Consider the following 41,827-nt stretch of genomic DNA (forward strand, 5'->3'; position numbering starts at 1 on the left):
TTAATATGAAAGCGCCAAGGGGGAGACTTCAGGAGCCCCCGCCTCGTATGCGATAGAGCAAGTGGATTACTCCGGTGCTGAAACCGCGCGTCTCAAGGAGTTCGAGATTCCGTCGTAAGGCGGCTCGGAATGCCGGCTTTCCGCCGCCGACGATCACCGGGTTGAGAAACAGGCGACATTCGTCGACGAGATCGGCTTCGAGCGCAAGCCCCGCAAGCTCGGCGCCGCCAATGAAGAGGTCGTGCTCTGTTTCCCGCTTGAGCTTCCGAATAGCCTCGAGGTCGAAGTCCCGCTCGACACGCGTGTTGCGGGTCGTAGCGCCCGTCAGCGTTCGTGAAAAGACGATCTTCTCGGCGTTCTGCCAGACTCGCGCGAAGTCGCGGTGTTCGGGCGGATAGCCCTCCACCGGCGCATCCCAGTAGGCCATCGTCTCATACAGTCGCCGCCCATAGAGATGGGTTCCGATCGGCCGCAGCAACTCAGTGATGAACGAAAAGTGAACTTGATCGGGAATGACCCAATCGAAGGCACCGGTTTCGTCCTCCACGTAACCGTCGAGCGACGTATTGGTGATGTAGATCAACTTCGACATACGAGCGGACATTTCCAGTTTGACACCTGAACTCCTCCGCAAAGGTATCCACCCTGGCTCTTCCCGTTCAGGGTCCTTCCCCGCCGACCTCCGAAAGCCCGTTTGTGCCCTGTTTGGACCCCCGACGCCCGGTACGGCTGCGTTGCCAACCGTGTCAGGTGTCCTTCCGCGAGCAGTAGCCAATAGTACCGGGCGTGCTTCACGAGCCGACCACCCGTCCGGATCAGCCGCTGCTGCAGGCTCGTGAGCGACCACGTGTCGATCCGCTTCGGCAGCGCGAGCCGCCGCCATAGGTTCCCCAGGTTGTAGGCGATCACGCTCAGAGCGAGCCGTACTTCGTTCGCGCGGAACCGGTGGCAGCTCAGCCGCGTCATCTTCACCGCCAACTTGCCTCCCCTGATCCATTGCTCCGCCGTCCCCCGCTTATTGTAGAACCGCACGACCGCCCGACTGTCCATCTCCAAAGTCGTCACGATGAAGCCCACTCGAGGAAACAGCTCTCCACAGTGAAACTCGATCTTCGCGACCACCCGCCGCGCCGTTGTCCAACTGGCGGCCTGGTAACGGAAACTCTTGTACCGGACCACCGGGGTGTGACTGGGGCGTCCGACGGACCGCCGGAGCAACTCCTCGACCTCGCGCTCCAGGATGTCATTGGATGGGATGCGGATCGCGTACCTGACGCCCCGCTTCTCTAAAGCCTCGTAGAGCTCCGGCTTGGCGAACGCGGCATCAGCACGCTCGACCACGTCCTTGCCCTGTTGCTGCTGTCGCTCAATCTCCGGCAGAAGCACTTCCTCCCACTGCTCAGCACTATGGACGTTCCCCGGGCGCATGGAGCGGATATTGCGAGATGGCCGCAAAACCCATTGTGACAACGCCGTTACCTGTCTTTGACCCGCGCGTGACCCCCGAGGGTGCACTATTTGTATAGGGGTTGGGTTTGTGGGGGTACGGCGATGAGGCGTGGCATAGCTCTGGCACTCCTCGCGGCGGCTGGCCCCGGCTTGCCGCTGGCCGGCGCGGCGGCGGGGTCGGCTGGCATAGCGGTGGTGCAGTTTCCTATCTTCACGAGTGCCGTGATCGCTACTGGCGACGACCCTTCGCCGGTCGTTCAGTACAAAGTGACCGTCCAGGAGTCGGCATATGGCGATTAGCTCACGGGCGGACAGCAAGGCGATGATTCCCGGGGCCGACCGTCACGCCGGCGGGCGCGTCCTTGTGGTGGACGACGATCGCCACATCGTCGAACTCATCTGCTACAATCTTCGCCACGAAGGGTTCGACGTCGATGTCGCCTACGATGGCCGCGAGGCTATCGAAAAAGTGCGCACGGCGTCCCCGGACCTCGTGATACTGGATCTCATGCTCCCGTACGTGGATGGGCTGGAAGTGTGCCGCGACCTGCGCAGACAGGGGCGCGTGCCGATCCTCATGCTCACCGCGAAAGACGCCGAATACGACCGCGTCCTGGGCCTGGAGTCCGGCGCGGACGATTACGTGACAAAGCCGTTCAGTCCGCGCGAACTCGTGGCGCGGGTGCGCGCGATTCTCCGGCGCGCCGGGGACCAGGGCGGGCACGCGGAGACCGCGCTGGCCTGCGGACACCTCGCGCTCGACGCGACCACGCACGAAGTGCGGCTCGGCGACCGTCTCATCGACCTCACGGCCAAAGAATTCGATCTGCTGCGGCTGCTGATGAGCCACCCCAACCAGGTCTTCACGCGCGATTTCCTGTTGGAACACATCTGGGGCTACGAGTATGTCGGCAGCACGCGCACCGTCGACATGCACATGAGCCGTCTGCGCGAGAAGATCGAGGACGATCCCGACGCACCGCGCTTCATCGTCACGGTGCGCGGCGTCGGGTACAAACTGAAGAAGGACGCGCGATGAATATCGGCAGCCTACGCTGGAAGCTGACGGTGAGCCACCTCCTGCTGGTGGTGTTTTCGCTGACCGTGGTGGCCTCGTACCTCGTGCCCGCCCTGGTGCGATTGCAAAGGGATCGGTACCAGCAGAGCGTCCTCACCGAGGCACGGATGGCCGCGCGAATGCTCGCGCGGTACCAGAGCGAGGGGCTGACGCTTGCCCAACTCGACGCGGTCGCCGACACGTTGGCGTGGCGCAAGGAGGTGTATATCGGCGTCAAGGACGCGGAGGGGCGCCCGCCTGCGACCAGCCGGTGGGCCGGCAGCGGCCCCGTCCCGCCGGAGGTGGCTGCGGCCCTCCACGGCGGACGTGCCCCCGTGGACACCCGCTATGATCCGGTGCTGCACGACACGCGGCTGTATGCCGCGGCGCCGCTTGTCTCGGACGGCCGCGTCACCGGCGTGGTGCAGGTGAGCGTGCCGCAGGTCTGGATGCGGGACGTGTTGATGCGCCTCTGGGAGGCGCTGGGGAGCGCGCTGCTCCTCGGCGTCGCCGCGGCGTGGTTCCTCGGCGCGCGGCGGGCGCGGACGCTGTCCGCGCCAGTGCAAGACCTCGCCCGCGCCGCCGACCGGATCGCTCGCGGCGATGTGGACAGCCGCGCGGTCGTGGCCAGCCGCGATGAGATCGGGTACCTCGCCCGCGCGTTCAACACGATGGGCGAGCAGTTGCGGCAGAAGCTTGACGCGCTGACTGAGGAACGCACAAAGATCGAAGCCATCATCAGTTCCATGAGCGACGCGGTGGTCGCGACCGACCGCGCGGGCCGGCTGCTGTTGCGGAACGGGGCGGCCCGGGATCTGCTCGGCATCCGCTCGGAGGATCTCGGCCGCCCAGCCGGCGAGGTCCTCGGTGACCACGCCGTCGGGCGCGCGCTCGACCATGCCGCGCGCCGGGGAACGGATGTGGCCGAGGAGTTTAGCCTCGGCGCCGGCGCCGAGGAGCGGCTGTTCCACCTGAACGCGACGCCGCTTCGCACCGCCGCCGGGCCCGCGGCCGGCGCGGTGGCCGTCGTGCGCGACATCACCGACCTCAGGCGCGCGGAGCGGCAGCGTCGCGAACTCACAGCGAACGTGTCCCATGAACTCCGGACGCCGCTGACGTCGATCAAAGGCTTTGCCGAGACCCTGCTCGCCGGCGCCTGGGCGGATGGCGAGACGTGCCGCCGCTTCCTCGCGATCATCGACGCGGAGGCGACGCGACTGATGACGCTGGTGGACGACCTGATGGCGCTGTCGCGGTTCGAGTCGCGTGCCGCGCACATGACCTTGGCCCCGATCGGGCTCGACACGCTGGTCCGAGAGGCGGTGAGTCGGATGCGGCCGCAGGCGGAACGGTATCGGATCGCGCTTAGAACCGCGCCGACGCCGCCCGTCACGGTCACGGCCGACGCGGACCGTATTCTGCAGGTGCTGACCAACCTGATGGACAATGCGATCAAGTTCACATCCGAAGGGGGCTGGGTCGAGGTCGGCCTCCACGTGGACGGCAATGACGCCGTCGTGTCGGTGTGGGACTGCGGCCGCGGTATTCCGGCGGACGATCTGCCGCGGATTTTCGATCGCTTCTATCGGGTCGACCGCTCGCGTAGCCGCGACGCGGGCGGCACTGGCCTCGGCCTCGCGATCGCCAAGCATATCGTGGAGGCGCACGGCGGGCGCATCGCGGTGACGAGCCGGACCGGTCAGGGCAGCGTCTTCACGTTTACGCTGCCGCTGACACCGGCCGAGGTGCGGACCGCGCGCTAAGGGGCTCCGTCCTTGACATGGTGATGGAATCGCCGCGGGGCCCGCAACGCTCGATCGCCGACAGTCATTCGTAGAATGGGCCACCCGATCGACGTCCTGGTGGTGGGCGGCGGGCCGGCCGGAAGCGCCACCGCGGCGCTCCTGGCGCGCCGTGGCTGGCGTGTGATGATCGTCGATCGCGCCGCCTTTCCCCGTCCAAAACCGTGCGGCGACTATCTCAACCCTGGCTGTGACGATGTCCTGGCCCGCGTCGGCGTCCGTGACGCGGTCGCGCGCGTGGGTGCCGCCGTGCGCGGCATGCGGATCGTCACGCCCGGCGGCGACGTCGCCACCCTTCCGTTCCCGCGGGGACACGGGTGGGCCACCCCGCGTCAGACGCTCGACCAGGTCCTGCTGGAGCACGCCGCGCGGGCGGGTGCGGCGGTCTGCGATGAAAGCCGCGTCGTGTCGCTCGACGCCGAGGCGCGGGCCGTCCGTGTCGGCGTGGAACGGCGCGGTTATCGCCGCGAATATCTTCCTCGTCTCGTCGTCGGCGCCGACGGCCTGCGCTCGTTTGTGGCGCGCGCGGCCGGCATCGGCTCTATCGGCCGACGGGGTCGCTACACCGTCGGCACGTATCTCGCCGGTGTCGACTCCGGAGACTCCGACGCGGCGCGCTGGGGCGAGATTCACCTCAGACCGAACGGCTACTGCGGCGTATCCCACCTGCCGAACGGACTCGCCAACGTCACGCTTGCCGTTCCCCGCGCCGTGGTGCGCGCGTGGCGGCGCGACCTTGAAGCCGGCTACCGGGCGTGGCTGCGGGCGTGCCCAGGGCTGTCGGCGCGCCTGAGTCGCGCGGAGCGCGCCGCGGCCTTTGCCGTGGTGGGTCCACTCGGCTATCACCGCCGGCCGGTGGGACGGGGCCGCGTGCTGCTGGTCGGTGACGCTGCGGCACACATCGACCCCATGACCGGTCAGGGAGTCTACTTTGCCCTGCGCGGCGCGGAGTTGTGCGCCGCGGCCGCGGCCGACGCGCTTGAGCGAGACAGGATGCCGGTGCTTCGCGGCTACGCGTACGCTCGGTGGCGCGAGTTCGGCCCCGTGTTCGCCGCGTCCCGACTGATCCAGTACCTGGCGTTTCGCCCCGCGGTGCTGCGGCGGGCCGCCTCCCGGCTCGCGATGCAGTCTCAACTCGGCGCGCGGCTCATCGGCGTCGTGGGCAACACCGAAGGGGTCGGCGGTGTGCTCAATCCGGCGGTTCTTCTCCGCCTGCTGGGGCCGGCGTAAATGCACACGAAGACCGTGGCACGGATTGACGGGCCGGTTGAAGTGATCTTTCGCTACGCCGCACGGGTCGAGGATTCCGGCCCGGGTATTCTGCGGCGTGCTTCTCTCCGCCGTTCTCGCGGTCACGGCGGTCCGGGGCGCTCCCGGATCGGCAATGAGGTTGTTGCCGACCGGCACCTTTGAGATCATTCCGGGAGAGTCCTCGGTCGCGTTCTTCGTGCCCGACAATAGGGGCGGATTCACCGGACACACCACGCACGTGACCGGCCGCGTGATCGTCGAGGCGAGACCCGGTAGTGATGTCTACGCGGCCCGCATCGCCGCGTCGATCGACACGCGGTCGCTCACCACAGGCGTCGGCATCCGCGACGCGGCGATGCGGACGACGTTCCTGCACACTGCCGAGTTTCCCGCAATCACCTACGAGGGCACCGTGACGGCAACCCCGGGGACCGGCGTCCGCCCTTTCCCGGCGGCCGTCCACGATCGGCTCACGATCCAGACATCACGCGGGGCCAGGACTCCACGGCGACCGTGCTCGCGCTGGCGCGCGAATATGTCGCCGACGCCTCCACCACGTTGCGTATGGTGGACTACGAGATTCCCTACCCGCGGGCGTTCATCTTTGTGGCGCGGGACCCCGTGACCGTGAGGCTGCATATTCGCGCCCGACAGCGCTGACGGGGCATTTGGAACGTCTGCGACGGCCAAGGCCGCGATTCGTATCAGCGTCTATCCCGAATTCCAGTCGCGGGCCGATCTGTATGCTCATTGGATACCGTTTTGTGACACCTTTTGGAAATAGACCAAAAGGGGCGATTGTGAGGTGACTGAGATGCACGCAGCCTATCCAAACTATCCAAAGGTCTCCGAGACCCGCATGTGGCCGGTCGCGGCCGCACTGGCGTTCGCCGTCATCGTTGCTGTGACTGTGGGAGGCATCTACCTGCTCGTCCAAGTCCACGACATGTCGGAGCACCTGTCTCGGCTGACTGTGCAACTCGACGCACTCAGCGCGATGAACGGAAAACTCGATACGCTCGGAGCAATGAACAAAACGCTTACCAAGGTTGATGGCAAGCTTACAACGACGAACACACTGCTGCGGGCGACCAATACAAAACTCGACGGCACCCAAGCTGCGGTCGACAAGACGAGCCGAGGGCTCAATCAGATGCAGCACTCGCTCGGCATCATGGGGACGGCGCTCGGCAGGGTGGAAGCGGCGCTTGGGACGATGGAGATCAACATCGGCCAAATGACGCAAAAGATCATCCATGCAGCGCTCTTGTTCTGAGGGGCGGGGGGCCGTCCCGCTGTGTGGGCGGTCGGTCGCGGAGGTTCAGAGGGCAACGGCGCACGTCTTCGGAGCGGCGGCGCGGAGGTGAGCGGTTGAACAACAAGCGACTAGTGGTCGTGACGGGCATCGGTGCCGTCACACCGATTGGATCCGGGACAGGCCGCGGTCTCTACGAGGGCGTCCGTCGGGAGCGCTCGGCCATCACCCGGGTCACGCGGTTTGACCCTTCACCATACTCCTCCCAAGTGGCGGGGGAGGTGGCCGACTTCGATCCGGCGGCGTACATCGAGCCCCGGCGGCTTCGGCGCCTGGATCGGTACGCGCAGATGGCCGTCGTGTGCGCGCGGCTGGCGATCGACGATGCCGGATTGCGGCTGGAGGATGAGGACCGCGACGCGATCGGCTGTTTCGTCGGCTCCGCACTCGGCGGTGCGGCGTTCGCCGAGGAGCAGTACGGCGTGTTCCTGACCCAGGGGCCGCGGCGCATCCGGCCCCAGCTTGCCCTCTCGGTCTTCTGCGGCGCGGGATCGTGCAACGTGGCGATTGAGTACGACCTTCGCGGCCCCGCGAGCGCCAACTCGGACAGCTGCTCGAGCGGCGCGATCGCGATCGGCCATGCCTTCCGGGTCGTGCGCGACGGGTACGCGGACGTGATGCTTGCGGGCGGTATCGAGGCGCCGCTCGCCCCGCTGATCTTCGGCGCGTTCGACGTGATCCACGCTATGTCGACGCATAATGACGAACCGGATCGCGCGTGCCGCCCGTTCGACCGCACGCGCGACGGTTTCGTCATGGCCGAAGGCGGCGCCCTGCTCGTCCTCGAGGCACTGGAGCACGCCCGCCGGCGGGGGGCGCCGATCTACGGCACCGTATTGGGCTACGGCCTTTCCAACGACGCCCATCACATGACGGCCCCGCTCCCGTCGGGCGCCCAGGCGGCAAGAGTGATGCGCCTCGCGCTCGCCGAGGCTGGCATCGCGGCCGAGGATGTCGACCACATCAACGCCCACGGCAGCAGCACGCCCCTCAACGATGCGACCGAAACGCTTGCGATCCGGCAGGTGCTCGGTGAGCACGCGTACCGGATCCCGGTCAGCGCGACTAAAGCCATGCACGGGCACTCGCTCGGCGCAGCTGGCGCGATCGAAGCGGCGATCTGTTTTCTCGGCCTTCGGCACGGTTACGTGCCGCCGACGCTGAACCTTCAGGAGCCGGACGAGGCGTGTGACCTCGACTACGTGACGGACCACGGCCGCGAGATGCCGCTGCGCCATGTGATGAGCAACTCGTTTGGATTCGGCGGCATCAACGCGTCGCTCGTCTTCGGTGCGGCGTAAGCACGCCGGGCGCGCCGCCACGTAGCTAAACGCAGAGACGACCAGCCGAATACGCCCCCGGTGGCGACGCCAGTCGTTCAAGCAACCCACGGAAAGCTTCACGGTAAGTCTAAGTCAAGCTGACGTGGCCATGGATCGAGCTAAGCCCACTTCCTTGATCTGCCGCTCGTCGATCGACGGCTCATGGCCGCCTCGAGTCGCCTCGTACAAGGGATCGTCAGATGGGAATGATCAACAGCGTGTCGGTCGACGGGGACTGCGGGTACCGCGGTGTTCATGCTCGTCAGGTGGCGCTGGGTATATTTTGATTCAGCAGCCAGGGCATCCGGCCAGCCGGTGCGCCGCTACGGCGTTCATTGCGAGCGGTCGAAAGGCGTGAGAGGATCCGATCTCGGGCCGCCGGGTCCTACGGCTGTTCCACCAACGTCCTGATCAATCCGGGCACGGTCGGGCTCAGGGCCTCGTGCAGCGCTCGTTCCGCGAGGAGTTCGCGGACGAAGCCGGTCGTCGACGCCCATTGCCGCGTCTCCGCCACGATCCGTCCCTGCGCCGCGCTAAACACCTGAACGACAACCGTTGCGTCACCGGTCGGCGCGCCGTTGCCGCCGCCGTCGGGGGGGAAGGTTTGGTGTCCCCCCGTCTCGACGCTGAGACTCGTGATCCACCCCACCACCAGTTCGTTCACGCCGACGGCCCGGGCCAGCGCGGTCAGGCGGGCGAAGCGCAAGGCGTCCTCGTTGTGCCAGCGGAGGGATGCTTCGGCCTGTTCGACCCGGGCACGCGGAACCAGCGCAAGCCGCCCCGCGCCCGCGGAGACGAGCTGAGCGCTCAGATCGTCCGCCGCAAAGCGCTCCGGGACCATTCCTTCGAAGGATCCGACTGGAGTCGGCGCATAGAACTCCGCCACGGCGACGGCCGGAATGTTCGCCGCGCCCGCGCCACCCGGCAGGGCGAGCATGAAAAGAAGGACCGCGGAGAAGGGCACAGCGCGGGCCGTCATGCGCCTCGATACATTGCGGCCACTCACACGATAAAGGGTTCGCCGCCAAGGGCCGGCTTCCATTCCTTGCCGGCCTCCTTGCCGGCCGGCAGCCTTGACGCAGGACAATCAAACAGTGGGCTAATCGGGACCGTTTGTGGGCACAAGCCACATTTTGGGGCAGCGCACGTCCGTGGGGAGGCCTATGTCCCGTCGCAGGATTCAGTTTGTCGCAGGCGGCGCCGACTTCCGCGCGCTCTTTGCCGGCAATCCTCTCCCCATGTGGGTCTACGATCTGGAGACGTTGGAATTTCTCGAAGTCAACGACGCGGCGGTGGCCAAGTACGGGTATTCGCGCGAGGAATTCCTGAGCATGCGCCTCTCCGACATCCGTCCGCCGGACGACGTGCCCCGGTTCCGCACCGAGGCCGAGCAGCACCGGAGCGGTCTGCAATTTTCCGGCGAATGGCGGCAGCGCCGAAGGGACGGCCGCCTCATCGACGTCGCCATCATGTTGCGCACGATCGAATTCGGCGGGCGTCCGGCGGTGCTGGCCGTCGCGCGGGACGCCGCGGAGCGCCGGGCGGCCGAGGGGGACCGGCAGGAGCTCGAGGCGCGGTATCGGCAGTTATTCGACAATACGAATGACCTTGTGTACACGATCGACCACACCGGACGGTTCACGTCGGCCAACCAGGCTGCGCTGACGGCGACCGGCTACACGCTGGAAGAGGCCCTGTCGTCGAATTTCACTACGGTCGTCGCTCCCGAATACCTGGAGCTGGCGCGGACGATGATGACCCGCAAACTGGCCGGCGTCGAGGACACCAACCGCTACGAAATCGAGATCGTCACCAAGGACGGGCGGCGGATTCCGGTCGAGCTCAGAACGGGGGTGATCCTGGCGGAGGGAACGGCCGTGGGGATCCAGGGGATCGCCCGCGATATTTCGGACCGGAAGCACGCGGAGGAGAAGTTGCGCGTCCTGTATGAGACGCAGGCTCAGCGGGTCGCGGAGTTGGAGGCGCTCTACAATCTGAGCGGCCTGTTGCGTGCCGCCCAGCATGTGGAGGAGATGTACCCGATCCTGACGGGCCACGCGAAGGACCTGCTGCGCGCCGATTATGCATCGCTGACGGTGTGGGAGCCGAAGCGCAAAGTGCTGACGTGCGTGGATTCGGCGGGGAGCACCGTGGAGCGGCCGGGGACGATCCTGTCCCTGCACGGCAGCCTCCCGGGATGGGTGGTCCGGACGGGAGTGATGTATCTTACGGACGATTTCCCTCGCGAACCCGTGCCCGCCGATATGGACGTGTCTTCGTACCGCACGTGGGGTCCCCTCGTGATTGCGCCCGTCCGCTCAGAGCAGGAGGTGACCGGAACGCTGGCGGTGGCCCGAACCCGGGGATCCGGCCGGCCGCCGTTCGCGGCGGCTGAGCTCCGCCTGCTGAAGAGCATCGCCGAAATGGCCGGCACGGCGGCCCGCCGCGCCCAGCTGTTTCAAGACCTCCAGCAGACGCATGTGCAGACGGTGCTGGCACTGGCCCACGCCATCGAGTCCCGGGACTTCTACACGGCCAACCACAGCGCGCGGCTCGTCGCGATCGCGGAAGCGGTGGCCCGCAAGCTGGGCTGCCGCGAGGACGAGATCGAGGACATCCGCTGGGGAGCGCGCCTGCACGACATCGGAAAGATCGGCGTCCCGGACAGCGTCCTCGGGAAGGCGCAAGGGCTCACGGAGCCCGAGTGGACGCTCATGCGGCGGCATCCGGAGATCGGCGCGGAAATCCTCGGGCCGGTGGACCGGATGCGGGGCGTCGCCACGATCGTCCGGCATCATCAGGAAAAATGGGACGGCACGGGATATCCCGACGGGCTGCGGGGAGCGGAGATCCCGCTCGGGGCGCGCATTCTCGCCGTGGTGGATGCCTACGGCGCGATGACCGACACGCGGCCGTATCAGCCCGCCCGCACGCCGGAAGAGGCCACCGCCGAAATTCAACGATGCGCCGGAACGCAGTTCGATCCCCGGGTCGTGGAGGCCTTCTGCGCCGCAGCGCAGGCGGCCGACGGAGCGCCCTAGCCCGCCACGCCTGTCACCACGTCAGGGGACCCCGGTCACCGCCAGCGCTTGGAGCACTCCCGAGGGCCATCCGTCGGGCACGACGCCCGCACCGTAGAACACCCCCGTCGCCTGCACCCTCAGCCCGTTGCGCAATTTGGACGCCTGCCCACCCACGAGAACCGAGATGGATCGCCAGTCGTTCGTGAATTGAAAGAGCATGTACGGATGACCGCGCTCGTCGACGAACTCTTCCAGGCGCGAGATCGTCCCGGTTACGCTGAGGACGCGCCGGTTATAGAGTTCCGGTGCCCGGGCAACGTTGCCGACCGATTCCACGGCCGGCGGGGGCATGTTGGCCGGCGGGTCTGCGACGTCCACGATGGGCGCCGAGATCGGGATTGATGGAAGAAGCGGCGCGATGAACGGTACCGCGGGTGACAGGACCACGACGGCCCTCGGCGCGATAAAGACGGCGGGCCGGACCACGATGACGGGCTGGATGATCACCGGGAATAATGTGGGCCGTCCAAAGAGAAAGATCGGCTGCGCGCTCAGGCCCGACGTGACGAAGAAGATCACCGCGCTCGTGAAGAGCTGCACCTGCACGACCGCCGCGCCGGCCGGTGCCGGCGACGGAAACCCGGCCACGGCGAGCACGAGACCGAGAATCCCTGCTGCCACCAGTACGCGATGCCGCGGGCGTCCCATCCGCGCGTCCCCCCCGGCCGAGCCGGCTGTGTCCTACGAACATCATACCTCCGCAATGTAACGATCCGTGCCCGCGGCGAAGTCACGGTTCGGGCCGCGCCGGCCAAGACACCATTGGGGCCCGGACGAGGAAGGGCCGCGCACGCCCAAGAACTGCCTGCAGAGGCGCGCGGGGGAGGGATGAGAGCGTGAGGGTCGCGACGGCGGTGGCCCAGATCCTGAAGCGCGAGGGCGTGGAGTTTCTCGTCGGCTACCCCGTCAACCCGATCATCGAAGCGGCGGCTGCGGCCGACATCCGCACGATCATCGTCCGGCAGGAGCGCACCGGCATCCACATGGCCGACGCGGTGAGCCGGCTCTCATCGGGCCGGCGCATCGGCGTCTTCGCGATGCAGCACGGGCCGGGCGCCGAAAATTCCTTCGGCGCCGTCGCGCAAGCTTACGGCGACTCATCTCCGATCGTGGTCCTGCCCGCCGGCTATCCGCGCCGGCTCACCAACGTGGCGCCGAACTTCAACTCGGCGCTGAACTACCGGCATGTCACGAAGTGGGCCGAGCAGGTGCTGCTCCCGGCGGAAGCCCCCGCCGCGATGCGCCGCGCGTTCACCCAGGTGCGTAACGGCCGTCCGCGGCCGGTGCTGATCGAGTTTCCGACCGACGTCCTGGCATCGGACATTCCCGAACCCGTGGATTACCGGCCTCCGGTGGCCGTCCGGGTCGGACCCGATCCGGCGGCGATCGAGGCGATCGCCGCGGTGCTGGTCGGGGCGGCCCGGCCGGTCATCTATGCGGGGCAGGGCGTCCACTACGCCCGCGCGTGGGGCCGGCTGAAGGAGCTCGCCGAATGGCTCGGCGCGCCGGTCACGACCAGCCTGCAGGGCAAGAGCGCGTTTCCGGAGACGCATCCGCTGTCGCTCGGCTCCGGCGGCCGGTCGATGCCGAAGCCGGTGCACGACTTCCTTGGGGACAGCGACGTGATCTTCGGCATCGGTTGCAGCTTCGCCACGACCAATTACGGCGTGACGATGCCGGAGGGCAAGACCCTGATCCACGCCACCCTTGACCCCGCCGACGTGAACAAAGATCTCGCCGTCGAGCACGTCGTGATCGGCGATGCCGCGCTGGTGCTTGAGGCATTGCTGGCCGCGGTGCGGGACCGGGTGCCTGCACCGCGGCGGGACCGGGCAGCGGCCCTCGCCCGCAAGATCGAGACCGCGCGGGCCGAATGGCTCGCGCAGTGGACGGCGAAGCTCGCATCGGACGAGATCCCCCTAACGCCGTACCGGGTCATCCGGGATCTGCTGCGCACCGTGGACGTGCCCAACACCGTGATCACGCACGACGCGGGCAGTCCGCGGGATCAGCTGTCACCGTTCTGGCGGGCCGAGTCCCCGCTGTCCTACATCGGCTGGGGGAAGACGACCCAGCTGGGCTACGGCCTCGGGCTGGCGATGGGCGCCAAACTCCACGCGCCGCAGAAACTCTGCATCAACGTCTGGGGCGACGCCGCGATCGGGTTCACCGGGATGGATTTCGAGACCGCGGTCCGGGAGCGGATCCCGATTCTCTCCGTGCTGTTCAACAACTCGTCCATGGCGATCGAGCTGCCCGTGATGCCGGTCTCGACGGAAAAATACCGCAGCACGGACATCTCCGGGAACTACGCGGCGTTCGCGCAGGCCCTCGGCGGGTACGGTGAGCGCGTGACGACACCGGGGGAGATCGTCCCGGCCATTCAGCGGGCAGTCAGGAAAACCGACGAGGGGACCCCGGCGCTGCTCGAATTCATTACCTCGCGCGAGCTCGAAACATCTATCTTCAAATAGCCGTTTCGATCCCCGGGTCGAGCCCGCAAGCACGCGTTCGGACGGCGGTGACCCCGTCCCTCGCGCCGGGGGTCAATTGAAGTGTCCGAAACTCGGGTGTACGCAGTATTGCTGGCTTCTGCGGACCCGTGCTACGTTATGCACGTTTGCTTCGAGCCCCGGGGGGAGAAGGCATGCAGCAGGAAGACGGGCGTCGCCCGTTCGATCGGCGTCGCCTGCACTGGACCGCCGCGCTTCTCATCCCGGTCCTTCTCCTCGGCGGCACGGCCTTGTCAAACCAGGGCGTGGGCGCCCAAGATTGGCTGCAGGCCGGCTGGGAAGCGTACGAGGCCGGGCACCTGCCGCAGGCGCAACACGCGTTCGCCAAGGCCGCGGCCGCGTCGCCCGAGTCCGCCACGCCGGCGATGTGGATGGGTGCCGTGACGCTCGCGCGGGGCGACAGCGTCCACGCGGGCCTCTGGTTTCGAGAAGTCCTGCTGCTGAATCCGACGACGGCCCAGGCGCACTATGCGCTGGCCTGGCTCGCACGCCTCGGCCAGCCGAGCCGCCCGCCCGATCCCACCACGGCCGGGACGACTACCGCAGACGGCATCGCGCAATTCATCCTCGCGTCCAACCCGCGCATCCCGGCGAGACAGGCACAATGGGAAGGCCGCGCGATTCGTGAGGCCGCCGCCCACGAGGGGGTGGATTCGCGGCTCATGACCGCGCTCGTCTGCGTCGAGAGCCGGTTCGATCAGGGTGCCGTGTCGCGGGTGGGAGCACGGGGACTCGGCCAACTGATGCCCAAGACGGCCGCCGAGCTCGGCGTGAATCCCCACGATCCGTGGCAGAACCTCGTCGGCTCGGCCCGGCTGCTCCGCGTGGACTATGCCCAGTTCCATTCGCTGCCGCTGACCCTCGCCGCGTACAATGCCGGCGACAACGCCGTCCGGCACTACGGCGGCATCCCTCCGTACCCGGAGACACAAGTGTACGTGTGGGAGGTGCTGGCGATTTTCGGGCGGCTGCTCGTCTGACGCCCGCGCCGCCGCGGCATTGCTCGGCGCCGGCACAGGCCGCCCCTCGATTTTTTGGGGAAATACCCTCATGACCATTCGAACCGGATGGAGCGAACCCATGAGACACGTTCTCGCGTTCATGCTGGCCGCGATCATGACGACCGCCGCTATTGTCACGGGAGGGAGCGGCACGATCGCCGCCGGCCCGCGGAAGCCGCCGGTGGTCCGACCGGTCGTGCGGGCGGCCGCGCCACGCGCCGTGAGGCCGAACGTGCGGGCGGCCGCGCTACCGGCCCATCACGCCTCTGTGCGCCACATCGCGGTGCTGCATTCGCCGGCGCCGCAGCTCGGCACGATGGAAATCGGGCCGAAGACCCAGCCGTCCCCGTCGATCATCGTCGCGCCCAGCCCCACGCCGACCGGCGCCTGCGCCCAGTGCCCGCAGCCGACCGTCGTCCAGTTGAACGTCGTGCAGGTGCCGCTCTAACCTAGCCCCGCCGCCGCTTCGCGGCAGGCCCCGGCGGCCCATGGGCCGAAGCGAGAGGCCCATGGACTGGGGCATGCGCAACCGGCTCGACCGCATCATCCGGCCGGACACCGGCCGCACCGTGATGCTCGCCGTCGACCATGGATACTTCATGGGGCCGACGACGAACCTCGAAGTGCCCCGCACAACGATCGGGCCGCTGTTGCCCTTCGCGGATTCGCTCATGGTCACCCGGGGCGTGGTGCGGACGTCCGTGCCACCCTCGGCCGCGGTGCCGATCGTGCTGCGCGTCTCCGGCGGCGCGAGCATCCTTGCCGACGACCTCTCGAACGAAGGCCTCATGACCACGATGAAGGACGCGGTCCGGCTGAACGTCGCGGCCGTCGCGTTGTCGATCTTCATCGGGACCGGCCACGAGCGTGAGACCCTGCTCAACCTCGGCGCGCTCGTGAGTGAAGGGCTGGAATACGGGATGCCGGTGCTGGCGGTCACCGCCGTCGGCAAGGAGCTCGCGCGGCGCGACGCGCGCTACCTCAGTCTCTGCTGCCGGATCGCGGCCGAAGCGGGCGCGCAGCTCGTGAAGACATACTACTGCGACGGCTTCGACACAGTCGTCGAAGGCTGCCCGGTGCCGCTCGTGGTGGCCGGCGGCCCCAAACTCGAGACGGAGCTGGACGTGTTTGAGTTGACCGCCCGGGCGATCCGGCAGGGCGCCGCGGGCGTGGACATGGGCCGGAACATCTGGCAGCACGCCGCGCCGGTGGCGATGATCAAAGCGATTCGGGCCATCGTGCACGACAACGCCTCGCCGGAGGACGCGCTGAGCCTGTTCCGCCGGGCCCGCGCCGAGGAGCCGCAGCAGGCGGCACGCCGGTGACCCCCTCGCGGATGCGGCCGGGGCGCGGCGGCACCCCGGGATGATGCGGGCGGCAGTATACTACACGAATCACGACGTCCGCCTCGAGGACCGCCCGGTCCCCGACATCGGTCCGGACGAGTTGCTGATGCGCATCGACGCGAGCGGCATTTGCGGCAGCGACGTGATGGAATGGTATCGCCGCGGCCGCGCACCGCTCGTGCTGGGGCACGAAGTCGGCGGCGTGGTCGCCTCGGTGGGCGTGAGCGTTCGAGGCTACCGGCCGGGCGACCGCATTACCGCGGCACACCATGTGCCCTGCAATGCCTGCCGGCATTGCCTCCGCGGTCACCACACGATGTGCGCGACTCTCCACGCGACGAACTTCGACCCCGGCGGCTTCGTCGAGTACGCGCGCCTCTCGGCGATTCACGTGGACCGGGGCGTGTTCCGCCTGCCCGACGACGTGTCGGCCGAGCAGGCGGTGTTCGTAGAGCCCCTGGCCTGCGTCGTGCGCGCGCAGCGGATCGCGCCGGTGCGGCGGGACGAGACGGTCTTCGTCGTCGGCAGCGGCATCATCGGGCTGCTCCACATCAAGGCCGCCCGCGCGGCCGGCGCCGCGCGCGTTCTCGCCACGGATCTCTCGGACTACCGCCTCGCCGCCGCGGCCCGGTTCGGCGCCGAGACCGCCTTCCGGCCCGGGGCCGACCTGGCCGCGCAGGTGCGCGAGGCCAACGGCGGGCGGCTGGCGGACCTGGTCATCGTCTGCACCGGCGCCGTGACGGCCATCGCCCAGGCGCTGCGCTGCGCCGAGCCCGGAGGCACGGTGATGCTGTTTGCCCCCGCGGGGCCGGACGCGGCCTTTCCGCCGGTGCCGTTCAACCAGACGTTCTTCCGGACGGATCTCACGGTGACGACCTCGTACGGCGCGGCACCGGCGGACTACGCGGAGGCGCTCGACCTCATCCACCGCCGGCGGATCCAGGTCGACGACATGATCACGCACCGGCTCGGCCTTTCGGCCGCCGCGGCCGGCTTCCGGCTCGTGGCGGACGCCGGTGACTCGATCAAGATCATCCTCGATCCCCGGCGGTAAACCGGGAACTTAGATCGGGGTGGTCGCGGCTTCGGCGCGGGCGCGGCCGTTTTGCTTGGCCCGATACAACGCGGCGTCGGCCGCCCGGAGCAGCGCCTCACCGCTCGCGCCGTGCTGGGGGAAGGCGGCGACGCCGAGCGACGCCGTCGTGGCGCCGAGCGGCTGGCCCTGATACGACACCGCCAGGTCCCGTACCGCCTCGCCCAACGACCGGGCGCGCTGCAGCGTAGACTCGAGCGTCGCATCCGGGAGGACGACGACGAACTCCTCGCCGCCGTAGCGGCAGACGACATCGTCGCGGCGGAACCGGTCGCGGAGCATCGCGCCGAGTTCGCGCAGGAACGTGTCGCCCGCTTCGTGGCCGTAGGTATCGTTGAATTGCTTGAACCGGTCGAGATCGAAGATGATGAGGCCGAGCGGATTCTCGCCCCGCTGCGCCCGCCGGATTTCGCGTTCCAGCGTCTCCTCGAGATAGCGGCGGTTGAAGACGCCGGTGAGCGGATCGCGAATGGACTGCGCCCGCAGCGACTCGCGCAGCCTGAGGTTCGCGATCGCGAGGCCCACCCGGTCGCTGATCGAGCGGGCGAGCGCGAGGGCGGAGTCGAGCGCGGCCGACGAAGGCGCCGCGACGTCCCCGGCGGGTGCGGCCGGGAAGCTCAGCTGGAGAATGCCGAGGGTGCCGTCCTGCGAGGTGAGGGGTAGGCAGAGGTTGGCGGCCGGGCGCTGGGTCGGCAGGTGGCGGCACAAGACCCCGTCCCGCTGCACGTCAACGGCGTACGGCAGACCCCGCAGCAGGGCCCAGCAGTCGTCCGGCGCGAAGGCCGGCGGCAGCGCAAACGCCGCGCCCCACGACGCCGCGAGCTCCGCCGCATCCCGCGAGTCAGCGATCAGGTAGACGCCGCCGACCGTGCCGGGGAACAGGTCCTGGACATAACGGCTGGCGACGCTCAAGGCCTCGTCGACCGAGGGGCTCGCCTCGAGCATCTCGCTCATCTGCTGCACGAGGGCCGATTGGCGGGCACGGGTGGCCATCTGCTCCGCCATCTCGTTGAACGCGGTCGCCAGCTGACCGATCTCGTCGCCGCGGCGCACGGCCACCCGGCGGCTGAGGTCTCCGTCGGCGATCCCCCGCGAGGCCTCGATGATGCGGTCGATCGCGTCCGTGGCCGCGCCGGCATGCGAGAACCCGAGGAGCACCAGCAGGACCACCGTCACCGGAAGCGCCAGCGCGGCGCCTTCGGCCGTCCGGGTCGCCGTGCGGCCCTGCGCCACCTGCGCGGCGAGCCGGGCGTCCTCGGTGACGCCGAACGCCACGTACACCGGGCGGAAATTGTCGGCAAACACCTGCCCGCTCCGCCGGGTGATGAGCGTCATGACCCTCGACTCCGCCGCGCCCGCGGCGAGCGCGTGCCGCCGGACGATCGCCTCGACCACCGTCGCCGCCGTCAGCAGCGGCGCCGGCGCCGACGCGGGGCGTGCGACGGCCATGACGTCGAGCAGCCGCTGCGCCCGCGCCCAGTCTGTGGCCGCGGGTGATGCCGGGGGCGTCGTGCGGAGCATGCCGGTGAGGTGGTCCCGAAGCGACGCCGCCTGCGCCCGAACCACGCGCAGGCTGTCTTCGCCGCCCGAGGCGGCGTACGCGGCGGCCGTCTGACGCAAACGGGCGGCTTCCGCGGCCGCACCTCGGGCGGCTTCGGCGTAGCCCGCCGGTGCGGCGCGGCGCGCGGCGATCTCGGACCGGGCGGCCTGATCGCACCACTGCGTGTAGAGCGACACGAGCCGGCGCACGCGACCCACCTGCACGGTATCGCCCCCCAAGAGGTCGGCGAGGCGCACGGCGGTCTGCGGCACTGCCGTCAGGGCGTCGGTGTACCCGGCCAGGAACCGCTCGTTGCCGGTGAGGAGGAAGGCGCGCTCGCCGGCCTGGGCGTCGACGAAGCTTTCGAGCATCCGGTCCGCGGCGTTCCGGACCTCGCTCGTCCGGGCGACGCGTTCACTCGTCTGACGGGTCACGAGGATCGCGCGGAAGATCACCGCGGCGCCGGCCGTCGTGACCAGGACCTGCACGATGAGGCCCATGAGCACCAAGGTGCGCAGCGGATGCCGGGTCAGCAGGTTCACCCAACGGGCGATGAACCAACGGTGTCCGTGTCGAAGCGTGAGGGTCCCCCGGGTAAGTCGTCCCCGGCGATTCGTCGGAGGGAGGGCAAACCCTTCAGACGCGGCCCATGCCGCGCGCGCCGGGTCATCCGGGAGGGGGGCTTTGCCGCCGGGCGGAATAGGTCGCGGCGATGGGCGTCCTCGATTCGCACGTCGATACCGGCTCCTCCGAATTTCAGAGCAATCGCGAGCACCATGAAGGTCTGGCGCGGCTGCTCGGGGAGCGCCTTGCTCAGATCAAGGCGGGGGGCGGCGACCGCGCCCATCGCCGGCTGCGGGAGCGGGGCAAGTTGAGCGCGCGCGAGCGCATCGACCTGCTGCTGGATCCCGGCTCGCCGCTGCTCGAGATCGCGCCGCTGGCCGCCTGGGCAATGTACGGCGGCGACGCGCCGGCCGCGGGGCTCGTCGCCGGCATCGGGCGTGTGCGCGGGCTCGAGTGCATGATCATCGCGAACGACGCGACCGTGAAGGGCGGTACGTACTACCCGATGACCGTAAAGAAGCATCTCCGGGCGCAGCGGATCGCCCGCGACAACCGGCTCCCCTGCATCTACCTCGTCGACTCCGGCGGCGCGTTCCTGCCCCTGCAGGCCGAGGTCTTTCCGGATCGCGAGCACTTCGGTCGTATCTTCTACCATCAGGCGGTGCTCTCCGCGGACGGCATCCCGCAGATCGCCGCGGTCATGGGCTCGTGCACGGCCGGCGGCGCCTATGTGCCGGCGATGGCCGACGAAGCGGTGATTGTCCGCGGCACCGGCACCGTGTTCCTCGGCGGGCCGCCGCTCGTGCGGGCGGCGACGGGGGAGGAGGTCTCGGCCGAAGAGCTCGGCGGCGCCGACGTGCACTGCCGCCGGAGCGGCGTCACGGATCACATGGCGGACGACGACGCGCACGCGATGGAGATCGTCCGCGACATCGCCGGCACGCTCAACCGCGTCAAGCAACCGGCCCTCGATCTCGCCCCGCCCGAAGAGCCGCGCTACGATCCCCGCGAGATCTACGGCGTGCTGCCGCGGGACCTCCGCCGGCAGTTCGACGCCCGGGACGTGATCGCCCGGCTCGTCGATGGCAGCCGGTTTCAGGAGTTCAAGGCGTTGTACGGCACCACGCTCGTCACCGGCTTCGCCCGCATTCAGGGCATTCCGGTCGGCATCGTGGCCAACAACGGCGTGCTCTTCGTCGAAAGCGCCGAGAAGGGCGCGCACTTCATCGAGCTCTGCGGACAGCGGCGGATCCCGCTTCTCTTCCTGCAAAACATCACCGGGTTCATCGTCGGCCGCCAATACGAGGCCGCCGGGATCGCCCGCGCGGGGGCCAAGATGGTGCACGCCGTCGCGACCAGCGGGGTGCCGCGCGTGACCGTCATCATCGGCGGCTCGTACGGCGCCGGGAACTACGCGATGTGCGGCCGGGCCTACGACCCGCGATTCTTGTGGATGTGGCCCAACGCCCGCATCTCGGTGATGGGCGGGGAACAGGCGGCCACGGTGCTGCTGACCGTCAAGCGCGACCAGTTGCGGCGCGAAGGCCGCACGATGTCTCCCGCCGACGGAGAGGCGCTCGTCCAGCCGATCCTGGCGAAGTATGAGACGGAAGGCGATCCCTACTACAGCACGGCGCGCCTGTGGGACGACGGCATCATCGATCCGGCGGAGACACGCACCGTGCTCGCCCTCGCCCTGTCGGCGACGCTCAACGCGCCGATCGACGGGATGCGCCCGGGCGTCTTCCGGATGTAGCCGCGTGGCGGCGCGCGCAGACCCGCCCGACCGCGGCCTGCGCCGGATCCTCGTGGCCAACCGCGGGGAAATCGCCGTGCGGATCATCCGCGCCTGCCGCGAGCTCGGCCTCGAGGTGGTGGCCGTCGCGAGCGACGCGGACCTCGATGCCCCCCACGCGCGGCTGGCGGACCGCACCCTGCACCTCGGGCCCGCCGATCCGGCCGAGAGCTACCTGCACGTCGGCCGCCTTCTCGACGCGGCGCGGCAATCGGGCGCGGATGCCGTCCACCCCGGGTACGGATTCCTCGCGGAGTCGTCCGCCTTTGCGGAGGCGGTCGCCGGCGCCGGGCTGCGCTTCATCGGGCCGCCCGCCGCGGTGATCGCCCGGCTGGGCGACAAGACCGCGGCGCGTACGCTCGCCGAGGCGGCGGGCGTCCCCACGGTTGCGGGGGGCGGCGGCGACGGCAGCGCGGACGCTTTGGCCGCGGCGGCTCAAACGCTCGGGTACCCGGTGGTCGTCAAGGCGGCGGCCGGCGGCGGCGGCCGCGGCATGCGCGTGGTCGAACGTCCGGCGGACCTCCGCCCGGCGCTCGAACTCGCGGAGCGGGAGGCACGCGCGGCCTTCGGGGACGGGCGGCTGTTCCTCGAGCGTCGGCTCCCCGACGTCCGCCACGTCGAGGTCCAGATCCTGGCGGACGCGCACGGACACGCGCTCGCGCTCGGCGAACGCGAGTGCAGCGTGCAGCGGCGTCACCAGAAACTGGTGGAAGAGGCGCCGTCGCCGTACGTCGACGGGGACCTCCGCGGCCGGCTGGCGGCCGCCGCCGTCGCCGTGGCCCGGGCGGCGGGCTACGTCAACGCCGGCACCGTGGAGTTCCTGCTCGCGCCCGACGGGCGGTTCTATTTTCTCGAGGTCAACACGCGGCTGCAGGTCGAGCATCCGGTCACCGAACTTGTCACCGGCGTGGACCTCGTCAAAGCGCAGCTACGAATCGCCGCCGGAGAGCCCCTGTCCGGAAGCGGCGACGCGGCCGGCCTCTCGCTCGGCGAATCGCCCGAGCCGCGGGGGCATGCGATCGAATGCCGCGTTTGCGCGGAGGACCCGGCGGAGGGATTCCGGCCGTCACCCGGGCCGATTCTCGTCCTGGACGAGCCGGGCGGCCCCGGCGTCCGCGTCGACTCCGGGCTACGGCAAGGCTGGCGCGTCCCGGCGGCGTACGACTCTCTGCTCGCCAAGGTGATCGTGTGGGACCGGTCGCGCGCCGGCGCGATCGCACGCATGGACCAGGCCCTGCGCGCGTACGTGATCCTCGGCTGCGGCACGAACCTGGCGTTTCTTCGCGACGTGATCCGGCACGAGGCCTTCCGGCGGGCCGAAACGACCACCGACTTTCTCGACCGGTACTTCGCGGGCTGGCAACCCGAGGCATCCGCGGGGGCGCTCGCCGTAGCCGCCGCGCTGTCGGCGGACGCGCCGCCGGGTGATCGGGCTCCCCGGGACCAGGAGGGGACCCGGGAGCGGCGAGACCGCGACCGGCTCCCCGATCCGTGGGACGCGGGGTCGGGGTGGCGCCTCGGATCAGGCCAGCAGTCCGATGACTGAGATCGCGCTGCTCGTGCGCCGCGCGCGTCTGACCGCGCAGGTCACCGTGCACGGAGCCGAGATCACGGTACGGCTCGGCGGCCGCGAGGTGCGCGTGCGCCTCGAGCGGCTGGACGGCACCGTCTGGCGCGCGATCATCGACGACGGCCCGGCCCGCCTCGTTCGCACCATCGACGAGGCGGGGACCCGCTGGATCCACGTCGACGGGGAGACGCTCGCGGTCCGAATCGACGCGGTCCGGCCCCGGCCCCCCGCGGCAACGCGGCCGGAATGGCTCGAGGCGCCGATGCCGGGCGCCGTGACTCAGGTGGCCGTCGGGGAGGGCGACCTCGTCGCCGCAGGGCAGCCGATCGTCATCGTCGAGGCGATGAAGATGGAACACGTGATTCGCGCGCCCCACGCCGGCCGGGTCCTGGCGCTCCGCGTGCGCGCCGGCGACCAGATCGAGGCCGGCGCCGTCGTCGCGGAGCTCACGCCGGAGGAACCGGGCCGGTGAATCCGCGCCGCGTGCGCGTCGTCGAGGTCGGACCGCGCGACGGCCTGCAGAACGAGACGGCGGTGCTGTCGCTCGACCGGAAGGTCGAGTTCGTCACCCGGCTCGCCGCGTGCGGGCTGCCGGCGATCGAGGCGGGCGCGTTCGTGCGAGAGGACCGCGTCCCCCAGATGGCGGGGACCGACGCGCTGTTCCGACGCCTCGTCCCGCAGGGGGGACAGGTCCCACCGGAGGGAGGGCCGATCCTCTCCGCGCTCGTCCCCAACCGCCGGGGCATGGTGCGCGCCCTTGCCTGCGGGACCGCCGAGGTGGCGGTATTCACCGCCGCCTCCGATGCGTTTGCCCGCCGCAACATCGGGATGAACGTCGCCGAATCGCTGGTCCAGTTTCGCGAGGTGCTCGCGATGGCGGCGGACCATGGCCGGCGCGTTCGGGCGTACGTCTCGACGGCCTGGTGGTGTCCGTACACCGGCCGGGTGGCCCCCGAGACCGTCCGCCGTGTCGCGGTTGCGCTCGCCCGGATAGGGTGCTACGAAATCGCCCTCAGCGATACGATCGGTGCGGCGACGCCCGATGAGGTGGGGGCGCTCATCGAGACCGTGGCCCGCGACGTGCCGGTGGAGCGCCTCGCGGTCCACCTGCACGATACCCGCGGCACCGCGCTCGCGAATGTGCTGACGGCGCTGGCGGCCGGGGTGACAACCGTCGATGCGGCCGCCGGCGGCCTGGGCGGCTGTCCCTACGCGCCGGGCGCCTCCGGCAACCTCGCCACTGAGGACCTCCTCTACATGCTGCACGGAATGGGGGTGGAGACCGGCGTCGACCTGGACGCGGTCGCCGTCACGTCGCACTGGCTCGCCGCGATCATCGGCCACACGCTGCCGTCACGGTACCTCAGCGCCGGGCGCCTCCGGCCCGCGGAGGCCGGGCGGGGCGCCGATGCGAAAGCCTGATCATGCGCCTCGGCTTGATGCTCGTCAACCAGCACCCGCCGGCCGATTCACTCGTGGGCCGCTGGGGCGAGATCCTCGACCAGGTCCGGCTGGCCCGGAGCCTGGGGTTCGACCTGATCGTCTTCGGGCAGCACTACCTCGTCGGTGAATTCGCGATGCTGCAGCCGGCCGTCTCGGTCGCGCGGGCGGCGGCCGAGGCCGGGACGATGCGGATCGGCGTCTCCATCTACCTGCTGCCGCTCCTCAATCCGGTCGCGATCGCCGAGGAGACGGCCACTCTCGACGTCATCACCGGCGGCCGGTTCATCTTCGGCGTCGGTCTCGGCTACCGCGACGTCGAAGACCGCGCCTTTGGGGTGGCGCCCGGCGAACGCGTCCACCGGCTGCGCGCCCACCTGCGCGTCATCCGCGAGCTCTGGGCCGGCGGACCCGCGACGCTCGACACGCCCTACTGCCGTCTCGACGGCGCGCGCATCGGTCTGCGCCCCGTGCAGCGGCCGGGCCCGCCCGTCTGGATGGCCGCGAATAACGACCGGGCGGTGGCGCGCGCCGCAGAGATCGGCGACGCCTGGGTGATCAACCCGCATGCGACGCTCGGGACGATCACGCGGCAGATCGGTATCTACCGCGCGGCCCTGGAGCGGTTCGGCCGGCCTGTCCCGGCGGAACTGCCGATGCGCCGCGAACTGTTCGTCGCGGAGACCTCGGCCCGGGCGATCGACCTGGCGCGTCCCTACATCGAGAAGAAATACGACGCGTACGTGGCCTGGGGACAGCACAGGGCCCTGCCGGCCGGCGACGACATGACGCAGGCCTTCGAGGGCCTCGCGCAGGACCGATTCATCCTGGGCGACCCCGCGCGATGCGCGGACGAGATCACCCGGTGCGCCGAGCTCACCGGGGCGACGACGATGATCTTCCGCGTCAATTTCCCCGGCATGCCGCCCGACGTGGTCACCGGCGCGATGCGGCTCCTCGCAGAGCAGGTGCGGCCGCGTCTCGCGGGTAAAGCGTCGTGAACTCTACCGGCGCCCGATGGGGCGCCGACGGGGAGGGATGGGCATGGTGCGTGCCAAGAGCCGCGTAGGGATCGCGATCGCCGCGATGGTCGCCATGGGCGCGCTCGGCGTCACCGCGGGCGCGCTGCACGGTGCCGAGATCCTCAAACTCGGCGCGCCGCTCGCCGCAACCGGCGCGGACGCCCGGGAAGGCGCCCTGGCCAAACAGGGGTACGACCTCTGGGCGGAGACCGTGAACGCCCGCGGCGGGATCAAAGCCGGCGGACAGACATATAAAGTCCAGATCGTGTATTACGACGACCAGAGCAAGCCGCAGACCTCGGCCGAACTTACCGACCGGCTCATCACCCAGGACCACGTCGCGCTGCTGCTCGGGCCCTACGGCAGCCCGGCCACGTTTGCCGACGCCGGCATCGCCGACAAGTACAAGGTGCCCATGGTCGACTCGAACGGCGCCGCGGTGAAAATCTTCGAGCAGGGCTACAAGTACGTCTTCGGGGTCACCAGTCCGGCCGCCGATTACGCGGCGGCCATGCTCAAGGCCGCGACCTCGTTGTCGCCCAGGCCGACGACCGTGGCGATCGTCTCCGCCGACGATCTGTTCTCACTCGAGGTCGCGAACGGAGCGAAGGATTGGGCCGACCACAACGGGCTCCGCGTCGTCTACTTCCAGAAGTATCCGGTCGGCGCGAACGACCTGAGCGCGGCGCTCACCGCCGTCAAGGCCGCCGGCGCAGACGTTCTCATCGGGTCCGGACATTTGCAAGAATCCCTCCTCACGATGCGGCAGGCGCAGAGTCTGGAAGTGAACGCGAAGTTCTTCGGATTCACGGTGGGCCCGACGACGCCGGACTTCGTCAAGGCGCTCGGGCCGGCGGCCGAGTACGTCTTCGCCTCGTCCCAGTGGACGCCCGATGTCAAGTACACCGGGCCGCTCTTCGGAAGCACCCGCCAGTACGCCCAGGTGTTCATGAAGCGCTACGGCTTCGAGCCAGACTACCATGCCGCGAACGGGTCGGCGGGCGGCCTCGCCCTGCAACTGGCGATCCAAAACGCCGGCGGCATCGACCGGCAGAAGGTGAGGGACGCCCTCGCCGCGCTCGACGTCACGACGTTCTACGGCCGGATCAAGTTCAATGAGAAGGGCCTGAACGTCTACAAGCCGATGGTCACCGTCCAGATCCAGCACGGCAAAGTGGTGACGGTCTGGCCCGGAAACGTCGCGGCCGCCAAGACGATGTACCCGACGCCGGTGTGGACGGCGCGCAAGTAGCCGCAAGAAATCCTGAGGCCGCGGTGCGGGGGGCCGTTCCGGTCCGCGAAGCCGGGGCTGCGCTGCCTCCCCCTTCGTGGGACTCTCGCCGGTGAGCCCGGCAGCCCAGATCGCGTTACAAAACGCGGTCAACGGCCTGCTGATCGGCGGCACCTACGCCACCGTCGGCCTCGGCATGTCCCTGGTGTGGGGCGTGCTCAACGTCATCAACATTGCGCACGGCGCGTTTGTGATGCTGGGCGCGTACACGACCTACTGGCTGTTTACGCTCTACGGCATCGACCCGTTTGCGGCACTGCCGCTTGCGGGTGCGGCCCTGTTCGTCCTCGGTTACGGGCTACAGCGCGTGGTGGTCAACCAGGTCATCCGCGCGTCGTTCTTGATCACGTTTCTGCTGACGTTCGGCTTTGAGCTGCTGATCACGAACATCGCCCTCGCGGCGTGGACGGCCGACGTGCGGGCCATCACGACGGCCTACTCCGGCCGGAGCCTGCACCTCGGGCCCGTGATCGTCCCGGCCATCCGCCTCATGACGCTCGGCGCGGCGCTGCTCGTCGCCGTGCTCCTGCACCTCCTCATGAGCCGGACGCGCCTCGGGAGCGCGATCCGGGCCACGGCGTCGGATCAGGAAGCGGCGCGCCTGATGGGGATTCCGATCGGCCACGTCTACGCGATCACGTTCGCGATCGCACTCGCGACGGCCGGGATCGCCGGGGGGCTGGCCGGCATGAGCTTTCCCATCTACCCGGCGATGGGCGCCAACTACACCTTCATCGGCTTCGTGGTCTGCGTGCTCGGCGGCCTCGGCAGCGTCGCCGGCGCCTTGGTGGGCGGGCTGATCTTCGGCCTGCTGACGACGTACGCCGCGGGCTGGCTCGGCCCCAACTACGACTACATCGTGGCGTTCAGCGCGTTGATCCTCGTCCTGCTCGTGCGTCCCGCCGGGCTGCTTGGACGCGCGGCGCGGTTTCGCGGATGACGGGGCAGGTCCCGCGCGAGACGGGGCAGGAGGACGCGAAGCGGCCGGAGGTCCCGCGCGAGACGGGGCAGGAGGACGCGGAGCGGCCGGAGGTCCCGCGCGAGACGGGGCGCGACTTGCGCGGCCTCGCCGTCCCGGCGGCCGTCCTGGTCGTGGCACTTGCGCTGCCCGGCGTCCTCAACACCTACTACGTCCGGATCCTCACCGGCATCTTCTTGTTCGGCATCCTCGCCTCAGCGTGGAACCTCATCGGCGGCTACACCGGCTACCCCGACTTCGGCGGCGCGGCGTTCCTCGGCATCGGCGCCTACACGACCGGCATCGTCATGGTGCGGGCCCACCTGCCGTTCGCGGCGGCGCTGCCCGCCGGTTGCGTGGTGGCCGCGGCCGCGGCGACTGGTATGGGCGCCCTGCTGCTCCGGCTGCGCGGCCACTACTTTGCCATCGCGACGCTCGGCTTCATGTTTGTCCTGCGGCAGCTCACCGCGAACCTCGAGATCACCGGCGGGGGATCGGGGATGAACCTGCCGGCGGCGAGCGACTTCAAGATCTTCTACTACTGGATGCTCGCCGCGCTCGTGCTGTCGGTCTCCGCCGGGTTCGCGCTGCCGCGCACGCGGGCCGGCTATGCGATCGCGGCGATCCGCGAGAATCAGGACGCCGCCCAGGTCCTCGGCATCGAACCTCTGCCCTACAAAATCCTGGCGTACGCGGCGAACGCGTTCCTGTTCGCCGCCGCCGGAGGCATCTACGCGTATTGGCTCACGTTCATCGAGCCGCTCAGCGTCTTCAACATCGACTTCACGGTCCAGGCGGTGGTCATGGCCCTCTTCGGCGGGCCCGGAACGGTCTTCGGGCCCGTCGCCGGCGCGATTATTCTCAAGACGCTCGACGTCGCCCTGACCAACGTCTCGCTGTTTCTCCACAACGTCTTCTTCGGCGCGCTTGTCTGCGTGCTGGTCATCTTCGCTCCGCGGGGGCTGGCCGAACTCTTCCGGGCCTCCTCGGGCGAGGGCGGGCCGGCGGGGCTGCGCGCGTCGATTCGCGACGCGCTGCAGGAGAACCGGGTCTAGTGCCGCTCCTCACGGCGATGGGGGTGACGAAGTTCTTCGGCCGCCTGGCGGCCGTCCACCGGGTCGACCTCGCGATCGAACCCGGCGAGATCGTCGGGCTCATCGGTCCGAACGGCGCCGGGAAGAGTACGCTCGTGAACGTCATTACGGGCATGGAGGCGCCGACCGCCGGCCGCGTCGAGTTCGCCGGGTCGGACATCACGGGCCGGCGCCCCGCGGCGATCGCGCGGCTCGGCATCGCCCGGACGTTCCAGATCGCGCAGCCGTTCCGCAACATGTCGGTCCGCCAGAACGTCGCGGTGCCGCTGCTGTTCCGCGCGGCGCCCGCCGCCGGCGTCGCCGACGCGCTCCGCCGGGCGGACGAGGTGCTGGAGGCCGTCGGGCTCGCCGCGAAGCGCGACCTTCCGGCGCGCGTGTTGACGACCCCCGACCTCCGCCGGCTCGAGCTCGCCAAGGCGATCGCGCTGCGTCCGCGCCTCATGCTCCTCGATGAGGTGATGGCCGGGCTCACGCACGCAGAGACCGACGCGGACATGGCGCTGCTCCGCCGCATCAACGCGCAGGGGATCACGCTGCTCGTGATCGAGCACGTGCTGCGCGTCGTGATGGGGCTGTGCCGGCGCGTCGTCGTGCTTCACCACGGCTCGAAGATCGCGGAGGGATCCCCGCAGCAGGTGACGTCCGATCCCGCCGTCATCGACGCGTATCTGGGACCGCGCCACGCGTTGCGCGGCGGGCCGGGGTCGCGATGACCCCGTCTTCGCGGGGCGGTGCGGCCCCGTCTTCGCGGCGACAGTCCCACGAAGGGGGAGGCGGTGCGGCCCCGGCTCCACTCCTCCACGTCGAGCGCCTCGATGCCGGCTACGGCGGCGTCCAGGTCCTCTGGGACGTCACGCTCGAGGTGCGGCGGGGGGAAGTGGTCGCGCTCGTCGGCAGCAACGGCGCCGGCAAGTCGACGCTGCTGCGCGCCGTCTCCGGCCTGCTGCGGCCGTGGCGCGGCAACGTACGCTGGGACGGGCGAGACATCGCCGGACTACCGCCCGAGGCGATCGTCCGGCTGGGAATGGCGCACGTGCCCCAGGGCCGGCGCCTCTTCGCGGATCTGACACTGCAGGAGAACCTCCTCGTCGGCGCCTACGCCCGCACGGACCGCGGGGCGATCGCCGCGGACCTCCGCGACGTCCTCGACCTATTCCCGGTCCTGGGGGAGCGCCTTCATCTGACGGCCGGCCAGTTGAGCGGCGGCGAGCAGCAGATGGCCGCCCTGGCCCGCGCGCTCATGGCCCGGCCGCAGCTGCTGCTGATCGATGAGCCGTCGCTGGGGCTCGCCCCCATCGCGGTCCAGGGGCTCATGGACGCCGTCGACCGGCTGCGCGGGCGCGGCACGAGTCTTCTGCTCGTCGAGCAGGACGTCGCCGTCGCCCTGGAGCACGCCGACCGCGGGTATGTCATGGAGACGGGCCACATCGCGCTCGCCGACACCGCGAGCGCGCTCTTGCGGAGTCCGCGGGTGAAAGAAGCGTACCTCGGTGTGGCCGCCGGGAGCGCCGAGACGCTACAATAACTCGCGAGCGCTATGCCCGCGAATCTGACACCGCAATATCTCGAAGCCGAGCGCCGATTCCGGCAGGCCACCACGCCGGACGAGCAGCTCGAAGCGCTGGAAGCCATGATGGCCACGATCCCCAAGCACAAGGGAACCGAGCACATGCGCGCGGACATCCGCCGGCGCATGGCGAAGGTGCGGACCGAAGCCGCCCGCAGCCGGAAATCCGCCGCCAAGGGGCCGACGTGGCACCACGTGCCGCGGGAGGGCGCCGGCCAGGTGGCGCTCGTCGGAGCGCCGAACGCGGGCAAGTCGCGCCTGCTCGCCGCGTTGACCAACGCGAACCCCGTCGTTGCGCCGTACCCGTTCGCGACCCGGACACCCTTGCCGGGGATGGTGCCGTTCGAGGATATCAAGATCCAGTTGGTCGACCTGCCGCCGATCGCGCCCGAGACCGCCGAGCCGTGGCTGTTCGCGCTCATCCGGCAGGCCGACGGCGCCCTGCTCGTGGCGGATCTCGCCGACGACGATCTGCTCGCCTCGATGGATGGTGTCATGGCGCTCACGGCGGAAGGCCGCGTCGAGTTCGTCCGTCGCCGGGGACAACAGGGCACGACGCCGGCCCTGCTCGTCGCGACGAAGAGCGACGCCCCGGACGCAGGCGTCCGCCTCGAACTGCTCCGCGAGGCCTACGGCGCGCGCTTCGACATCCTGCCTGTCTCGGCGGAACTCGGCGAGGGGCTGGAGACGCTGAAGCCGGAGTTGTTCCGGCTGCTCGGCGTGATCCGCGTCTACACCAAGGCGCCGGGCCGCCGCGCGGACAAGTCGGTGCCCTACGTGTTCCGGCGCGGCATCACGGTTGAGGAAGCCGCCGCGGTGGTCCACAAAGACTTCGGCGAGCGGCTCAAGTACGCGCGGGTCTGGGGAAGCCACGACTCCGCGGGGGGTGGCGGCCGCACGTACGAGGGCCAGATGGTTCAGCACGAGCATGTCCTGGAGGACGGCGACGTCCTCGAACTGCATGCCTAGCGGCAGCCAGGTTGTGGTGGTGACGGGTGCCGGCCGTGGAATCGGGGCCGCGGTGGCACGGCTCGCAGGCGCCCGCGGCTACGCGGTCGCCGTCAACTATGTCCGGGACGGCGGGAGCGCGCTCGACGTGGTCCGAGACATCGAGCGCGCGGAAGGGCGGGCCCGTGCGTTCAAGGGCGACGTCTCCAAAGAAGAGGACGTGGTGGCGTTGTTCGAGGAAGCGGCGCGCGTATTGGGCTCGGTGACCGCGCTCGTGAACAACGCGGGTGTGTCGGGCCGGCCGGGGCGGCTGGACGCCCTCACGGGGAGCGAACTGTCGCGCGTGCTCGGCATCAACGTGACCGGGACCATCCTGTGCGCGCGCGAAGCGGTACGCCGGATGTCCCGACGCCACGGCGGACAGGGCGGTGTCATTGTCAATCTTTCGTCCGCGGCCGCGCGCCTGGGCGGCGCCGGCGAATGGGTGCACTATGCCGCGACCAAGGGGGCCGTCGAGAGCTTCACGATCGGCCTGGCACGTGAGGTTGGCGCGGAGGGGATCCGCGTAAACGCGGTTCGGCCCGGGCTGATCGAGACCGAGATGCATGCGACGGCCGGCGAGCCGGGCCGGGCGGCGCGCCTCGCCCCGACGGTCCCTATCGGGCGGGCGGGAACGGCCGGAGAGGTTGCGGAAGCGATCCTCTGGCTGTTGTCGCCGGCTGCATCCTATACGACCGGCGCGATCCTCGACGTAGGCGGCGGGCGATGAGGATTCCCGCGTCGGGCTCATCGGCTCGTCGCCGGACGGGGAGGCACATCCATGCCTGAGGTCAGCGCCTCGATCGTCATCCGGGCACCGCTCGAAGTAGTGTACGCGCGCGCCCGGCGCGTGGAGGATTTCCCAAAGTTCATGCCCGACCTCGAGCGGGTCACGGTGCTGGAACGGCGCGGCGAGGTGCCGACGCTGACGGAGTGGGTCGGGAGCGTCGAGGGACGGCGCATCCGCTGGGTGGAAGAAGACGTATGGGACGACGCGGCCCACCGGTGCGGCTTCCGCCAGCGGGAGGGGGATTTTGATCGGTACGAAGGCAGGTGGGAGTTCGCCGCGGACGGGGCGGCGACCCGCACGACGATCACCGTCGAGTTCGAGTTCGGAATCCCGTTGATCGGCCGCCTGCTGAGCGGTCTGCTGCGGGTCAAAATGCGCGAGAACATCGACGGCATGCTTCGGGCGCTTCAACAGCAGGTCGAGGCCGGCGCGTGAAGCCGGTCCCGCAGCGGGGTCGCGGGCGGGGGCGCCCGCGCAGGAAATGCCGGCGAGGTGCAGAACAGTCGTTCGGTCACCAAGGATGATGCCGACGACCTCGCGTCACCTGATCCCGATCGCCCGGCCTCTCATTTCCGACGAGGACAAGCGCCGCGTCCTCGAGGTCCTCGATTCCGGGCAGTTCGTCGCCGGCCCGCGGGTGGCGGAGTTCGAGCGTGAGTTCGCGGCGTATGTGGGCACGCCCCACGCGGTCGCGGCCAGTTCCGGCACGACGGCCCTCATGGCGGCGCTCCGGGCCGCCGGGATCGGGCCGGGAGACCGGGTCGTCACCACCCCGTTTTCCTACGGGGCCACGGCGAGCACAATTCTGTCCTGCGGGGCGGAGCCGGTCTTTGCGGACATCGATCCGCGTACGTTCAACCTGGACCCCGAGGCCGCGGCGGACGTCCTCCGCCGCACGCCCGGCGCGCGCGGCATCCTGGTGGTGCACCTGTACGGGCTGCCGTGTGCGATGGACCGGTTCGAGGCGCTTGCGCAGTCGTTTGGAACCGTGCTGATCGAGGACGCGGCCCAGGCGCACGGCGCGGCGTTCCAGGGACGACGCGCCGGCGGCTTCGGGCGCGCGGCGGCGTTCAGCTTCTATCCCTCCAAAAACATGACGACGGGCGAGGGCGGCATGGTGACGACGGGCCAGGCCGACGTGGCGGACCGCGCGCGCCTGTTCGTCCGCGGCGGCGAGCGCCAGCAGTACGTGTACGAGGCTGTGGGTTACAACTACCGGATGACGGAGATCGCCGCCGCGCTCGGAGTGGGGCAGTTGAGCCGGCTCGAGGGCTGGAACGTCCGCCGGCGGCACAATGCGGCCCGGTTGACGGCGGGCCTCGCCGGCCTGGGATGGCTCACGTGCCCGTCCGAGCCAGAGGGGTACACGCACGTCTACCATCAATACACGGTGCGGGTCGCGCGCGGGCGCGCCCGGCTGCGTCGCCATCTCGAGGCGGAGGGCGTCGGAACGCGGATTTACTATCCGGTGCCGATTCACGAGACGCCCTTGTACCGCGGCCGTTACGGCGGCAGCCGGTGCCCCGAAGCCGCGCGGGCCGCCGAGCAGGTGCTCAGCCTGCCGGTCCACCCGGCGCTCGGGGAGGAGGACGTCGACCGGATCGTGGGGGCCGTGCGCCGGTTCGATCCCGACGCGTTCTAACATGGAGGTGGCCATGGGCGGACCGATCCGCCTCGGCGTCGTGGGCCTGGGCCAATGGGGCCAGCACCACGTGCGCATATACCATCAGTTGCCCGGCACGGTCCTGGCCGGGGTCGTCGACACCGCCGCCCGCGAGGCCACAAATTTCGCCCGACGCTACGCCACGGTGGGATCGCAGGACTACCGCGATTTGTTCGCCCGGGTGGACGCGGTCAGCCTCGTCGTCCCCACGGCGCTGCACTACGAGATCGCGCGCGACTTCCTGGAACACGACATTCACGTGCTCGTCGAGAAGCCGATCACGACCAGCGTCGACGAAGCGGCCGAGCTGGTGGAGATTGCGGAGCGCCGCGGCCTGGTGTTGCTCGTGGGACACGTGGAGCGGTTCAAGCCGGCCGTCCAGCGCCTGCGTGATCTCGTCACGGATCCCCTGTTCCTCCAAGTCCGGCGCGTCCGGCCCTGGAATCCTCGACGGATCATGGATGTCGGCGTCGTGCTCGACCTCATGATCCATGACCTCGACATCGTCCTGCACCTGATACGCGCGCCCGCGTCACGCGTGAGCGCGGTCGGTGCCGCGATCCACGGGGACGACGAAGACCTGGCGGTGGCCCACCTGACGCTGCGCAACGGGTGCATGGCGAGCTTCGTCGCGAGCCGTGTCTCCCCCGTGAAGGCCGCGGAACTCGAGATCACGCTGCCCCACGGCTTCATCCATCTCAATTATCTGAGCCAGCAGCTCACCGTCCGGCGGGACGGGACGGAGCAACGGCTCGTCGTGCCCGCCGGGGAGCCGCTACGCGCGGAGCTGACGCACTTCGTCCAGTGCGTCCGGGGCGAGACGGCGCCCCTGGTGTCGGGGGAGGACGGCCTGCGGGCGCTCGAGGTCGCGCTGGAGATCCTGCAGACGATGACGGTCATCACGCCGCGCGTCACGGTATAACCCCCGTCCCGCCCCGTGCGCCGGCGCGTCGTGTCGGGCGGCTACGTGGGGACGGTGACGCAGGTCACGATTTTCGCGACGCCGTCGATCGTCCGGATGTGCGCGTCCACGAGCGCGGAGATGTCCCGCGTGAGATCCGCGTGAATCACAGCCAGCACGTCGTAGTCGCCCATCACCGCGTGCGCCTGGGCCACCCCCGGAAGCGCGCGGATCAGGCGGGCCACTTCCGCGGGGGTGCCGCGATCGAGGTTGATGAGGACAAAGGCGGTCTCGGCCATGGGGAGCCGCTCGTTCATTCGGCGCAGCCCCCGGTGTTCCTGTGATCACGCTTTAAAGCGAGCTTGCGATGGGTGACCGGCGCGACCACGCGCTGCCGATCGGGAAAGTTCCACCGGACATGCTTGACGCGCTCGTGTACCGGCATCTCGGGACACGGCGGTCCGACGTGCTGGTGCATGCCGCGTTCGGCGAGGACTGCGCGGTGGTCGATTTTGGCCCCGGCCTCGCCGCGGTGACGACCGATCCCATCACCGGCGCCGGAGCCGATCTTGGGTGGTATGCCGTCCTGATCGGAACCAACGACCTCGCGGCCGCGGGGGCGGACCCGGTGGCCGTGTTGCTCACGGTGCTGCTCGCGCCCGAGCGGGCGGCGGAGGATCTGGCCCGCGTCATGCGCGACGCCGCCGCGGCGGCCGCCTCGCTCGGCGTCGAAATCGCCGGCGGGCACAGCGAGGTCGTCGGCGGCATCGCGCGCACCATCATCATCGTAACGGCATTAGGCCGGGTGATGCGCGATCGCCTCCTCCGCAGCGGCGCCGCGGAACCCGGCGACGCGGTGGTGCTGACCAAGGCGGCCGCGATCGAAGGCACCGCCATCTTGGCGGATGCCCGCCGGCCGGACCTCCTGCCGGCGGTCGGCGAGGAGACGCTGTCGCGCGCCCGCGCGCTGCGGGAGCGCCTGAGCGTTCTGCCCGAGGCCCGCGCCGCCGCGGCCGCCGGCGCGCATGCCATGCATGACGTCACGGAGGGCGGCGTGCTCGGCGCGGTGTACGAACTGGCCGCCGCATCGGGGCTCGGCGTCGTGCTCGACGCCGACCGGGTGCCGGTGCTGTCGGAAACACGGGCCGTCTGCGACGTCCTCGGCGTCGATCCGCTCGCCTTGATCGGCAGCGGTGCGCTGCTCGTGGCGACCCCCGATCCGGATCGCACCACCGCGGCAATCACAGGCGTCGGGGTGCCGGCCACGCTGATCGGGACGCTGGCGCCAGGCGAATGCCGGCTCCGCCGGGCCGGGCGGGAGGCACCGCTCACGCCGCCGGCCCGCGACGAGTTGTGGCGGGTGCTGCCGTCATGATGGAGCCCGGCCCCGCCGCGGCATGAAACGAGCCCGCCGCCGCGCCGGGCGGCCCAAGCCCCGCCGGAAGGCCGGGCCGCGGGTTTCCCGCGCGAAGACAAAGCGGGGAGGGGTGCCGAAACGGGAACCACCGGCCGGTCCGGACGCGGCTCGAGAGGACCCCGGCGACCGCCGGAGCCCCACGTTGCGATCACAGTCGCAGCGCGAAGTCCCCCTGGCGCGGGGGGCGCGGCCGCTCACCGCCGTAGAACAGGCGGCCCGGCTTGCGAGCGCCCAAATGGAACGGAGGATCGGCCGGCTGCTGTCGCGGCGCGTCAAGTTGAAATTCCGATCCTCGTGAAAATCGCCGGCGCGCCGCCACGTGCGCCGGACCCGCCGCCGGCCTTGCACCGGAATGGTATACTCAGGTCGACAACCGCATAGTCCGTGGGGGAGCTTGGGACCACCAGGCTGAGAGGATGGCTAACCCTGCCATCGACCCCGGAACCTGATCTGGGTAATGCCAGCGGAGGGAATGGGTACGCGCCGCCCGGGTTCCGGGGACGGCGCGTTCGCTTTTGGCCGGTGGTTCGTCATAGACGGCACTGAGGTGCGGCCATGTCCGCGGCACTGGAGATTCGAGACCTGAGGAAGCGGTTCTGGCGCGACGGCGAATGGCTCGACGTGCTGGCCGGGGTGTCGCTCGACGTCGCGCCGCGCGAGTTTGTCGCGCTGGTGGGACCGAGCGGCTGTGGAAAGAGCACCGTCTGCAACATCGTCGCGGGTCTCTTCCGGCCCGATGCCGGCACCGTGACGATGCTCGCCGGCGGGAACCGCACCGGCGCGGCCCCCGGCCGCGTCGCCTACATGCAGCAGAAAGACCTGCTGCTGCCGTGGCGCACCGTGCTCGACAATGCCATCCTGGGCCTCGAGATCCAGGGGACGCCGCGGGGCGCGGCCCGCGAGGAAGCCCGCGTGATGCTCCGGCGCTTCGGGCTGGAGGGCTTCGAGCGCGTCTACCCGGCGACGCTCTCCGGCGGCATGCGGCAGCGCGTGGCGCTCGTGCGCACGCTGCTCTGCCGGCGCGACCTCCTCGTGCTGGACGAGCCGTTCGGCGCGCTGGATGCGATGACCCGCGCGGCGATGCAGGGGTATCTCTTGCGGCTGCGCGAGGAGTTCGGCCGCACGGTGCTGTTCATCACCCACGACGTCGAAGAGGCCGTGCTGCTGTCGGATCGCGTCTACGTGATGGGGGCGCGTCCCGGCCGCATCCGCGCGGAAATCCGGCTCGATCTCCCGCGGCCCCGCCGCGCGACCGAGGCGGGCGTCGTCCGCGAGAAGGCCGCCATTCTCGACCTGCTCCACGCCGAGACGGCGGAGGCGTTCGCGTGAGCCTGCTTCGGCCGCACGGAGCGCAGGCCGGAGCGGCCGCGGCCCGTCCGGCCGCGCTCGAGTCGGCGGAGCGCATCCGCACGCCGGCCGCCCGCGAGACCGGCCCCGCGGGCGGCCGGCGCCTCCGCGGCTGGACCGCGCGCATCGTGCCGCCCCTCGTGCTGCTCGCCGCCATCCTGGCCGGTTGGGAGACCGCGGTCCGCGCGTTCGGCATCCCATTCTACATTCTCCCGGCGCCCAGCCGCATTGCCGGTGTGCTCGTCGACGATCGCGCGTTGCTGCTGGGAGAAGCGGCCGTGACGCTCGCCGAGGTGATGTTGGGGTTCGCGATCGCGTTCGTCGTCGGGGTGCTGCTCGCGCTCGCGATCTTCGCGTCCCGGACGGTCGAGCGCGCGGTCTACCCGCTCGTGATCGCGAGCCAGACCGTCCCCGTGTTCGCGATCGCTCCGCTGCTGGTCGTCTGGTTCGGCTACGGGACGCTCTCGAAAGTGGTGATGGCCGCGCTCATCGTCTTCTTTCCGATCGTCGTCAACACGGTCGACGGACTCCGGGCGGCCGATCCCGACATGGTGAACCTCCTCGTGATCCTCGGGGCCCGGCCGGCGGAGATCGTCCGGCGCGTGCGCGTGCCCGCGGCGCTCCCGTTCGTCTTCTCGGGGACGCGCATCGCCGTCGCGACGAGCGTCATCGGCGCCGTGATCGGCGAGTGGGTGGGGTCGACGCGCGGGCTCGGGTATCTCATGATCCATGCGAACGCCCAGCTCCATGTCGATCTCGTGTTTGCGGTGATCGTGTATCTGAGCGTGATGGCCACGGCGCTGTTTTGGACGGTCTCGCTGGTCGAATGGGCGGCGCTGCCGTGGCGCCGGGCCGGGACGCAGGCGTAGGAGCGGAGGGGGTGTCGGGTAGTGCGTAGACCAATCCCCGTAGTCGCGGCGGCCGCGATGCTGGCCGCCGTGCTGTGCGCAGGCCCGGTCTGGCCCGGGGTCGCCGGCGCGGGCACGTCCGGGACGCCGCTTGTGTTCATGCTCGACTGGTTCCCCAATCCGGATCACGTGCCGCTGTACGCGGCCATCGGGGCGGGGTATTTCACGCAGGCCGGGCTCAACGTCGTCCTCCAGGTGCCGGCGAACGCCGATGACCCGCTCAAGCTCGTCGCCGCGCGCCGGGTCGACGTCGCGGTCAACTACGAGTCGGGGGTCATCTTTGCCCGCTCCCAAGGACTGCCGGTGCGCAGCATCGGCCTTCTGGTGGCCCAGCCGCTCACGACGGTCATGTACCTGAAACGCTCCGGCATCCGGCGCCCCAAGGACTTGGTGGGGCGCCGCGTGGGCTTCGCCGTGTCGGGTCTGGAAGACGCCATGATCGACCAGGTTCTTCGCTCGGACGGGGCGACGAAGGCCAACGTGACCCTGGTGAACGTCGGGTTCGACATCGTGCCGACCCTGCTGTCGCGGAAGGTCGACGCGGTCATCGGCGCGTACCGGAACGTCGAACGCGTGCAGATCGAGATGCAGGGGCAGCCGGTCGGGATGTTCGAGCCCGAGCGGTACGGCGTGCCGACGTTCTACGAACTCGTGCTGATCGCCAACGACGCCGCGCTCACGACGCGGCGGCCGGCGCTGACCCGGTTCGTGCAGGCGGTCGGCCGCGGTCTCGCGCTCACAGAAGCGCACCCGGACCAGGCCTTTCGCTATTATGTCGCGCTCAACCCGAAGCTCAACGACGCGTTCAACCGCAGATCGTTCGACGCGACGCTGCCCGCCTACGCCCGCACGCAGCGGCAGCGCCGGGCCACGTGGGCGGCGTTCGACGGGTGGATGGCGGCGCGGAAGGTGATTCCAACGGCCGTGCCCCCGGATCAGCTCTATACCAACCTGGGAGGGCGTCCGTGACGGACGCACCGGGATCCACCCTCGCGGTCCGCCCGGCGTGGCCGTGGGCCGGGGCCCTCGACGCGGCGCTCGAGGCGCGGCGGGAGGAATTGTTCGGCCTCACCGAGCGGCTGATCGCCTTTGAGACACCGTGCCCGCCCGGCCGGAACACCGGGCCGATCCAGGAGTTCCTCGCCGCCCGGCTCCGGTCGCTCGGTGCCGAGGTCCGGACGATTCCGCTCTATCCCGGCGACCCGCAGATCGTGGCCCGGCTGCTCGGGCGCGGCGGAGGACGGTCGCTGCTCCTGAACGGGCACGTCGATGTGGCGTCGACGGTGCCCGGCGAGCCGTGGACGGCCCCGCCGTTCCACCCCGTGCGGTGCTGCGGCCGCATCTATGGCCGCGGCGCGACCGACATGAAGGGCGGCATCGCGGCCGCGCTTGTCGCGCTCGAGACCGTGGTCGGGACGCTCGGGCGGCCGCGCGGCGACATCCTGGTCCAGCTGGTCACCGGGGAGGAGATGGGAGAGGCGGGCACGTTGACGGCGATCGACGAGACCCCGCCGGCCGGCCTTGCGCTGGTGCTCGAACCCAGCAACGGTGAGATTTCGGTCGGCCAGGGCGGTGTCGTCACCGGCTGGATCACCATCCAGAGCCCCCAGACGTTCCACGACGCGCTCCGCCGCCGCATGATTCACGCGGGCGGCGGCGTGCACGGGGCCAGCGCCATCGAAAAGATGATGGTCGTGCTGCAGGCCCTCCAGGCACTCGAGCGCCACTGGGCGGTTGTGAAGACGCACCCGGGGTTCCCGCCGGGGACCACGACGATCAATCCGGCGGCGATCGAAGGCGGCCGCCACCCCGCGTTCATCGCCGACCGGTGCGCGTTGTGGGTCACGGTGCACTTTTATCCCGGCGAGACGATGGAGGGCGTCACGGGCGAGATCGAAGCCACGGTCCGCGCGGCGTCGTCGGCCGATCCATGGCTGCGCGAGCATCCGCCGGCCTTCCGCTGGGGCGGCCGCTCGATGATCGAGGACCGCGGCGAGGTGTTCCCCGCGTTTGAGACACCGATCGAGCATCCGGGGACGGCGTTGGTCGCGCTGGCCCACGCGGACGTGTGCGGGGTGACACCGTCGTACCGGATGTCCGGCGGCGTCTGCGACGCGGGATGGCTCGCGGAACACGGCATTCCGGCCGTCGTCTATGGACCGGGCGGCTGGGGACAGGCGCATGCGGTGGACGAGTACGTGACGCTCGACGATCTGGTCCGCTGCGCCCGCGTCTACGGCCGGGTGATCGCCGCGTGGACGGGCGCGGTATGAGCCTGTTCGCGCGACTCCAGGACGCCGCCGCCCCGATCCGCGCGCGGATCCTCGAGCACCCCTTCGTGCGCGGGTTGGGGGACGGGACGCTCCCGGGCGATCGGTACCAGTACTACCTCAAGCAAGACTACGTCTTCCTCATCGAGTACTGCCGGGTGCTGGCGCTCGCGTCCGCGCGCGCGGCCGAGCCCGTCGTCGCGGCCCGATTCTCCGATCTCCTGAACCAGACCCTCAACGTCGAGATGGACCTGCACCGGGAGACGTGCTGGGCCTCCGGCATCTCGCCCGAGGCGCTCGAAGCGACGGGCCCGGCGCCGACGACGCTCGCCTACACGAACCACCTGCGGCTTGTCGCGGAAACGTCGGATCTCGCCGCGATCGTCGCGGCGATCCTACCCTGCGCCCACGGATATTGGGAGATCGCCGCGGCGCTGCGCAAGCGGGGCCTGCCCGCCGTCCCGGCGTACGCGAACTGGATCAAGAGCTACACCGCGGACGAGTACGCTGCGGCGGCGCGGTGGCTGGCGGGGGTCCTCGACCGTCTGGAGGAGGAGCGGCCCCCGGACGAAGGCGCGCTGCGCGAGGTGTTTCTCACGAGCGCGCGCTACGAGTATTTGTTCTTCGAGATGGCGCACCGCATGGAGGAGTGGCCGATATGACCAACAACAGCCTGCATCTCCGACGCCTCGTCCTCGCCGCGATGTTCGCGGCCATCGCCACGGTATTGGGCTCGTTACCCGGGCTGGGCAGCATTCCGGTGGGGCCCACGCGCATCGCTCCCTTCCAACACGCGATAAACGCCCTCGCAGGGGTATTAATCGGCCCATGGTACGCGGCCGGCGCCGCGCTCGTCACGGCGATCCTCCGGTACAACTTGCACTCTGGCTCGATCTTCGCGTTTCCCGGCAGCCCGTTCGGGGCGCTCGTCGTGGGCTACGCGTATCGCTGGCTGCGGAACGACGTCGCGGCGCTGGCCGAGCCGCTCGGAACCGGGCCGATCGGCGCGACGCTGGCGGCGCTCGCGTTCCAGCCCATCGTGCACTCGCAGCATACGATCTGGTGGTTCCAGGTGACGTTTCTCTCGAGCAGCATCCCGGGTGCGATCCTCGGCTATCTCGTCCTTCGGGCCCTGCGCCCGGCGCTCGGCATAGTCCGGACCGGCGTGCGGGTCTAGCGGCCCCAATGCCTGCCCGCGGCGCCGCCCTCGATCCGGCCGCCGCGGCCGAGTTGTTGGCGCGCGTCCGGGAGACCAAGCCGCTCGTGCACCACATCACGAACACCGTCACGCAGAACGACGTCGCGAATGCCACGCTCGCCATCGGCGCGTCCCCGGTGATGGCGCACGCCCTCGAAGAAGTCGAAGCGATGGTGGCGCAGGCGCGGGCCCTCGTGGTGAACCTCGGCACGCCGACTCCGGCCGGGGTGGACGCGATGCTCCTCGCCGCCCGGCGGGCCAACGCGGAAGGCG

41 protein-coding genes and 1 riboswitch are annotated in these 41,827 nt (G+C 69.9%); of the genes, 35 read left to right on the forward strand and 6 right to left on the reverse strand.

Annotated elements, in window-relative coordinates; genetic code table 11:
• Positions 1-28 precede the first annotated feature (28 nt).
• Complete coding sequence (locus tag VGZ23_11445; GenBank protein ID HEV2358207.1) at positions 29-592, reverse strand: dihydrofolate reductase family protein; 564 nt, start codon at positions 590-592, stop codon at positions 29-31.
• Positions 580-1,428, reverse strand: a complete 849-nt coding sequence (locus VGZ23_11450) for an IS1380 family transposase (GenBank protein HEV2358208.1) — start codon at positions 1,426-1,428, stop codon at positions 580-582. Before VGZ23_11450 ends, VGZ23_11445 begins: the two co-directional genes overlap by 13 nt.
• Before the next feature lie 310 nt (positions 1,429-1,738).
• Here VGZ23_11450 and VGZ23_11455 point away from each other — a divergent pair, with 310 nt between their 5' ends.
• The 6 genes from VGZ23_11455 (at position 1,739) to fabF (ending at position 8,175) form a co-directional block, all read left to right on the forward strand.
• On the forward strand, positions 1,739-2,488 hold the full coding sequence (locus VGZ23_11455; protein HEV2358209.1) for a response regulator transcription factor: 750 nt from the start codon (positions 1,739-1,741) through the stop codon (positions 2,486-2,488).
• Positions 2,485-4,269, forward strand: coding sequence for an ATP-binding protein (locus VGZ23_11460; protein HEV2358210.1), 1,785 nt, complete (start codon positions 2,485-2,487; stop codon positions 4,267-4,269). The genes VGZ23_11455 and VGZ23_11460 overlap by 4 nt, the downstream gene beginning before the upstream one ends.
• A gap of 75 nt (positions 4,270-4,344) precedes the next feature.
• On the forward strand, positions 4,345-5,538 hold the full coding sequence (locus VGZ23_11465) for an FAD-dependent oxidoreductase (GenBank protein ID HEV2358211.1): 1,194 nt from the start codon (positions 4,345-4,347) through the stop codon (positions 5,536-5,538).
• A gap of 534 nt (positions 5,539-6,072) precedes the next feature.
• Positions 6,073-6,219, forward strand: coding sequence for a hypothetical protein (locus tag VGZ23_11470; GenBank protein HEV2358212.1), 147 nt, complete (start codon positions 6,073-6,075; stop codon positions 6,217-6,219).
• Positions 6,220-6,364: 145 nt separating this feature from the next.
• Positions 6,365-6,835, forward strand: a complete 471-nt coding sequence (locus tag VGZ23_11475; GenBank protein ID HEV2358213.1) for a hypothetical protein — start codon at positions 6,365-6,367, stop codon at positions 6,833-6,835.
• A 95-nt stretch (positions 6,836-6,930) separates the two neighbouring features.
• Positions 6,931-8,175, forward strand: coding sequence for a beta-ketoacyl-ACP synthase II (fabF, locus tag VGZ23_11480; GenBank protein ID HEV2358214.1), 1,245 nt, complete (start codon positions 6,931-6,933; stop codon positions 8,173-8,175).
• A 406-nt stretch (positions 8,176-8,581) separates the two neighbouring features.
• On the opposite strand, the gene VGZ23_11485 is transcribed toward fabF, so the two are convergent.
• A complete protein-coding gene (locus VGZ23_11485; GenBank protein HEV2358215.1) occupies positions 8,582-9,175 on the reverse strand; it encodes a hypothetical protein in 594 nt (197 codons plus the stop codon).
• A gap of 184 nt (positions 9,176-9,359) precedes the next feature.
• On the opposite strand from VGZ23_11485, the gene VGZ23_11490 reads away from it, so the two are divergent.
• Positions 9,360-11,237, forward strand: coding sequence for a PAS domain S-box protein (locus tag VGZ23_11490; GenBank protein ID HEV2358216.1), 1,878 nt, complete (start codon positions 9,360-9,362; stop codon positions 11,235-11,237).
• Between the two features lie 21 nt (positions 11,238-11,258).
• On the opposite strand, the gene VGZ23_11495 is transcribed toward VGZ23_11490, so the two are convergent.
• Positions 11,259-11,927, reverse strand: coding sequence for a hypothetical protein (locus VGZ23_11495; protein ID HEV2358217.1), 669 nt, complete (start codon positions 11,925-11,927; stop codon positions 11,259-11,261).
• A 188-nt stretch (positions 11,928-12,115) separates the two neighbouring features.
• On the opposite strand from VGZ23_11495, the gene VGZ23_11500 reads away from it, so the two are divergent.
• The 5 genes from VGZ23_11500 to VGZ23_11520 all read left to right on the forward strand — a co-directional run bounded on the left by VGZ23_11500 (position 12,116) and on the right by VGZ23_11520 (position 17,193).
• Positions 12,116-13,753, forward strand: coding sequence for a thiamine pyrophosphate-requiring protein (locus VGZ23_11500; protein ID HEV2358218.1), 1,638 nt, complete (start codon positions 12,116-12,118; stop codon positions 13,751-13,753).
• Positions 13,754-13,926: 173 nt separating this feature from the next.
• On the forward strand, positions 13,927-14,772 hold the full coding sequence (locus VGZ23_11505) for a lytic transglycosylase domain-containing protein (GenBank protein HEV2358219.1): 846 nt from the start codon (positions 13,927-13,929) through the stop codon (positions 14,770-14,772).
• Between the two features lie 100 nt (positions 14,773-14,872).
• A complete protein-coding gene (locus VGZ23_11510) occupies positions 14,873-15,241 on the forward strand; it encodes a hypothetical protein (protein ID HEV2358220.1) in 369 nt (122 codons plus the stop codon).
• A 61-nt stretch (positions 15,242-15,302) separates the two neighbouring features.
• Entirely contained in the window at positions 15,303-16,118 is an 816-nt protein-coding gene (lsrF, locus tag VGZ23_11515; GenBank protein HEV2358221.1) for a 3-hydroxy-5-phosphonooxypentane-2,4-dione thiolase, read from the forward strand.
• A 40-nt stretch (positions 16,119-16,158) separates the two neighbouring features.
• Positions 16,159-17,193: a zinc-binding dehydrogenase gene (locus tag VGZ23_11520; GenBank protein ID HEV2358222.1), complete on the forward strand. Its 1,035-nt coding sequence runs from the start codon at positions 16,159-16,161 to the stop codon at positions 17,191-17,193.
• A 9-nt stretch (positions 17,194-17,202) separates the two neighbouring features.
• On the opposite strand, the gene VGZ23_11525 is transcribed toward VGZ23_11520, so the two are convergent.
• Positions 17,203-19,314, reverse strand: a complete 2,112-nt coding sequence (locus tag VGZ23_11525; GenBank protein ID HEV2358223.1) for a diguanylate cyclase — start codon at positions 19,312-19,314, stop codon at positions 17,203-17,205.
• Between the two features lie 170 nt (positions 19,315-19,484).
• On the opposite strand from VGZ23_11525, the gene VGZ23_11530 reads away from it, so the two are divergent.
• The 15 genes from VGZ23_11530 to VGZ23_11600 all read left to right on the forward strand — a co-directional run bounded on the left by VGZ23_11530 (position 19,485) and on the right by VGZ23_11600 (position 34,435).
• Positions 19,485-21,092 (forward strand): carboxyl transferase domain-containing protein, encoded by a 1,608-nt coding sequence (locus VGZ23_11530; protein HEV2358224.1) that lies wholly within the window; start codon positions 19,485-19,487, stop codon positions 21,090-21,092.
• A gap of 4 nt (positions 21,093-21,096) precedes the next feature.
• Positions 21,097-22,677, forward strand: coding sequence for a biotin carboxylase N-terminal domain-containing protein (locus VGZ23_11535; GenBank protein HEV2358225.1), 1,581 nt, complete (start codon positions 21,097-21,099; stop codon positions 22,675-22,677).
• Complete coding sequence (locus VGZ23_11540) at positions 22,670-23,173, forward strand: biotin/lipoyl-containing protein (protein ID HEV2358226.1); 504 nt, start codon at positions 22,670-22,672, stop codon at positions 23,171-23,173. Before VGZ23_11535 ends, VGZ23_11540 begins: the two co-directional genes overlap by 8 nt.
• Positions 23,170-24,123 carry a hydroxymethylglutaryl-CoA lyase gene (locus VGZ23_11545; protein ID HEV2358227.1) on the forward strand — a complete coding sequence of 318 codons (954 nt, stop codon included), beginning with the start codon at positions 23,170-23,172 and terminating at the stop codon, positions 24,121-24,123. Before VGZ23_11540 ends, VGZ23_11545 begins: the two co-directional genes overlap by 4 nt.
• A gap of 2 nt (positions 24,124-24,125) precedes the next feature.
• A complete protein-coding gene (locus VGZ23_11550; protein ID HEV2358228.1) occupies positions 24,126-25,142 on the forward strand; it encodes an LLM class flavin-dependent oxidoreductase in 1,017 nt (338 codons plus the stop codon).
• A 43-nt stretch (positions 25,143-25,185) separates the two neighbouring features.
• Positions 25,186-26,415: an amino acid ABC transporter substrate-binding protein gene (locus tag VGZ23_11555; protein ID HEV2358229.1), complete on the forward strand. Its 1,230-nt coding sequence runs from the start codon at positions 25,186-25,188 to the stop codon at positions 26,413-26,415.
• Positions 26,416-26,506: 91 nt separating this feature from the next.
• Entirely contained in the window at positions 26,507-27,394 is an 888-nt protein-coding gene (locus VGZ23_11560) for a branched-chain amino acid ABC transporter permease (GenBank protein HEV2358230.1), read from the forward strand.
• Complete coding sequence (locus VGZ23_11565; protein ID HEV2358231.1) at positions 27,391-28,467, forward strand: branched-chain amino acid ABC transporter permease; 1,077 nt, start codon at positions 27,391-27,393, stop codon at positions 28,465-28,467. The genes VGZ23_11560 and VGZ23_11565 overlap by 4 nt, the downstream gene beginning before the upstream one ends.
• A complete protein-coding gene (locus VGZ23_11570; GenBank protein HEV2358232.1) occupies positions 28,467-29,219 on the forward strand; it encodes an ABC transporter ATP-binding protein in 753 nt (250 codons plus the stop codon). The genes VGZ23_11565 and VGZ23_11570 overlap by 1 nt, the downstream gene beginning before the upstream one ends.
• On the forward strand, positions 29,216-30,031 hold the full coding sequence (locus tag VGZ23_11575; GenBank protein HEV2358233.1) for an ABC transporter ATP-binding protein: 816 nt from the start codon (positions 29,216-29,218) through the stop codon (positions 30,029-30,031). Before VGZ23_11570 ends, VGZ23_11575 begins: the two co-directional genes overlap by 4 nt.
• Before the next feature lie 12 nt (positions 30,032-30,043).
• Positions 30,044-31,042 carry a GTPase gene (locus VGZ23_11580; protein ID HEV2358234.1) on the forward strand — a complete coding sequence of 333 codons (999 nt, stop codon included), beginning with the start codon at positions 30,044-30,046 and terminating at the stop codon, positions 31,040-31,042.
• Positions 31,035-31,790, forward strand: a complete 756-nt coding sequence (locus VGZ23_11585; GenBank protein ID HEV2358235.1) for an SDR family oxidoreductase — start codon at positions 31,035-31,037, stop codon at positions 31,788-31,790. The genes VGZ23_11580 and VGZ23_11585 overlap by 8 nt, the downstream gene beginning before the upstream one ends.
• A gap of 51 nt (positions 31,791-31,841) precedes the next feature.
• Entirely contained in the window at positions 31,842-32,285 is a 444-nt protein-coding gene (locus tag VGZ23_11590) for an SRPBCC family protein (GenBank protein HEV2358236.1), read from the forward strand.
• Positions 32,286-32,370: 85 nt separating this feature from the next.
• Positions 32,371-33,492 (forward strand): DegT/DnrJ/EryC1/StrS family aminotransferase, encoded by a 1,122-nt coding sequence (locus VGZ23_11595; GenBank protein HEV2358237.1) that lies wholly within the window; start codon positions 32,371-32,373, stop codon positions 33,490-33,492.
• A 13-nt stretch (positions 33,493-33,505) separates the two neighbouring features.
• Positions 33,506-34,435, forward strand: a complete 930-nt coding sequence (locus tag VGZ23_11600) for a Gfo/Idh/MocA family oxidoreductase (GenBank protein ID HEV2358238.1) — start codon at positions 33,506-33,508, stop codon at positions 34,433-34,435.
• 41 nt (positions 34,436-34,476) lie between these two features.
• On the opposite strand, the gene VGZ23_11605 is transcribed toward VGZ23_11600, so the two are convergent.
• Positions 34,477-34,731, reverse strand: coding sequence for an Lrp/AsnC ligand binding domain-containing protein (locus VGZ23_11605; GenBank protein ID HEV2358239.1), 255 nt, complete (start codon positions 34,729-34,731; stop codon positions 34,477-34,479).
• 50 nt (positions 34,732-34,781) lie between these two features.
• Between VGZ23_11605 and VGZ23_11610 the strand changes: the two genes are divergently transcribed.
• From VGZ23_11610 to VGZ23_11645, 8 genes are all read left to right on the forward strand, one after another.
• Positions 34,782-35,789, forward strand: a complete 1,008-nt coding sequence (locus VGZ23_11610; GenBank protein HEV2358240.1) for an AIR synthase family protein — start codon at positions 34,782-34,784, stop codon at positions 35,787-35,789.
• 418 nt (positions 35,790-36,207) lie between these two features.
• Positions 36,208-36,320, forward strand: a riboswitch (TPP riboswitch).
• A 66-nt stretch (positions 36,321-36,386) separates the two neighbouring features.
• Positions 36,387-37,160: an ABC transporter ATP-binding protein gene (locus tag VGZ23_11615; GenBank protein HEV2358241.1), complete on the forward strand. Its 774-nt coding sequence runs from the start codon at positions 36,387-36,389 to the stop codon at positions 37,158-37,160.
• Positions 37,157-38,047 (forward strand): ABC transporter permease, encoded by an 891-nt coding sequence (locus VGZ23_11620; protein ID HEV2358242.1) that lies wholly within the window; start codon positions 37,157-37,159, stop codon positions 38,045-38,047. Before VGZ23_11615 ends, VGZ23_11620 begins: the two co-directional genes overlap by 4 nt.
• A 21-nt stretch (positions 38,048-38,068) precedes the next feature.
• Entirely contained in the window at positions 38,069-39,055 is a 987-nt protein-coding gene (locus VGZ23_11625) for an ABC transporter substrate-binding protein (protein ID HEV2358243.1), read from the forward strand.
• On the forward strand, positions 39,052-40,359 hold the full coding sequence (locus tag VGZ23_11630; protein ID HEV2358244.1) for an acetylornithine deacetylase: 1,308 nt from the start codon (positions 39,052-39,054) through the stop codon (positions 40,357-40,359). The genes VGZ23_11625 and VGZ23_11630 overlap by 4 nt, the downstream gene beginning before the upstream one ends.
• Positions 40,356-41,018 (forward strand): thiaminase II, encoded by a 663-nt coding sequence (gene tenA / locus VGZ23_11635; protein HEV2358245.1) that lies wholly within the window; start codon positions 40,356-40,358, stop codon positions 41,016-41,018. Before VGZ23_11630 ends, tenA begins: the two co-directional genes overlap by 4 nt.
• On the forward strand, positions 41,015-41,533 hold the full coding sequence (thiW, locus tag VGZ23_11640) for an energy coupling factor transporter S component ThiW (protein ID HEV2358246.1): 519 nt from the start codon (positions 41,015-41,017) through the stop codon (positions 41,531-41,533). The genes tenA and thiW overlap by 4 nt, the downstream gene beginning before the upstream one ends.
• An 8-nt stretch (positions 41,534-41,541) precedes the next feature.
• A partial coding sequence (locus VGZ23_11645) for a hydroxyethylthiazole kinase (GenBank protein HEV2358247.1) occupies positions 41,542-41,827 on the forward strand: 286 nt, incomplete at its 3' end.

It is taken from the genome of bacterium (assembly GCA_035945995.1).
Taxonomy (GTDB): domain Bacteria; phylum Sysuimicrobiota; class Sysuimicrobiia; order Sysuimicrobiales; family Segetimicrobiaceae; genus DASSJF01.

What these genes read in the sequence shown, in the direction of transcription:
- VGZ23_11445 (HEV2358207.1), bottom strand. Translation starts at nt 592, where the DNA reads ATGTCGAAGTTGATCTACATCACCAATACGTCGCTCGACGGTTACGTG.
- VGZ23_11450 (HEV2358208.1), bottom strand. Translation starts at nt 1,428, where the DNA reads ATGCGCCCGGGGAACGTCCATAGTGCTGAGCAGTGGGAGGAAGTGCTT.
- VGZ23_11455 (HEV2358209.1), top strand. Translation starts at nt 1,739, where the DNA reads ATGGCGATTAGCTCACGGGCGGACAGCAAGGCGATGATTCCCGGGGCC.
- VGZ23_11460 (HEV2358210.1), top strand. Translation starts at nt 2,485, where the DNA reads ATGAATATCGGCAGCCTACGCTGGAAGCTGACGGTGAGCCACCTCCTG.
- VGZ23_11465 (HEV2358211.1), top strand. Translation starts at nt 4,345, where the DNA reads ATGGGCCACCCGATCGACGTCCTGGTGGTGGGCGGCGGGCCGGCCGGA.
- VGZ23_11485 (HEV2358215.1), bottom strand. Translation starts at nt 9,175, where the DNA reads ATGACGGCCCGCGCTGTGCCCTTCTCCGCGGTCCTTCTTTTCATGCTC.
- VGZ23_11490 (HEV2358216.1), top strand. Translation starts at nt 9,360, where the DNA reads ATGTCCCGTCGCAGGATTCAGTTTGTCGCAGGCGGCGCCGACTTCCGC.
- VGZ23_11495 (HEV2358217.1), bottom strand. Translation starts at nt 11,927, where the DNA reads ATGGGACGCCCGCGGCATCGCGTACTGGTGGCAGCAGGGATTCTCGGT.
- VGZ23_11505 (HEV2358219.1), top strand. Translation starts at nt 13,927, where the DNA reads ATGCAGCAGGAAGACGGGCGTCGCCCGTTCGATCGGCGTCGCCTGCAC.
- VGZ23_11510 (HEV2358220.1), top strand. Translation starts at nt 14,873, where the DNA reads ATGAGACACGTTCTCGCGTTCATGCTGGCCGCGATCATGACGACCGCC.
- lsrF (HEV2358221.1), top strand. Translation starts at nt 15,303, where the DNA reads ATGGACTGGGGCATGCGCAACCGGCTCGACCGCATCATCCGGCCGGAC.
- VGZ23_11520 (HEV2358222.1), top strand. Translation starts at nt 16,159, where the DNA reads ATGATGCGGGCGGCAGTATACTACACGAATCACGACGTCCGCCTCGAG.
- VGZ23_11530 (HEV2358224.1), top strand. Translation starts at nt 19,485, where the DNA reads ATGGGCGTCCTCGATTCGCACGTCGATACCGGCTCCTCCGAATTTCAG.
- VGZ23_11540 (HEV2358226.1), top strand. Translation starts at nt 22,670, where the DNA reads ATGACTGAGATCGCGCTGCTCGTGCGCCGCGCGCGTCTGACCGCGCAG.
- VGZ23_11550 (HEV2358228.1), top strand. Translation starts at nt 24,126, where the DNA reads ATGCGCCTCGGCTTGATGCTCGTCAACCAGCACCCGCCGGCCGATTCA.
- VGZ23_11555 (HEV2358229.1), top strand. Translation starts at nt 25,186, where the DNA reads ATGGTGCGTGCCAAGAGCCGCGTAGGGATCGCGATCGCCGCGATGGTC.
- VGZ23_11565 (HEV2358231.1), top strand. Translation starts at nt 27,391, where the DNA reads ATGACGGGGCAGGTCCCGCGCGAGACGGGGCAGGAGGACGCGAAGCGG.
- VGZ23_11575 (HEV2358233.1), top strand. Translation starts at nt 29,216, where the DNA reads ATGACCCCGTCTTCGCGGGGCGGTGCGGCCCCGTCTTCGCGGCGACAG.
- VGZ23_11580 (HEV2358234.1), top strand. Translation starts at nt 30,044, where the DNA reads ATGCCCGCGAATCTGACACCGCAATATCTCGAAGCCGAGCGCCGATTC.
- VGZ23_11585 (HEV2358235.1), top strand. Translation starts at nt 31,035, where the DNA reads ATGCCTAGCGGCAGCCAGGTTGTGGTGGTGACGGGTGCCGGCCGTGGA.
- VGZ23_11590 (HEV2358236.1), top strand. Translation starts at nt 31,842, where the DNA reads ATGCCTGAGGTCAGCGCCTCGATCGTCATCCGGGCACCGCTCGAAGTA.
- VGZ23_11595 (HEV2358237.1), top strand. Translation starts at nt 32,371, where the DNA reads ATGATGCCGACGACCTCGCGTCACCTGATCCCGATCGCCCGGCCTCTC.
- VGZ23_11600 (HEV2358238.1), top strand. Translation starts at nt 33,506, where the DNA reads ATGGGCGGACCGATCCGCCTCGGCGTCGTGGGCCTGGGCCAATGGGGC.
- VGZ23_11605 (HEV2358239.1), bottom strand. Translation starts at nt 34,731, where the DNA reads ATGAACGAGCGGCTCCCCATGGCCGAGACCGCCTTTGTCCTCATCAAC.
- VGZ23_11610 (HEV2358240.1), top strand. Translation starts at nt 34,782, where the DNA reads ATGGGTGACCGGCGCGACCACGCGCTGCCGATCGGGAAAGTTCCACCG.
- VGZ23_11615 (HEV2358241.1), top strand. Translation starts at nt 36,387, where the DNA reads ATGTCCGCGGCACTGGAGATTCGAGACCTGAGGAAGCGGTTCTGGCGC.
- tenA (HEV2358245.1), top strand. Translation starts at nt 40,356, where the DNA reads ATGAGCCTGTTCGCGCGACTCCAGGACGCCGCCGCCCCGATCCGCGCG.
- thiW (HEV2358246.1), top strand. Translation starts at nt 41,015, where the DNA reads ATGACCAACAACAGCCTGCATCTCCGACGCCTCGTCCTCGCCGCGATG.